Source organism: Pseudomonas sp. FW306-02-D09B, assembly GCF_058782685.1.
Map to the genome: position 1 here is coordinate 248,045 of NZ_JBYSXY010000003.1, position 57,671 is coordinate 305,715.

Consider the following 57,671-nt stretch of genomic DNA (forward strand, 5'->3'; position numbering starts at 1 on the left):
GGCCGTTACTCGCTGGAAGTGTTTTGCCTGGGCGTGCTGCTGGCACCGCTGGCGGACATGCTCAACTCGCTGGCCGGGGATGCGTTGGTCATGCAGACTTTCAGCGCCCTGTTGGGGGCGGGATTGATGGCGGTACTGGCGGCGTGGCTGGATTGGAACAAACGGCTGAACCGGCCGGCGCAAGTGGCCGCGGTTTAGATGATCAAAGCGCACATCTGTGGCGAGGGAGCGTGCTCCCGCTCGGGGGCGAAGCCGCCGCAGAATAGATAAACACGATTTACCTGACAGACCGCAGGTTTGGGAGTACTACGCACTCCAGCGCGAGCAAGCTCGCTCGCCACAGGTAAATCGCGTTGTCCCAACCGAAACGAGAAAGCCCCGATCTTGCGACCGGGGCTTTTTCTTTACTGCGCTCGCCGCTTACGAAGCCGTGCGCACCGCAGCTTGCGTAACACCGGTCGGCTGCAGCTTGAACACATAAAACAGCACCGTCAGCAGCACCAGGAATGCAGGTCCCACGTACAGTGCGACGCGGGTGTCCGGGAAGTAGGCCATCAGGCCAACCACCAACACCAGGAACGCCAGCGCCAGGTAGGAACTCACCGGGTACAGCCACATGCGGTACTTGAGAGCGGCACGTTCAGCCGGGCTCAGACCTTTGCGGAACTTGAGCTGCGCCAGCAGGATCATCACCCAGGTCCAGATCGCACCGAAGGTCGCGATGGCGGTGACCCAGACAAAGACTTTTTCCGGCACCAGGTAGTTGAGCAACACGCCCAGCAGCAGCGCGCCGATCGACAGCAACAAGGCGCGACGCGGCACACCGTTCGAGGTTTTGGCGAAACCGGCCGGGGCCTGGCCGTTCTGCGCCAGGCTATAAAGCATGCGCCCGGTGCTGAAGATGCCGCCGTTGCAGGACGACAGCGCGGCGGTGATCACCACGAAGTTGATGATGCCGGCAGCGGTCTTGATGCCCAGGCGCTCGAAGGTCATCACAAACGGACTGCCCTGAGTGCCGATTTCGTTCCACGGGTAGATCGACAAGATCACGAACAGTGCGCCGACGTAGAACAGCAGGATGCGCCAAAACACCGAGCCGATGGCATTCGGAATAGTCTTCTGCGGGTTCTTCGCTTCACCAGCCGTCAGGCCGATCATCTCGACACCCAGGTAGGCGAACATCACCATTTGCAGGGACATCAATACGCCCTGCACGCCATTGGGCATGAAGCCGCCATGGCTCCACAGGTTGGAAATCCCCAGCGCAACGCCGTCGTTGCCGAAACCGAAGGCGATCACACCGACACCGCCGACCACCATTGCAATAATGGTGACGATCTTGATCAGGGCGAACCAGAACTCGAACTCACCGAAGGCCTTGACCGCGATCAGGTTGATCGAGCCCATGCTCACCAACGCCGCCAGCGCCCAGATCCAGCGCGGCACATCGGGGAACCAGATGCCCATGTACACCGCCACCGCGGTAATTTCCGCGACGCAGGTCACCAGCCACAAGAACCAGTAGTTCCAGCCCGTGAGGAAGCCCGCCAACGGGCCGAGATAATCTTGTGCGTAACGACTGAACGAGCCGGCGACCGGGTTGTGCACCGCCATTTCGCCAAGGGCGCGCATGATCACCAGGATCGCCAGACCACCGATGATGTAAGAGAGCATGATTGCCGGGCCGGCCATTTCGATGGCCTTGGCTGAACCGAGGAACAGACCGACACCGATACAGGCGCCGAGCGCCATCAAGCGAATATGCCGTTCGCCGAGTTCGCGTTTGAGCGGGCCGCCCTGAGCGGTCTCGCCGTGGGGCAGGTGATTGCCAACGGTCATAGGGTACAAACCTCATCTTGTTATTGGATATAGCCACCGAGTGTCGAAGTACAGACCGATAGGCCTGAACCTCCTGAAACCGGATCCACTTCATGGGTAGATACGTCTTGTAGGACAAAACCTGCAAGATCAGCGGGGCGTGCAGTATAAAAAGCTCCATGCAGGGCTTTTCACTATATAAACGACAAGATTCAGCCAGAACTCTCGGCAAAAGCGGTCCTTTCGGAGGGGCATTACCTGGGATTCAGCCTTGAACTCGCCAGCGAAGCGGCACCGAGTATTGCACAGCAATGGTGCGGCGTCATGCCCCTACCTAGGCCGTATTTACCGGCTTGATGGCTCTAGCCCGCACCTTTCACCCCTCACTCAATACTGAAGGTCATCCTGTGGCGAGGGGGCTTGTCGGAACGCCGCACCGCCCCGTTCGGCTGCGCAGCAGTCGCAGATCTGTTACACACCGTGTGTCTGAAGAGCTGGGGATGCAGGTTTTGGGGCCGCTTCGCAGCCCAGCGGGGGCAAGCCCCCTCGCCACATGAGTCCTGCTTTGGATTCAGAATATTCACGCAACAAGTAGAGAGCCGGAACCGCCAATAGAACGCTAGCGTTAATCACAAAGATGAATTCAGGAGGCAATGGATTGCCAAGCCAGCCAAACTCTCACCGCCTGCGGCTCGGTCGATATTCCGAAGCTGGACGCGCATATCTCATCACTGCAGTCATTCACAATCGCCAACCCATATTTTCCGATTGGCGGATAGGACGCCTGCTTGTCGCTGAACTGCGACGAGCTCACGACCAAGGCCAGGTAAGTTCATTGGCCTGGGTAGTAATGCCCGATCACTTTCATTGGTTACTGGAACTGCAAGATCACCAACTGAGTCACGTGGTCGGATCTACCAAGTCACGTTGCACCCTGATAGTGAACAAAACCCTGAGACGGCACGGACCACTCTGGCAAAGCGGTTACCACGACAGGGCAATACGCGACGGTGAAGACCTGCGCCCATTCGCCCGATACATCGTCGCCAACCCATTGCGGGCCGGGTTGGTGGAAAACATCGGAGACTATCCGCTCTGGGATGCAAGCTGGCTGTGAACATCTGAATCCGGAACCAAACACAGAACCCGTGGCGAGGGGGCTTGCCCCCGCTGGGCTGCGAAGCGGCCCCAAAACCTGCATCCCCAGCTCTTCAGGCACACGGTGTGTAACAGATCTGCGACTGCTGCGCAGCCGAACGGGGCGGTGCGGCGTTCCGACAAGCCCCCTCACCACAAGATCGCGATCAGACGATCGTCGGAAATTCTGCATTCACAAATTTTTCACCAGTTCCAACCAGCGACTAAGCTTCAGACAAGTCCGATCAATCTACGTAAATGGATCAATCGACTATGGGCGCTTTGTGGCAATCCGATTCGAGTGAAGCTGTTGTGCCAACTGACAACGTGGAAGAAGCGCCTTCACCGAAAAAACCTCGCCGTCGTCGTTATGGCTGGCGGCTGTTCTGGTTGCTGTTATTGATTATTCTGGTTGCGCTCGGTTGGGCAGCCTCCAAGGAAATGCGTACCTCGAAATTGCAGGCGCGCGAATTCAGCCAGTTTGCTGCATCGCTGAGTTACTCGATGCAACCGGGGCCCAGCGATTCAATTTTCTATCCGGGTGCCGGGCCTTTCGACAAGCGCCTGGGCTACAGTTCTCTGGGTGAGTTTTTGCCGCGCTTGCTCAAGCGTGGCTACATGATCTCCGCGCAAACCCGTTTCTCACCGAAACTGTTCAACTACAGCGAAAAGGGCTTCTTCGTGCCCTACGCGGAAAAAATCCAGGCCGGTTTATCCATTACCGACTGCCGCGCCCTGCCCTTGTATCAGTACAACTATCCGCAGCAGCTGTATTCGAGCTTTGCCGCGATCCCGCCGCTGGTGGTGCACAGCCTGCTATTCATCGAGAACCGCGACCTGCTCGACCCCAAACAACCCCTGGCAAACCCCGCTGTGGACTGGCCGCGTTTTGGCAAGGCGGCCTGGTCGCAAATCGCCAAACTGCTGCACCTGCCCGGTCAGACTGCTGGTGGTAGCACCCTGGCCACTCAGCTGGAAAAATACCGCCACTCACCCGATGGCCTCACGGTGTCGGGCAGCGAGAAAATCCGCCAGATGATTTCCGCCAGCGTGCGCGCTTATCAAGATGGCCCGCAAACCCTCACGGCTCGTCAAAATATCGTGCGCGATTACCTCAACAGCGTGCCGCTGTCGGCGGTGCCTGGTCATGGTGAAGTGCATGGCATGGCCGAAGGGTTGCGCGTGTGGTACGGCGCCGATTTCAATCAGGTCAATAAAGCCCTGACGAGTGTTGCCAGTGACCCGCTGAGTCTGTCTCAACGCGGTCTGGCCCTGCGTCAGGTACTGTCGCTGATGATCGCCCAGCGTCGGCCTTCACATTACTTGGCCAATGGCCGTGACGAACTGGCAGAACTCACCGACAGCCACATCCGCCTGCTCGCACAAAACGGCGTGATCGACGACCCGCTGGCCGCTGCCGCACTGGCCAGCAAGGTGACCTACCGCGACTGGCAACAACAGCCGACCATTCAACCGATTGAATCCAACAAAGGCATCAGTGTGGCGCGCAGCCGGCTGGCCGCCCTGCTCAATCGTCCTTTGTATGACCTCGATCGCCTTGACCTGTCGGCCACCAGCACCTTGCAGTACGACCTGCAAACCAAGGCCACCGCGTACCTCAAGCATTTGGCCGACCCGACCTACGCGGCGCAATTGGGCCTGCTTGGCGAACACTTGCTGACCCCCACCAGCACGACCCAGGTGCGTTACAGCTTCACCCTGTTCGAGCGGACCCCCGATGGCTCGCGGGTGCGCGTGCAGACCGACAGCACCGATCAGCCCTTCGACATCAACGAAGGCAGCAAACTGGAACTGGGCTCCACCGCCAAACTGCGGGTGTTGACCTCCTACCTGCAAATCATCTCCGAACTGCACGACCGTTATGGCGACCAGTCACCGGCCGAGCTGAAAAAAACCGCGGTCCCCGAGCAGGACGTGATTAGCCGCTGGGCCGTTGACTACCTGATCCAGAACTCTGACCGCAGCCTGCCGAAAATGCTCGACGCAGCGCTCAACCGTACGTACTCGGCCAACCCCGGCGAGTCATTTTTCACCGGTGGCGGTCTGCACACCTTTCACAACTTCCGCAAGGAAGACAACGGCCGTAGCCCGACCCTGCGCGATGCCCTGCGCGAATCGATCAACCTGCCGTTCATTCGCCTGATGCGCGACCTGGTGCGCTACAGCACTTACTCGGGGCCCAACAGCAGCGGCCAGTTGCTCAGTGACGATGACAACCCGCGGCGCCAGGAATATCTGGCGCAATTCGCCGACCACGAAGGCACCGCGTTTTTACTGCGCTTCTGGAAGAAGTACCAGAAAAAAGACACCCAGGCTCGCCTCGAGACCTTCCTCGACAGCATGCACCCGACGGCGATTCGTCTGGCCGCGGTGCACCGTTACCTGCTGCCTGAAGCCAGTCAGGAAAGCTTCAACAGCTTTGTCCGCGCACACCTGAAAACGGCCAAAAATACCGATAAGAATATCGACAGAACCGCCGGCAAGATCAACGAAAAGCTCACGGACGAGCGCCTGGAAAAACTCTATAAAACCTACGGACCAGGCGCCTTTGACCTGCCCGATCAAGGCTTCATCGCCAAGGTCCACCCACTGGATCTGTGGCTGATGGGCTACTTGCTGAACCACCCCGACGCCAAGTTCAGCCAGATCGTCAAAGCCAGTGAATTCGAGCGTCAGGAAGTCTACAGCTGGCTGTTCAAGAGCCGGCACAAGAGCGCTCGCGACAGCCGCATCCGGACCATGCTGGAGATCGAAGCCTTCCTCGACATTCACCAGCGCTGGCAGAAAGTCGGCTACCCGTTCGACCACCTGGTGCCGTCACTGGCCACCGCCATCGGCAGCTCCGGCGATCGGCCAGCGGCTCTGGCAGAGCTGATCGGGACGATCCTCAACGATGGCGTGCGGATGCCGACCCTGCGCATCGACAGCCTGCATTTCGCCGCCGGCACGCCGTATGAGACAACGGTGATCAATGACCCGGACAAAGGCAAACGCGTGATGCCGTCCGAAGTGGCGACGGCGATGCGCGAAGCGTTGTCGCAAGTGGTCGACGCCGGTACCGCCAAACGGGTCGCCGGTACGTTCAAACTGCCAAACGGCACCCCGCTGGCCATGGGCGGCAAGACCGGCACCGGTGACAACCGCATTGAAGCCTTCGGCTCCGGCGGACGGGTGCTGAGCTCGAAATCGATCAACCGCACCGCCACGTTCGTGTTCTACATTGGCGAGCATCACTTCGGCACCCTCACCGCCTTCGTGCCTGGCGCCTCGGCCGAAGCCTTCAAATTCACCTCGGCGTTGCCGGTGCAGGTACTCAAGGGCATGGCACCGATTCTCACACCGTATTTGCAACCGGGGAGCAACACGCTGTGTTTGCCTGTCAACGTAGCGCAGCGCAGCGCTGATGAAGCAGAACATTAAAGAAAGGTAGTAATTAGTTGTTTTCGGCATTGTAAATTTCAATGCCTTATCCGCGCGAACACCTGTTTAACAGTTGAATTTCAGACTTTTACTTTGAGCCCCGGGCGTTAGGCTGATACTCCCGATAATGACTCAAGGTTTATTAAAAGCATGTCTGACTTACAAGGAAGTATCTCTGCTCGCCAGTCACTGGAGGCAAGTGATAATAAAGGTCGCCATTACGACTTCATCAAGAGCCGGATCCACCCCGCGTTCAAGAACACTTCATTGCAAAGGGTTCGGGAGCTTAGCCTCACAAAAACACGGGCTGCGCAATGGATAACCACAGCCACAGACTTCGATCACACGCTGTTACAAGAGGCCAACCTTAAACTCTGGTCCGCTCAAAACAAGGTGGACCGGTTTATTGATAAGTTACAAGATATTTATGAGTTCGCAGAACCCCTACTCACCCATGCACTGATAAAACAGTTCGGCGTCAATGCCAATATCAGAACCACTTACTTGCACCTCTATCTACCCAAGGAGCGCCCTTGGTATGTCATCAACACATCCGGCGGCGTAGTCACCCGAACCGTTTCGCTGCTGGACGCCGCCTTACACAACTTCGCGCGTACTGAAACCTGTGAGCCAGACTCCGACTTCATCAGCCAGCCCGATGCTCGCGGGCACTTCGACATCCTGGCGATCAAACGCAAAATCTCCATCGCCCAGTTCCAGGCCCTGTGCCGCGAACTGGACATTGGCGCGCGCTATACCCAATACCTCGAAGAACAGTTGCTGCCCAGTGACGGCCTCGCACAGGGCTTTTTGAAGCTCAACATTGTCGAGAGCGAAAAAGCCGCCTTTAAAGCGGCTGCGCAACAGGCGGTGATGACCGGCGACATCGACGCCGATGCCCGCGACCTGATCCTGATGATGCTCGATGGCCAACGCAACCTCACCCGCAAAGGCCGGGTGATGCAGTTCGCTGAACTGTCCATCCTGGACAGCCTCCTGACCGGAATCGTGTTGATTACACCGCGCCCGGAACAAAAAATCCGCGACGTTACGCCAGTGATCGCTTACGTCCCGCAGGACCCTGAGCATCCACTGAAAGAGTACCCGTCAACCGTCGCGTTCATGAATGAACTGACTCGCCAACTGCGCGACAACGACGTCATATCGTCCACAGGAATGACTTACCAGCAGTACTTCAGTCGGTTCGTCGATCAGCAACAGCGCGGGCATTTTTTCGGCGGGTTGCAACAACGCCTGTTCGAGGTGAAATGGCATCAGAAAGAACCGCTGGACCAGAGTCCCAGCTGGCAGGAAGTCCCGGTCACCAAGCCCAATCTGCAATTCAGTGCCGCACCGATCACCGGCGAATTCTGGGAGTACCTTTACCAGCAAAAACTGAACAAGATCCTCAATGACGCCCGACACATTGCCGTGTCCACCGCCGACACCGATCGCAACGCCCGTTGGGCCTGGTGGGACAATTTCAAAAAAATAGTCTCGGACCTCTTCAACGTCGCGCTGATGATCGCCATCCCCTTCGTCCCGGGCCTGGGCGAATTGATGATGGCCTACACCGCTTACCAGATTGCCAGCGACGTCATCGAGTTTGTCGTGGACCTGACCGAAGGCCTGTGGATCGAAGCCGCCGAGCATATCGTAGGCGTGGTGACCGACGTCATTCAGCTGGCGGCCTTTGCGGCGGGCGTGCAGATTGGCCAGTTCGCTCGCTTGAAGCTCTCGCCGTTGATCGAAGGCATGAAACCAGTGGAACTGCCCAACGGCCAGCCCCGCCTGTGGCACCCCGATCTCAAACCTTACGAACTGCCGGACTACACGTTACCGGCCAACTCCAGGCCTGACGCGTTGGGTATCCACTCCCACGAAGGCCAGGACATTCTGCCGCTGGATGAAAAACATTACGCCGTGCAGCAAGACCCGAAAACGGGTAGCTATCGCGTCAGGCATCCACACCGTTCCAACACCTATTCACCGCAGTTGAAACACAACAGTCTCGGTGCCTGGACCCACGAAGGCGAAAATCCACGCGCGTGGGCAAGCCCGACACTGATGCGTCGTCTCGGCCACTCCGTGGACGCTTTCAGCGACGCAGAGCTGGAGCAAGTTCGCATCGCCAGTGGTACCGACGACGCTGCCTTGCGTCGGATGTACGTCGACAACACGGCCCCGCCACCGTTACTGGACGACAGCCTCAAACGCTTGAACATCCAGCGCCAGACCCGGCAAACCATTCAGCGGATTCGAACAGGCCGGTCTCTGGACCCATCGTCTTACTGGTTTGAACCGCTGGCGACTTACCTGGACGGCTGGCCTTCGGATAAAGCCCTGAGGGTCTATGAAAACCCCGATATGTCGGGCCGTTTCAGCCAGTACGGCAATACCGAAGCGACTGACGAGCAGACCCTTTCCACTAGTCGGTCCTATCTCCTGAGCGACCGGTTTGCGCCAAACCTTGTCGAGTTCCTCAGCGAAGAACAGCTGCAAGCCGTGCTCGGTGGGCCAACCGCCAACAACGAACAGGTGCAAGCGCTGCGTAATCGTCTGGCGGACGAAGCGAATCGGCTGAACGCCGATATCGTCAATCAGCTGTATCAGGGGGCAGAAGAGTCCGACGATCCGCAGGTCCGGCTCATTCGCCAGGCATTTCCAGAGCTGCCGTCCCGAGCGGCACAGACGTTGTTGAACAGTAGCGAGGGTGCAGACCTCGTGCGCATGACTCAGGAGCAACGCCTACCGTTGAGCCTCAAGATCCGCGCGCGTGAAGCGGCCTTCGAAGCCCGGACCAACCATGCGTACGAAGGCTTTCACGATGGGGCGCAGTGGGTGCCCGAAACCGAAAGCCTGGTGCTGAATGCGCTCAGGATTCATACCGATACGTTCGCGCAATTGCGCATCGAGGTTCGCGAAGGCGGCGATGCCGGACCACTGCGTGGCAGTGTGGGTGCGCAGGACGCGTCGACGGTCCGGATACTGGTCAAGGATGACGTGAACCGATTCGAAGTCTGGGACACTGAAAACCACAAACTGCATGAAGCCGCTGACTTTTTCGAAGCCGTGCTCAAGGCCTTGCCGGAAAACCAACAAACGCAATTGGGTTATCGGCCTGGCCAGGGTGCATTTTTCAAGCAATGGGTGATGGTCAAGACCGAGACGCCTGCCGAACGCCGCACAGCGCTCGCCGCACCGCCGATCCGTCCGTTGGCTGACCATGAAGACATGCTGCTGTTGCGCGGTCCCGGCTTTTCCACCACCGCTGCCACGCTCGACGAACGGGTGCAGGACATCTACCCCCACTTCAACGACAGGGAGGTCAATACCTTTGTTCGATCCCTGGGCTCGCAAGAGCAAGGGCATCAGACACTGACACGACTGGACCGCGAACTGGATGATCTTCGCGTGCTGCTCCATCGCTGGCGATATCGGCAACCCGATACGTGGGGGCCGGATCGACAAGGGTTCGTGCGCGGCGGCGGGCTACACATTTCCGAACGGCTCGTCGATTGTTTTAAAAGAAAACCCACTGTCTTCGGCGAACGCAGTATCACCGTCGACGGTGGCTATGCGCTGGATCTGTCAACAGAGTTCGATGTTCTTGACCTCGACCGCTGGTGGAAAGAACTGCCGGATATCAAACACTACCTCGATCAGGTCACAACCTTGAACCTGGATCGCAGTAACTTCTCCGTAAATTCCTCCGGCCTGTTGAAAGACTTTCCGCATCTTCGGCAATTTAGTGCGCGAAGCTGCGAGTTGACGAAACTCCCCGAAAGCGTGGGCAACATGCACTACCTGCGGACCTTGAGACTGATGGACAACAACATCACGTTGACGCCATCCGCGGTCGAGCAGGTGCGAAACCTGACCCACATGGAAACACTCAGGCTCGACGACAATCCTCACTTGGGAATGCTGCCGAACGTGGAACGCATGCCTAAACTGAAAATCCTCAGTTTGAGCAACACCGGCGCAACGGCCTGGCCTGAAGGCCTGTTCAAGAAGCTGCGCCCGCGAGGTTTTTTCCTGGACCTGATGGAAAACCCGCTCGCCGAAATACCGGTCGTCATTGCCGGGTCCGAAGACGCCCGCATCGTGGCGCGCACGCGACTGTTCACTACGTCCCTCCCGGATGCCATCCGCATTGCTTACAAGGACTATCGAAAATCGGTTGGAATAAGCCCCGATCGCCCCTATTCCGCAGCGGCTGCGCAAGCCATCGAGTTCTGGCCAATGTCCGACGACTCCCATTGGTGGAGCACGAGGGCGACCGGGCTGGGCACCTTCCGGCAAGAAGCCTGGCACGACTTGATGACCGAACCGGGTTCTGAAGGATTTTTCTCGCTGATCCAGAAGCAGACCCGCTCGGCCGATTACCGGGCCGGCGATGAATGGCGCAAACAGCTCAGCAGCCGGGTATGGCGAATGATCGAGGCCATCGACCTGGACAGCGAGTTGCGCAAGGAACTGTTCGAGATGGCGACAGCGCCTACCACCTGCGCTGATGCAGGGGCACAGGTGTTCAACCATATGGGCATCAAGGTGCTCGCGTCCGAAGCCTATGCCTTGTCGACGTCAGGCGCGGCCCTTGAAAGCCGACTGGTCAACCTGGCCAAAGGCGCCGCTCGTCTCGCACGGGTGGATGACATTGCACGTGCCGATTTCGGCAGCCGGCCGGGTAATCCCGATGAGGTTGAGGTGTACCTCGCCTATGAAAGCGGTCTGGCTCAACGCCTCGATTTGCCGTGGCAATCGGCGATCATGTTGCATCGACGAGTGGCTGGCGTGAGCGCAAAAAACCTCGACACGGCCTTCAACACAGTGATGTCGATGGAAGCCGGCGATGGCTTGATCAACGACATGCTCGAACAGCCGTTCTGGGAGAATTACCTGCGCAACACCTACCCGATCGAATTCAGGCGCAATGCCCGACTGTACGAAAACAAGACCGACCTGCTGGATGAGTTGCGCGAAGCTCAACACGCCTGGGCCCGTTCCGAAGGCATGCAGATTGCTCAACGACGGGCACTCAAACAGCGTGTCCAGGACCTCGCCCGGCAATTTAACGTCGACGACAGCGTGGTACTCACCAATGAGGACATGACTGATGAGGCCTATGGCAGGTTGTTGAACGACATCGGCTACGAGGAGAAGCAGCTGAGCAGGCGGTTGACGCGCGAGGCGTTGCGCAAGGCCGTGTAGAGGTAACCCGCCCTGAAGGCTCGCAGACCCGCTTTCAGGGCTTTACAGGCAAACCGGTTCACGCCTCACGGTTATCCCACTTCGGAGTCCCAGATCACCGTGATACTCCCGGAATAGTTGGCCGCTTCGCCGGGTTTCAACATGTAGTCCACGTAATAGCGTGCAATCTCGAAGTGCAAAACACCTGGAGCCCGATCCACATAAAACCCGGGTTTGAATGCTTGCGCATTCACCTCGCCCACGTGCAACGGACGACGTTTGACCGGTTGCCCGCTGACGTCCGTCAAGCCGTTGGGCAGGCTGACACTGAGCTGCACCGTGGCTGCGCGTTGTGAAACCGGATCACGAATCATGCAATCGAACAGCCCCGTAATCTGGCACTGCACGAGCATCTTGACACGACTCGACGCCGAAATATTGAACGTCTGATCACGGAACAGCCGCGTTGGCTTGCGCCCCTGAGTCAGCCAGGCCTGCCAGCCGCCCGGTGGCACCAGTTCAACGCGATTGCCGCCCGGTGGAATCTCGACCTTGAGCGTATGTTCGACCGTCAGGGTGAAGTTAAGGGTTATCAAATCATCATCGGGCAACAAGATGTCGCCCATGTCGAAGTCTTTATGAGGCCCGACGGTATAGTTCAATACACCCCGGTAAGTGCCGGCCGACATCTTTAGCGGATCGGGTGTCACCAGTTCATAGGAGAAACTTGCCTCCTGATAGGCAAACTGGAGTGACTCAGGAATCAGCTGCTGTGCTTGTTTCGAGCAAACACCTGCATTAGCCGGCACTCGCCAAAAAAAAGCGTAGTACAAGGCATGACCATAACCCACTCCGCCATAAACACAGGGTGGCGGAGCATATACCCAGCCACTCTGCCAGACACCGGGTGTAAGAGGCGCTTTGATCGTATAGGCCGCCCCTATCCCGTTGATGCGCATTTTAACCGTCTCGGGTTCACCGGTACTGTCATTGATGACCGTAACCTCCTTCCAGGAGGAGGGAACCCGGAACATGGGGCCCCGGCGTTCGTCATGCAACGGCTGAATGGCCGCGACAGACCTGAAACGAATCGGCAAGGCGATGCTGAAGACCCCGTTTTCGCAAAAAGACGGATGATCGCCACAATAACCGCCTTGTGGTGTGGTGTTTTCGAAAGCATTTTGCATCGGCTTTGCCGGATCAGGCCGGAACATTGCGCTCATTTCCACGGTCACCGCTACCACCGGTGTAGTCAGTACTGCCAACAACACACCGGCAACCATCGATGCCTTCGCAGGCTTCAATGCCCTTATTACCTTCATGGCTCACAAACTCCCTGCAAAAACGGTTAAAGGACTGCACTCAAAGACATAAGTATCGGCACTTCTTTTTGTTCTAACGCTTGTGGTCGCGTGGCGGGATCGTCTCGTGCAATGGGCGATCTTGTCCGGCCTCAAGCACCCGCCAACACCGCATTGAAAATCATGTTGACGCTGCCAAAATAATTGCCGGGCTTGTACACCCCATCGGTGGGTGGCATCGGCACTACTTCGAGCAATACGCGTTTGCCGAGAGCGGCGTCAGTCAAAGAAACCACTTCGCTGCTCTCCTGCTCGCTCAACAACTTTCCGTTAAACGACACGCGCAAGTTAATGTCATGCGCATCGGTGCCGTTCGACAGATACGGCCGGCCTTCAAGCCGCGCGTTGATCGAGCCCGCTTCGTTCTTCACGTCGAAATACTTGCGCAAACTGCCCAGCTTCGAGGCCGACAGGTTCCAAGGCAGTTGTTGCTCCTGATGAATCCAGCCTGAATCAGCGGGAATCACATAAAACCCCAGGGAAGGAACAGAGACCGACACTTCAAACTGATGAACCTCCCGAGCGGCGAAGGCCGAAGCACTGGCCAAGACGAAAGCGGCGGACGAAAACACCAGGAACGGTTTCTTGAACATGGCGTTATCCCTTCACGTCGAGTGTTTTGCTGTTCTCGCCTTCAACCAGAGTGAAGCGGTATTCGCGACCGGCCTGTTTCTCGAACTGAAAGGTCCGGCCCCCGAGGATGTGATGCTTGGTCGTCGGCTGGCAGTCCTGCTCGTTTTTCACCGCGCAGTCCTTGAACTCATCGATCACCACCACGCTGTTGCCGTTGTTGCGAATCCGGTAGTTGCGCGCGTCGTTCTCGATCGCGCTGTCGAAGCGGGTTTCCTTGGGGCGCACGAAAAATACCGTGCCGTACCCGGCCAGCACATTGACCCCGGCGGACAGGCCTTTCTTGTAATCTTCACGTTCTTCGCTGGAGACGGCGAACTCGTCTTCCTTCTCCGGAACCACCGGTACGAAACGCACCCGGAAATACCGTTCTTTCTCACGCTCGCCCATATACAACAGGCGCGTGCCCTGCATGCCATTGGCCGGCACGATCAATCGGGCCGGGCTGGCCATCAAACCATCACGCGCGGTGGCGTCGGCCTGGGTTTTGAGCGGCTCTTCCCGTGCGCTGCCATCGGCGTCATAAATAATTTCGAGAATATTGACCTTGACGAACGCGGTGCTGTCACCCCCGTTGAACACGCGTTTCAAGTAAGTACTTTTGTCCCCGTCCAGATAGTCATACACCGTCCCGACATTGATGCTCGGGCCGGCATGAGCCGTTTGGGTAAATAAGCAAAAACCAAATAATGCCACCAGGTGTTTCATCGTCCTGTCCCTCGTTGAATGAATGCTGCAATGGCGCGACGCACTAAACTTCTGAATCCCAGATAACCGTCACGCTTCCCGAGTACTGCCGTTGTGATCCGGGACGAATCATCTCTGCCACTTCGCTTGAAGGAATCTCGAAATGCAGGGTTCCCGGTTTACGGTCGACATAAAAACCCGGCTGGAACATTTTGGTAGTACTGCCATCACGCAGTAACTGCCGACGACTGACAGACTGTCCGCCCGCATCGGTCAAGCCATGGGGAAGACTGACGCTGACGTTCAGCGGTACGACATGACCGGTCACCGGCTCTCGCAATGAACAGGTCTTGCCATCCTGGGTGTATTCACACTCCAGATTCATCTTGAAGCGCGAACTGGCCGTGATATTGAAAGTCTGGTCGCGGGACAGACGCGTGGGTTTGCGGCCCTGTTGCAACCAGGCTTGCCAGCCACCTTGCGGCACCAGTTCAATCCGGTTGCCGCCCGGCGGAATCTCGACTTTGAGGGTGTGTTCGACTGTCAGGGTGAAGTCGAGCTGAATGATGTTGTCCGACGCCACGACGACATCCCCCAGATCGAAGTCGCCACCGGGACCAATGGTGTAGACCTGCGTGCCCTGGTAGACACCCGAGGACATCTTCAGCGGATCCGGCGTACGCAGTTCGTAGGTGAAATCCAGATACCGATAACTGAAACCGGGAATAAGAAATTTGGCCTGTTTGGCACACACCGCTTCTGTAGGGGTCAGCCAGAAAAATTCGAAGCCCGTGAAGCCGTGATGGCTAATAGGTCCGATTGCCATGCAGGGACTGGGCGCAAGTTGCCAATGATCGGTTGCCCACAACACCCGATGGGAAAAGAACAAATTCGACTCGCCCGTGATCTCCCTCACATCGTCGCTAAGATGATAAACAGCGCCCATCCCTGCAATACGAACTTCTACTGTGGTCACTTCGCCCGTTTCACGGTTGGTGACCATTAATGAACGCCACGCGGCTGGCGTCTTGATCATCGCGCCCTGTCGTACGTCTGGATGGTTGGGCTGGATGGGGGCGATGGACTCAACACCTGCCATATGTGAGCGCAGACTGAAAATATTGTGAGCCTTACAGGTGGCTGATTGACTAATGCAGAATCCTTCATTACGCGTCGTATTCCTGAATTCGTTTTTCTGCGGATTGCTCGGGTCTGGGTTGAAAGTGGCAGTGATCTGTTTAACCACCGCTCCCGCCTGCAACGGCGTGACAACCAGGCAGGCCGCGATGAAACACGTTCTTGCCGTGCGCCATGGCACAGTCAATAAACTCATCATTTTGTGAACTCCAGACATTGAGCGGCCTTCATCAACCGGCGCTCTGCACGGCATCGCCAACGTCCGCCAGCGTGTCCGGCGTGCAGCGCAAATCCCCGATCATCAACACATTGTTTTCAGTTCGCCCACGGCTCGGGTCCAGCCGGAACTGACACAGCAACTGATTGCCATGACGCACTTCGAGGGTCGGTGAACCGGCGTTCATTTCCATCGAGAAGAAACCGTCCACTTCGCTGACCCCACGGCTGGCGTGGTTGATGATGTGATGGCCCTTGAGTGGATTGCCCTGGGGGTCGATCAGGCGACCGAGCACGGTGAGGGTTTGCATCACGCGAATCTGCCGATAGCCCACGCCGCCCTTGTTCAGGTGATAGCTGGAACGGGCCGGTTGAATGGTCGCGGCGGGGACGTCGGTGCCCTCGAAATCAAAACTGACCGAGCTGCTTTTGTAAGCCGTGATCGGCACAAAATTGCGCCCCGGTTTGAGCACCGCACTGCCACCGCTCAAATCGTCGGCGCGCAGGGTAATGCCGTCGATGTCCGATTCGACATCGATGATCATGCCCGCACCACTGCGGTGGTATTGGCTGGTCATGACCATTTTTTTTCCGCCAACGGCCACGGTGCTGTCCAGGTTCAAACCGCCGGTGAGGTCGTTGTTGAACGACGAGCGCTGGATAAACCCGTCACCGTTGACCAGGTCCGATTGCATCGACGCCATCGCGTTCAAACCGATGCCATAGGTGTCGGTGATCGCCGTGGCCGAGACGCTCTGCAACAGGTGATCCTGCAAGTCTTTGCGGTAGGTCAGCGAGGCATTGTTATCGCGCCCACCATCGCGATCGGTGCGGGTGCCGATGCTGCCGGACCACTGCTCTCCCGGGCCGCCCAGCGCGATGTTCACACTCAGGTCGAGGCCGCGATTGCGGTCATTGCCCGAGCTGAAACTGCCCGGACGGTCGAACAACGACAGGCGCCAGTTGGCATCGCTGCCGAACAGTTGAGTGCGTTGGTTCCATCCCAGATCCAGGCCGACGCCTTCGGTGTTGCCCTCGCTGTGGGACACCCGGGCATTGACCGAACTTTTACTGGTGAGTCGATGATTCAACGATAAGGAAGAGTTGCTGGTCTGACCGATAAAGAGGTTGCGCTGCCGCACGCGCGTGCCGTCCGGCAGGGTGTCATATAGCCGAGTGGTGTCGAGCCAGCTGCGGTTATGGCTGGCGACGAGGCTGCCGCTGCCATAGGAATACAGTCCCTGCACATCGAGGCCGGTGCCGTAGTCTTCGGTTCTGTAGACGTTGGCGAAAAGGCTGGCGTTGTTGACGATCGTCCAGTCAACCGACGTGCCATATTGCAGCGAGTCGCGCACCTGCCGCCCTGTCAGGCCGAGGATCACACGCGGGTGCCACAGGAAGTTGAATGCGGCACCGGCGGTCATGTCGCCAGCGGCCTGCTGTTCCCAGTTGCTGAGCAATTTGGATTCGCGACCGGCGAACAGGTTGTAGCGCCAGCGCTCGTCATGATTGCGCCAATTGCTCGGCTTGTAGACCAGCTCCAGCGTGCTGGAGGTGATCTGGCCGTCTTCGATCAGGCGCACTTCCACTTCATAAATCCCGCCGGGCAGCGGACGCGTATCGAGGGTCTGCAACCCTGCCGGGACTGCCTGAGTGTTGATCAGCAATCCGTCACGGTAAATTTCCACAGAGCCCAGTCGATTGGCCGTGACATAGATCGGATAAACCGCCGGTTTCGGATTATTGATGGCCAGGCTGTCGGAGCTGCCATACATGACGCCCAATGCGACATCGGGGCTCGCGCCAAACGTACGCGGCTGACGGGTCAGGCCTTCGGAGGTGGGCGTGAAATAGCCCAGGCGCAGAAAGTTGCCCTGCAATTCACGCTGGGTGAAAAGCTCATGCACCGCGTAAAAGGTCTGGTTGTCGACACCGCCCAGGCGCGACAGCTGCATATTGACCGCTTGGGTCCAGTTGCCCAGGCTGCTACTGGCTTCCAGACCGTAACGACCCCCGAGGTCCTGGTTCTGGCCACCATTGAGGTTCAACTGGTTGCGCACGATCAAGCCAGTGCTGCCGCCTTCGGGCAGGTTGTAATACTGCTGCACTTGATCGTCCCGTTCGGCATTCTCCGTGAGAATCGACACCAGCGAGTTTTCGAGGCTGTAGTGCACGGCCAACAGTTGTTCGGGGCAGTTGGTTTGGCAGGCGCCCAGCGCCACGCCTTGTTTCAGATAGTGGGCCCAGGTGTCGCGTTCGCTGGGCTTGATTGTGCTGTCGCCGACATCATTGAAGTCAACCAGGGTGATTCGATCGTCGCGGGTCAACACGACCATCGCCTCACCGAGAAACTGTTGATCAAGTTCCACGCGCACCGCCAGCGGCACATCAAAGAAGTGCTCTTCGAACTCGCTCGGTAAACCCTTGGCTTGCGCAAGCAAACTTCGAGGTGTGTGGCCGTTGTCCGCTGGCGCGGCCAGGGCGGTTGCACAAAAACATAGGGCAAGCGCCGTCGCGATGGGAGTCATCGGGAACATGAACGAAATACTCTGAAGATAAGTGCGTTGAAACCCGATCGACAGGCAGTGATTACCCATCGACCGGTAAGTGTTAACGAATAAGGCCGAGCCTTAAGTCATGGCTGACTTAGATGCGCGGAACGGCATCGAAGATCACGACTGGATTGGCCGTGTAAAGACCTTTCTGAAAGCTGACAGGCGCGGAGGCGGTAATCACCAGATCAGCCCGCATGCCCGCGTTGGATTCGGTATCGCCGACCACTTCTTTAGGAAGACCGCCCAAGACTACGCCGTTGAAGGTGTAGGTCATCGGGATGTTGTTGTTGCCGTTGTACAGGGGTTGCGGACCACCTTCCACATACGCATGGACCGAACCGAGGGTGTGGCGGATATCGTAAGCCGCACGGAGCGGGCTCAAGCGCTCGCTTATCAAGTCGTAGGACATTTTTTCATCTTTACCGAAGTCAGGATTCACTGGCTGGGCGTGGAATACTTCGGTAGGGATAAAAGCGCTGATGTTGATGGACGAACGCGCTTGTTCCGCAGCGAACGCCATCGAAGAGCTGAGGGCCAGGAGGGTCATCGGAACGGCGACTGCAAACTTCTTGAACATTATTAAGTACCTGTTTATTTCAAAGGATTGGGCCGAGAAAAGTCTTGAAATGCGAATACCACTCAATACAACGATGGCGATTTCTCTTAACTTTCGACGCCGGAGAATGATCGCCAAATCCGTTGAGAAAGTAAGTACGCAACTTCCTAAGCTCAGGTAGTAACAACGACTTTCGAGCAGCAGGATAAAAGTCAAAAAAGTACTAACAGCACTTCTTTACTCTCAGAGAAATACTACACACAGCTCTAACTAAAAAAGCACACAGACAAGAACCAACCCAACTTCTGTAAGACCGGTACTACTTAACTTCCGACGCTCGGTTAACGATCAGCAGATTAACTTTATAATTAGTTTAATTACTCTAGAAAAGCAATCAACTCATCATTCATTGCCCGTGCTCTTTAAGCGCCGCCCAAGGCCGACAGGATGGCGACCGTTGGTCCAGAACGCTTGCGCAAGCCATAAGATATATCTTAAGTTGTATCTAAACACGACGAGAGAAGACGAAAAAATGAGAGACCATCATTCCCACCGCGAGCACACAGACGGCCGCGACGGCTTCGAAAAACGCCCTGCCCCCGGCCGCGAACGCGGTGGACGCGGCCCCCGGGTTTTCGCCCCCGGCGATCTGAAACTGCTGTTGCTGGCGCTGATCGCCGAGCAGCCGTGCCATGGTTATGACCTGATCCGCCAGATCGAAAGCATGTTCGATGGCGCCTACAGCCCCAGCCCCGGCGTGATCTACCCGACCCTGACCTTCCTTGAAGAAAGCGAAATGATCCTCGGCGATGCCGAGGGTGGAAAAAAACGCTACAGCATCACCGACGCCGGTCGTCTGTCATTAAGCGAGCAAGCGATTGCGCTGGACGGCGTGCGCATGCGCATCGAGGTCAGCAAACGTTCGTTGCGCGGGCAAGACCGCCCGGCCGAGATCCACGAAGCGGTGCACAACCTGCGGCATGCCTTGCAAATGCATCACGGCCGCTGGAGCCCGGAAGAAATCCTGCGAGTGCGTGACCTGCTCAACAACACCGCCAAAGCCATCGTCGATGGCCCTGTCGTTCAATCTGTTCAGGAGAAGGCCGAATGACTGAAGTCATTGTGCAAACCATTCACCGCGTCAGCCACGAACTCAAACGCCGTCGCCTGGAAGTGCTGCGGGTGGTCGACCTGACCCCGCGCATGCGCCGGATCACCCTCGGCGGAGCGGAACTGGCCGGCTTCGTCAGCCTCGGAACCGACGACCACGTAAAGCTGTTTTTCCCGCAAACCGCCGCGGAACTCGCTGCGCTGGAAACCCTGGTGCTGGGCGCCGGCAAGGACAACGGGCCATTGCCGGCGATGCGTGACTACACGCCCCGTCGTTACGATTTGGACACGCTGGAACTGGACATCGACTTTGTATTGCACGGCGATGGCCCCGCCGCGACCTGGGCGGCTCAGGCCACACCCGGCCAGTTTCTGCACATCGGTGGGCCACGGGGTTCGATGGTCGTGCCGGACATCTTCGACAGTTATCTGTTGATCGGCGACGAGACCGCCCTGCCCGCCATCGCCCGCCGCCTCGAAGGCCTGGCGGCCAACCGTCGCGCGCTGGTGGTGGTGGAAATCGAGAACGGTGCCGAACAGCAAGTCCTCGAAAGCCAGGCAGAGGTCAAGGTGATCTGGGTCTTGCGCGAAGCCGGTAAAAACCACCTGCTGAGCACCGTGCAACAACTGCCAATGCCAAGCGGCGAGTTGTATGCGTGGATCGCGACAGAGTCCAAAGTCTCACGACAGATCCGCCGCGTGCTGCTGGACGAGAAGGGCTTGAGTCAGGACCAGGTGAAAGCCGTCGGCTACTGGAAACTCGACGACAGCGACGAAGAGTAAGCGACAAACACCTGTGGCGAGGGGGCTTGCCCCCGTTCGGCGGCGAAGCCGTCGTAATTCAACCAATATGGTCTGCCTGATACAACCCGAGTGAATGGTTTGGGGGTCGCTTCGCAACCCAACGGGGGCAAGCCCCCTCACCACATTTGATGTTCACTTTGAATCTATGCCCACTCGGCCTGCCGCCGTCCCGCGCCACCGATCCAGCGCAATCAGCACAAACCCCAGCAATAAACACCTGCCAATGCCGAGCGGCGAGTTGTATGCGTGGATCGCGACAGAGTCCAAAGCCTCACGACAGATCCGCCGGGTGCTGCTGGACGAGAAGGGTTTGAGTCAGGACCAGGTGAAAGCCGTGGGCTACTGGAAACTCGACGACAGCGACGAAGAGTAATGACGGACACCTGTGGCGAGGGGGCTTGCTCCCGTTCGGCGGCGAAGCCGTCGTAATTCAACCAATATGGTCTGCCTGATACAACCCGGGTGAATGGTTTGGGGGTCGCTTCGCAACCCAACGGGGGCAAGCCCCCTCACCACATTTGATATTCACTTTGAATCTATGCCCACTCGGCCTGCCGCAGTCCCGCGCCACCGATCCAGCGCAATCAGCACAAACCCCAGCAATAAACACCTGCCAATGCCGAGCGGCGAGTTGTATGCGTGGATCGCGACAGAGTCCAAAGTCTCACGACAGATCCGCCGCGTGCTGCTGGACGAGAAGGGTTTGAGTCAGGACCAGGTGAAAGCCGTGGGCTACTGGAAACTCGACGACAGCGACGAAGAGTAAACGACGCACACCTGTGGCGAGGGGGCTTGCCCCCGTTCGGCGGCGAAGCCGTCGTAATTCAACCAATATGGTCTGCCTGATACAACCCGAGTGAATGGTTTGGGGGTCGCTTCGCAACCCAACGGGGGCAAGCCCCCTCACCACATTTGATGTTCACTTTGAATCTATGCCCACTCGGCCTGCCGCCGTCCCGCGCCACCGATCCAGCCCGACCACCACCAGCGCAATCAGCACAAACCCCAGCAATATCCCGCTGGCATTGATGAACACCTGGGGATAACCGAGTTTTTCGACATCAATGAAGGGATACGGGTAAAGCCCCAGCGAGTGCCCGCGCAGCAAGGTAAAAGCGAAATACAGCACCGGGTAAATCGCCCACAAACCGATGTGCCCAAGGCGCAAGGTGCCCTTGGGTACGCACCGCCACCAATAGAACAGAAACAGCAGCGGCATGATGTCATGCAACAACTCGTCGGCGATGAACTGCCAGCCCTGCGGATGCCACAAATGCCGCAACAACAGGCTGTACGCCAGGCCGACCAGGGTAATGCTCACGGCAATCCCGCTGCTGACCCACGGCTGTAAAAAAAACGTACGGCCCTTCGACTCGCGTGAAGTCACCGCGCAGGTCAGCACCGTCGCCACCAGCGTATTGGTCAGGACCGTAAAGTAACTGAAGTAACTCACCAGCCCACCCAGCTGGCTGGCGCTGACACTCCAGCGGCCGTAAAACACCAGGTACAGCTGAATGCTCAATCCCAGCCAGCCCAGCACGGCGGCCGATTGGGCAAAACGGCTCATGACGGGCGACAGTCGAGTCGGCTCGGCGGGCATCTATATTCCTTAGAGCGGACGTTTGGTGCGCATCAACTTCACGTAGAGTTTTTCGACTTTCTCACGGGCCCACGGGGTTTTGCGCAGGAAGGTCAGGCTCGACTTGATACTCGGATCGCTCTTGAAGCAGCGAATGTCGATGCGCTCGGCCAGCCCTGACCATTCGTAGTGTTGAACCAGCGTGTTAAGGATCTGCTCCAGGGTCACGCCGTGCAGCGGGTTGGTGTTCTGTTCGGTCATGCAGGGCCTTTGAACGAAGAAAGTAGAGGAAGCCGCGCACCTTAGCCGAGGGTGTCCTGCGGTGGAAGGACTCTGTGCGCTATCGGTTAAATGTAGGTGAACTCTGAAAGTTCGCAGCCTGCGGGTGTTCACCTTCCGATGTGGAGCTGCCACAGGCTGCGATCTTTTCAAGGATGACCGCACACTGTTACCAAATCCGAAATGATCCATGTCAAGAAAAGCCCTTTCTCTCTTTGTTACAGATCATTATCCTTGCAGGCCTAAAAGCTGAATCGCTTCACCTGCCCGATTTCCCCTCGCGGCGTTCAGCTCTCTTCCCCTAAAAGACCAAGAATTCCTTCTCTATGCCTGACATTCAGACTTTGCGAGACAGCGCTGTCCGCCCCACTATTGCTGCTCGAAAAGCCATAAGCCTGATCGGTGGGCTCAGCGCCCTCGGCCTTGCCACTTGCACTCAAGCTGCCCCTGCATTCGATAGCGACTCACCGTGGATGCTCGGCGACTGGAACGGCACACGGACCGAACTTGCGGAAAAAGGCTACGACTTCAAGCTCGACTACACCGGCGAGATGGGCAGCAACCTGCACGGCGGCTACGACCACGACCGCACCGCGCGCTACAGCGACCAGTTCGGCCTCGGCACGCACCTGGACCTGCAAAAGATCCTCGGCTGGCACGACGCTGAATTTCAGCTGACCATCACCGAACGCAACGGCAACAACATCAGCAACGACCGGGTCAATGATCCGCGTGTCGGCGGCTTCACCTCGGCCCAGGAAGTCTGGGGCCGTGGTCAGACCACCCGGCTGACGCAGATGTGGTATCAGCAGAAATTCTTCGATCAGAAACTCGACATCAAGGCCGGCCGTTTTGGCGAAGGCGAAGACTTCAACAGCTTCCCCTGCGACTTCCAGAACCTGGCGTTCTGCGGCTCCCAGGTCGGCAACTGGGCCGGTGGCATCTGGTACAACTGGCCGGTCAGCCAATGGGCGCTGCGGGTCAAATATCACCTGACGCCCGAGCTCTACGCCCAAATCGGTGCGTACGAGCAGAACCCGTCGAACCTGGATCGCGACAATGGCTTCAAGCTCAGCGGCAGCGGCACCCAAGGCACGGTGCTGCCGGTGGAGCTGGTGTGGACACCGAAGCTCAATGGCCTGCCGGGCGAATACCGCGCCGGTTACTACTACAGCAGCGCCAAGGCCACCGACGTCTACAAGGACAGCAACGGCCAACCCGCAGCCCTGAGTGGTCAGCCCTACCGCAGCGCATCGAGCAAGCACGGCGTCTGGCTGGGCGTGCAGCAGCAACTGACCAGCCGCGCCAGCGATAACTCGCGAGGCTTGAGTGTGTTTGCCAACGGCACGATGCACGACAAAAAGACCAACGCCGTCGACAACTATGTCCAGGCCGGTGTCGTCTACAAAGGCCTGTTCGATGCCCGCAGCAAAGACGACATCGGCTTCGCCATGGCCCGGGTTCACGTCAACCCGGCCTTCCGCAAAAACGCCGAGGCGATCAACCAGGCGCATGCGGTCTTCGACTTCAACGACCCGTCCTACCTGCCGCCGCAAGACACCGAATACAGCGCCGAACTCTATTACGGCGTGCATGTAACCAACTGGCTGACCGTACGCCCGAACCTGCAATACATCCGCCATCCCGGTGGCGTGAATGAGGTCGATGACGCGCTGATCGGCGGGATCAAAATCCAGTCGTCGTTCTAACCAACGCTACAAACCCTGTGGGAGCGGGCTTGCTCGCGAAGGGGCCGTCAGCTTCGACATCAATGTTGACTGACCCATCGCTTTCGCGAGCAAGCCCGCTCCCACAAGGAATGCATCACTGAGCTTTTTGTACTGAAACCTGCTTGCGCCTGATCGTCATCTACAGTGAACAGGCGCGGGACTACTTAAACGTCACGGAGAACCACACTATGAGCACTGATGGTGCTTTGAGTCGAAGCCGTCTGCTACCGAGCCTGCTCGGTATCGTGCTTCTGCTAATGGGCCTGGCCTTGCTGGCCGGGGGGATCAAGCTGAGCATGCTCGGCGGCTCGCTGTATTACCTGCTGGCCGGTATCGGCCTGGTGCTGACCGGGATTTTGCTGCTGGCTGCCCGCCGTGCGGCGCTGGGCCTGTACGCCGTGGTGCTGTTCGCCAGTACGGTGTGGGCGCTGTGGGAAATCGGCCTCGACTGGTGGCAACTGGTGCCACGTCTGTCGCTGTGGTTCGCCCTTGGCGTAGTCCTGCTGTTGCCGTGGTTCCGCCGTCCGCTGCTGCGTGATGGCGCCGCGCCGCTGGGCACTGCCGCGCTGAGCGTGGCAGTGGTCCTGGCCGGCGCCACCGCCGTTGCCAGCCAATTCACCCACCCGGGTGAGATCATGGGCGAGTTGGGCCGCGACACTGCCGACATGACCAGCACCGCGCCAGCAATGCCCGAAGGCGAGTGGCAGGCCTATGGCCGTACCGAATTCGGCGACCGCTACTCGCCGCTGAAGCAGATCACCCCGGCCAACGTCGGCAAGCTGCAGGAAGCCTGGCGCATCCGCACCGGCGATCTGCCGACCGCCGATGACCCGGTGGAGCTGACCAACGAAAACACCCCGCTGAAGGTCAACGGCATGCTCTATGCCTGCACCGCCCACAGCAAGGTGCTGGCGCTGGACCCGGACACCGGCAAGGAAATCTGGCGCTTCGACCCGCAGATCAAGAGCCCGGTGGGCTTCAAGGGCTTCGCCCACATGACCTGCCGTGGCGTTTCCTACTACGACGAGAACGCCTACGCCAAGGCTGACAACGCGTCGAGCGCGGTCATCTCCGAAGCTGGCAAAGCGGTTGCGCAAGCCTGCCCGCGTCGCCTCTACCTGCCTACCGCCGATGCTCGCCTGATCGCCCTGAACGCCGACACCGGCAAAGTCTGCGAAGGCTTCGGCGATCACGGCGTGGTTGACCTGACCCAAGGTATTGGTCCGTTCACCCCCGGTGGCTACTACGCGACCTCGCCGGCAGCGATCACCCGTGATCTGGTGATCATGGGCGGCCACGTCACCGACAACGAATCGACCAACGAGCCGTCGGGCGTAATCCGCGCCTTCGACATCCGCGACGGTCACCTGGTCTGGAACTGGGACAGCGGCAACCCTGAAGCGACCGAGCCTTTGGCACCGGGCAAGACCTACACCCGCAATTCGCCGAACATGTGGTCGCTGGCCAGCGTCGACGAGAAACTGGGCATGGTCTACCTGCCGCTGGGCAACCAGATGCCTGACCAGTGGGGTGCCGACCGCACGCCGGGCGCAGAGAAATTCAGCGCCGGCATGGTGGCCCTGGACCTGGCGACCGGCAAAGTGCGCTGGAACTTCCAGTTCACCCACCACGACCTGTGGGACATGGACGTCGGCAGCCAGCCGACCCTGCTCGACATGAAAACCGCCGACGGCATCAAGCCGGCGCTGATCGCACCGACCAAGCAGGGCAGCCTGTATGTGCTCGACCGTCGCAACGGCACACCGATCGTGCCGATTCGCGAAGTGCCGGCGCCGCAAGGCGCAGTCACCGGCGACCATACCGCGCCGACCCAGGCTCGCTCGGACCTCAACCTGCTCGCTCCGGATCTGACCGAGAAGGCCATGTGGGGCGCCAGCCCGTTCGACCAGATGCTCTGCCGCATCCAGTTCAAGCAACTGCGCTACGAAGGCCAGTACACCCCGCCGTCGTTGCAGGGCAGCTTGATCTATCCGGGTAACGTTGGTGTGTTCAACTGGGGCAGCGTGTCGCTCGACCCGGTTCGCCAGATGCTGTTCACCAGCCCGAACTACATGGCATTCGTCTCCAAACTGATCCCGCAGGCTGAAGTGGCTGCCGGGAGCAAGCGCGAGAGCGAGACCTCGGGCGTCCAACCCAACACCGGCGCACCGTACGCGGTGACCATGCACCCGTTCATGTCGCCATTCGGCGTACCGTGCCAGGCTCCAGCCTGGGGCTACGTCGCCGGTATCGACCTGACCACCAACAAAGTGGTGTGGAAACGCAAAAACGGCACCAGCCGCGACAGCTCGCCACTGCCTATCGGCCTGCCAATCGGCGTGCCAAGCATGGGCGGCTCGATCGTCACTGCCGGCGGCGTCGGCTTCCTCAGCGGCACCCTGGACCAGTACCTGCGTGCCTATGACGTCAACAACGGCAAGGAACTGTGGAAGTCGCGCCTACCGGCCGGCGGCCAAGCCACACCAATGACCTACACCGGCAAGGACGGCAAACAGTACGTGCTGCTGGTCGTTGGCGGCCACGGTTCGCTGGGCACCAAAATGGGCGACTATGTGATCGCTTACAAACTGTCGGAATAAGCGTTAACCGCAGTTAAAACGAAGGCGACTACCTCACGGTAGTCGCCTTTTTTGTAGCCCACAGATATCTGATGCAACACCGTACTGTGGCGAGGGGGCTTGCCCCCGCTGGGCTGCGAAGCGGCCCCAAAACCTGCAATCGGGTTTTGTCAGACACACCCGGTTCGCTGGGTTTGCGAGCGCTTCGCACTCGAGCGGGGGCAAGCCCCCTCGCCACAGGTTGTGTGTTTATCCAATGAGTAGGACTCAGAGAAGCTTCCGACATGGTTTTCAGGTTGTCGGTGGGAAGCCGCATCACTAGTCTTTGGCGGTCGCTGCCCATTCAGCGACCGGGTTTGACCGTCCGAACACACTCCAGGTGCACATAGGAGCGTCACCATGCACAAAGTCACTCCCGATTCCCCTGAAACCCCAAGCACTTCCCCTTACGCCTCCACCGACTCGAAAAAACTCCACGACGCCGCAGAACGGGCGCTGGATCACTACCTGAAACCGCCGTTCGACAAGGGCAACCTGCCCGACAAACGTCCCTCCAATATCTTCGCGGTCATCCCTGATCTGGATAACGAAACCTTGCTGGCGCATGCCTCGGAAACACTCGCCTCGGTCAATGTGCTGGCCAGCGATCTGGCGTTCGAGCTCGAAGGCACGCGCCGGCACGTGGCGCTGGCGATTCAGCAGATGGTCTCGTTGGGGGAGCTGCTGGTGAATCGGGCACTGGATAATTTCGATCAGCCAGAGGCGCCGTAACACCGGACTGTGGGAGGGCCGCCCGGCCCGTCCCACCATTTTAATTAATGTACATCAGCCTCTAAACCCGTACACCCCCCCACCACTCAGGCCGGCTGTCAGGCCGCCGTGCTGTTGATCTTGATCCACCCGCCCCTATCGGAAGGCCGAGCGCAGGTGTTCATCAGGGGGTGGGCGCGCAGCGCCGTACGGCGCAGCCGGACACATCGAGAGGAGGTCGTCGCGAAGCAGACCGTAGGCGATGCCCCCTGATGAATACCGTAGCGAGGGAACGCCGAGCCTAAGCGAGGTGCCGTACGCTTGGGGCGAGCGTTTTTTTGCTTACTTTTTTTAGGCGCTTGTAAAAAAAGTGAGTCGCCGTCAGGCGAAACCCTAAGCGGCCGTTACCGCAGGAATGGATATGTACATCTGCAAGAGATTGGTCGGCTGTCAGGCCGCCATCGCAGGCAAGCCAGCTCCCACACTTTTGATTGGTGTACATCTGCGGGAGATGGGCCGGCTGTCAGGCCGCCATCGCAGGCAAGCCAGCTCCCACACTTTTGATTGGGGTACATCTGCGGGAGATAGGCCAGCTGTCAGGCCGCCATCGCAGGCAAGCCAGCTCCCACAGTTGAACTGTGTACATCAGCAAGAGGTTGGCCGGCTGTCAGGCCGCCATCGCGAGCAAGCTCGGCTCCTACAATAGTTGGGTGAATACACTCTATGAAACACCCGCTAACAACCGCCCCCCATTGAAACCACCCACCACCTGCCCCATCTATCCCTCATACCCCATTGCGCAGGTGCCCCATGAGCGACCAGCAAGAATTCCCGGATAACCCGAGCGACTACGCCGACCCCGAACACGCCGAACACCCCACCTCATCAGGCAAAGGCCTGGCCCTGCCCGGCCAGAACCTGCCGGACAAGGTCTACATCATCCCGATTCACAACCGCCCGTTCTTCCCCGCGCAAGTACTGCCGGTGATCGTCAACGAAGAACCCTGGGCCGAAACCCTCGACCTGGTCGCCAAGTCCGAACATCACTCGCTCGCGCTGTTCTTCATGGACACCCCGCAGGAAGACCCACGGCACTTCGACACCTCCGCCCTGCCGCTTTACGGCACCCTGGTGAAGATCCATCACGCCAGCCGCGAAAACGGCAAACTGCAATTCGTCGCCCAGGGCCTGACCCGCGTACGCCTCAAGACCTGGCTCAAGCACCATCGCCCACCGTACCTGGTGGAAGTCGAATACCCGCACCAGCCAAGCGAGCCGACCGATGAGGTCAAGGCCTACGGCATGGCGCTGATCAACGCGATCAAGGAACTGCTGCCGCTCAACCCGCTGTACAGCGAAGAGCTGAAAAACTACCTCAACCGCTTCAGCCCCAACGATCCGTCGCCACTGACCGACTTCGCCGCCGCCCTGACCTCGGCCACCGGCAGCGAGCTGCAAGAAGTGCTCGACTGCGTGCCAATGCTCAAGCGCATGGAAAAAGTCCTGCCGATGCTGCGCAAGGAAGTCGAAGTCGCGCGCTTGCAGAAAGAAATCTCTGCCGAAGTGAACCGCAAGATCGGCGAGCACCAGCGCGAGTTTTTCCTCAAGGAACAACTCAAGGTCATCCAGCAGGAACTGGGGCTGACCAAGGACGACCGCAGCGCCGACGTCGAGCAGTTCGAGCAGCGGCTGGTGGGCAAGGTCCTGCCGCCACAGGCGCAGAAACGCATCGAAGAGGAAATGAACAAGCTGTCGATCCTCGAAACCGGTTCGCCGGAATACGCCGTCACCCGCAACTACCTGGAGTGGGCGACAGCGGTGCCGTGGGGCGTTTATGGCGAGGACAAACTCGACCTCAAACACGCGCGCAAAGTCCTCGACCAACACCACGCCGGGCTCGACGACATCAAGGACCGAATCCTCGAATTCCTTGCAGTCGGCGCCTACAAAGGTGAGATCGCCGGCTCCATCGTGTTGTTGGTCGGCCCGCCGGGCGTGGGCAAGACCAGCGTCGGCAAATCCATCGCCGAGTCGCTGGGGCGACCGTTCTATCGCTTCAGCGTCGGCGGTATGCGCGACGAAGCCGAGATCAAGGGCCACCGCCGCACCTACATCGGCGCACTGCCGGGCAAACTGGTCCAGGCGTTGAAAGACGTTGAAGTGATGAACCCGGTGATCATGCTCGACGAAATCGACAAGATGGGCCAAAGCTTCCAGGGCGACCCGGCCTCGGCGCTGCTGGAAACCCTCGACCCGGAACAGAACGTCGAATTCCTCGACCATTACCTGGACCTGCGCCTGGACCTGTCGAAAGTGCTGTTCGTCTGCACCGCCAACACCCTGGACTCGATCCCAGGTCCCTTGCTCGACCGGATGGAAGTGATTCGCCTGTCGGGTTACATCACCGAAGAAAAGGTCGCCATTGCCAAGCGTCACCTGTGGCCAAAACAGCTTGAGAAAGCCGGGGTGTCGAAAACCAGCCTGTCCATCAGCGACAGCGCGCTGAAAGCCCTGATCGACGGTTACGCCCGCGAAGCCGGGGTACGCCAGTTGGAAAAACAACTGGGCAAACTGGTGCGCAAAGCGGTGGTGAAGCTGATCGACGAACCGAAAGCTGTGATCAAGATCGGCCCCAAAGACCTCGAAGCCTCACTCGGCATGCCGGTGTTTCGCAACGAACAAGTGTTGTCCGGCACCGGGGTCATCACCGGCCTGGCCTGGACCAGCATGGGCGGCGCAACCTTGCCGATCGAAGCCACGCGCATTCACACCCTCAACCGCGGCTTCAAGCTCACCGGGCAACTAGGCGATGTGATGAAGGAATCGGCCGAGATCGCCTACAGCTACGTCAGCTCGCACCTCAAGCAATTCGGTGGCGACGCGAAGTTCTTCGACGAAGCGTTCATCCACCTCCACGTGCCAGAAGGTGCAACACCGAAAGACGGCCCAAGCGCCGGCGTAACCATGGCCAGCGCCCTGCTCTCGCTGGCGCGCAACCAGCCGCCGAAAAAAGGTGTGGCCATGACCGGTGAACTGACGTTGACCGGGCATGTGTTGCCGATTGGCGGGGTCCGCGAGAAAGTAATCGCAGCGCGTCGGCAGAAGATCTTCGAACTGATCCTGCCGGAGCCTAACCGTGGCAGTTTTGAGGAGCTGCCGGACTACCTGAAGGAAGGGATTACCGTGCACTTCGCCAAGCGCTTTGCGGATGTGGCGAAGGTGTTGTTCTGACACCTGATGCACTGTTCATTAACGCCACCTGTCGGAACTGTTATTTCTAACAGGTGGCGCTAATCTTCGAACTTGATAAAACGGCTGCTCACCCCACGTTCTAGAGTGAGCAATCATGGAAGAAAAAGTCGTTGTATTAGCCCCTCCCGTTATCTTGAGTCCAAAGGAGCGGGACGAGGTTGAAACGCTACTGATGGAAGGGACCGGTGAAGTCGGCAACGCAATTTTCGTAAACCCGTACTACATGGCCGAGACTTCTTGGGAAAGAGTGGCCAACGTGGAATCGGACGGGAGCTGGAAGGTTCTCAAACCACCCGTTAACTTTGAGTACCCTAAAAAAGATGCCTGGGTTCGTGTAAGGCAGGAACATTGGAACGGCGAAATCTCAGAGCCAAGCGAAAAAGTATTCTTCACAAAATTGCTCGCTCCACCGGTCATTACGAAGCCTCGCGCTGGAGAACTGCTGCCTCAGCACGAACAAATGATCGAAGGCACAGGTTTTCACCTGAGCACCAATATTGAAATTGAGCTGACAAAAATGGTCCCTCCCGCCCTCACTTACCAAACCAGCGTTCGCCCCGATCGAGCAGGGTGGTGGAAGGCGTCCCCTGGGTGGTCTCTGATGCCCGGTCCCTATGTACTCAAATGCAGGCAAGTATTTAAAGAGCATACTTCGCGGTGGAGTGACGACTTGCTCGTAACAGTTGAGTGACACCAACTCTCCTCTGAAAAACAGCCATGCACTTTGCGGATGTGGCGAAGGTATTGTTCTGACAGTGATGTAGCGCCATTACCATCGCCATCGCTGGCAAGCCTTGCTCCTACGGTCCGCACAATCTGTAGGAGCAAGGCTTGCCCGTGATGGCGTCAGCACTCACGACGCCAGACCTTCGGCCGTCTCAGTCGGGACCGTCACACTTTGATTCATCTTCGGTTATGCTCGCCGTTCGTCGTGATTACCGGAGTTCCCGATCCAATGTCCCCTACCCGTCTGCTTCTGCCCCTGAGCCTCGCCCTGCTGGCCGCCTGCGCCACTCAACCGAAACACAACGTGACGGTGGAAAAACAAAGCGAATGCCCGGTGCAACTGAACAACGGGCAACACCTGATCCTGACCCTGCCAAGCAACCCGACCACCGGTTATCGCTGGGCGATCCAGGATTCTGCCGGCGGTGTGCTGCGGGCGATCAGCCCCGAGGTTTACAGTAACCCGGAGAACACCGGGTTGGTGGGCAGTGGCGGGCAATCGACCTGGCGCTTTCAAGCCTTCGCCGCAGGCAACGGGCGTTTGCGCCTGACTTATCAACAGCCGTGGGAACCGGAAGTCGAACCCGCGCAAACCTTCGACTGCGCGATTTCGGTCAACTGATCATGGGCTGGCTGATTCTGGCGCTGATGGGCGCGGTAACGTTTCTCTACGGAGTGAGCGTGCACGCCGCGTTGCTGTGCCTAGTGGTCAAACCGTTGCCGGTGTTGGCGCTGCTCGGCTGGCTGCACGACGCGCCGCCCAGCGACTATCGGCGCTGGATCAGCCTAGGCCTGATGTTTTCCGTACTTGGCGATGTGCTGCTGGCGTGGCCGGGGGATTTGTTCGTGTTTGGCCTCGGCGCGTTTCTGGTGGCGCACCTGGTGTACTTGAAAGCCTACTTGAGTGATTGCCGACGCCTGGCGCTGGCGCCGCTGATCTTCGCGCTAGGCGTCGGTGCCGTGCTGCTGGGGATTCTGATCAGCCATGGCCTGGGGCCGTTGCTGGTTCCGGTGATCGTCTACGGCGTGGCCATCAGCGCCATGCTTTGGCGTGCCCTGGCCCGTTTGGGCAGCGACGTGCCCAAGCGCTCGGCGCTATTGGCGGCCGCTGGTGCGTTGGCGTTTGTGTTCTCCGACAGCGTGATCGGCATCAGCCGTTTTGTCGTGCCGTTCGAGGCTGCGCCCTACGTGATCATCCTCAGCTACTGGCTGGGACAATGGGGGATTACCGCGTCGGCGTTCCACCAGAAACCGCGCTGAACCCTGTGGCGAGGGGGCTTGCCCCCGTTGGGGCGCGTAGCGGCCCTAAAAACAGTCAATGCGTTTTTAGCTGGATAGACCCTTTGCGAGTGCTATGCACTCGAACGGGGGCAAGCCCCCTCGCCACAAAAGCCCGCTCGCCGCACAGATTGCGTGAACCAGGCGGTTTATCAGACAACCCGCGCATCCACGCGCCAAGTTGGCTAAAATGCCGGCCTTTTCCACATCCGCCGCTGGAACCGCCGTGAGCAAAGAATCCGATCGCCTTTTCGCCCAGCCTTTGGCCCAGGTGCCTGACTTCGCCTTTAACGAGGACGTGGTGCGGGTGTTCCCGGACATGATCAAGCGCTCGGTGCCGGGTTACCCGACCATAGTCGAAAACCTCGGCGTGCTCGCGGCGCAGTTCGCCCAACCGGGTAGCGTGCTCTACGACCTCGGTTCGTCGCTTGGCGCGGTGACCCAGGCCCTGCGCCGTCACGTGCGCACCGACGGTTGCCGGGTAATCGCGGTGGATAACTCGGCGGCGATGGTCGAGCGTTGCCGCGAATACCTCAACGGCCAGGACTCGATGTTCCAGGAGCTGCTGCCGGTTGAAGTGATCGAAGGCGACATTCTCGCGCTGGAGTTCAAACCAGCCTCGGTGGTGGCGCTGAACTTCACCCTGCAATTCATCGCCCCGGACCAACGCCTGGCACTGCTCGCACGTATTCGTCAGTCGCTGTTGCCGGGCGGTGCACTGATTCTGTCGGAGAAGCTGCGTTTCGAAGACGCGCAAGAGCACGCACTGCTCACCGACCTGCACATCGCCTTCAAACGCGCCAACGGCTACAGCGAACTGGAAATCGCCCAGAAGCGTAGCGCCATCGAAAACGTCATGAAGCCCGACAGCCTCCAGGAACACCGCGAACGCCTGCTGGCCGCCGGGTTCTCGAAAGTCGTGCCGTGGTTCCAGTGTCTTAACTTTGCCTCGTTGATTGCCTTGCCATGATTGATCTGTCTCCCCTCGCCCGCCGTCTGGCCGGTACGCCACTGGCCGATTGGGCCAACACCCTGCAAGCGCAACTCGACGTGAAAATGGAAAAAGGTCACGGCGACCTCGAGCGCTGGCAAAGTGCGCTGGACGCCTTGCCGAAGCTCCAGCCGAGTGAAGTCGACCTGCTGAACGGCCTGACCCTCGACACCGACTGCGATGATGAAACCCGAGCGCAAATGCGTACCGCATTGATGGGGTTGTCGCCTTGGCGCAAAGGCCCGTTCGACCTGTTCGGCGTACACGTCGACACCGAATGGCGCTCGGACTGGAAGTGGTCGCGGGTCGCCCCGCACCTGGACCTCAAAGGTAAACGCATTCTCGATGTCGGCTGCGGCAACGGCTACTACATGTGGCGCATGCTCGGCGCGGGTGCCGACAGCGTGATCGGCGTCGACCCGAACTGGCTGTTTTTCTGCCAGTTCCAGGCAGTGCAGCGTTACCTGTCCGAGCCCAACGCCTGGCACCTGCCGTTTCCTTTTGAAGACCTGCCACCGAATCTGGAAGGCTTCGACACCGTGTTTTCCATGGGCGTGTTCTACCATCGCCGCTCGCCAATCGAGCATTTGCTGGCGCTGAAGGATTGCCTGGTCAAGGGCGGTGAGCTGGTGCTGGAAACGCTGGTGATCGAAGGTGACGAGCAACAGGTGCTGGTGCCGGAAGACCGTTATGCGCAGATGCGCAACGTCTGGTTCCTGCCGTCGGTGCCGGCGCTGATGCTCTGGCTACGCCGCGCCGGATTCAGCGATGTGCGCTGCGTGGATGTCAGCGTGACCACGGTTGAAGAACAACGCGGGACCGAGTGGATGAAGTATCAGTCGCTGAGCGACTTCCTCGATCCGGACGATCACAGCAAAACGATTGAAGGTCTGCCAGCGCCGATGCGCGCGGTGATCGTCGCCAAAAAATAACGCAGCACACCTGTGGCGAGGGAGCTTGCTCCCGCTCGAGTGCATAGCACTCGCAAAGGGTCTATCCAGCTAAAAACGCATTGACTGTTTTTAGGGCCGCTTCGCCCGAGCGCGGACCGGCCCGCGGGAGCAAGCTCCCTCGCCACAAAAGCCCTTCCCACATTGGTTGGGTGTTTAGTCTGTTGGTTTGGCCCGTCGGGCCTTGAAGAACTCGCTCAGCACCGTGCCGCACTCTTCGGCCAAGACCCCGCCTTCGACCAGCACCCGGTGGTTGAGAAAGCCCTGGGTGAAGAACTGCCCCTGGCTTTGCACGATCCCGGCCTTGGGCTCCAGCGCCCCGTAGACCACCCGCGCAATCCGTGAATGCACGATCAAACCGGCGCACATGCTGCACGGCTCCAGCGTGACGTACAGCGTGCTGCCCGGCAGGCGATAGTTGCTCACGGCCTGCGCCGCAGCGCGGATCGCGACCATTTCGGCGTGGGCGCTGGGGTCGCTGCCGCTGATCGGGCAATTGAAGCCGCGGCCGATGATTTCACCGTCCTGCACCAGCACCGCACCCACCGGCACTTCACCGAGGGCGGCACCTTGCGCGGCCAGCGCCAGGGCCTCACGCATGAAGTCCTGATCGCGGCTACGGTCGATGATCTTCGCCGGGCGTATCTGACGCATCAGGCCACCTCGATGGCGGCCATCAGGCCGGTTTCCATGTGATCGATCACATGGCAGTGGAACATCCATACCCCGGGGTTATCCGCCACCAGCGCCACCTGGGCGCGCTCGTTCTTGCCCAGCAGGTAGGTGTCGGTGAAATACGGGATGATCTTTTTGCGGTTCGAGGCAATGACCTTGAAGCTCATGCCGTGCAAGTGAACCGGGTGCTGGTACTGGGTCATGTTCTTCAATTCGAAAATGTAGCTTTTGCCTTTTTTCAGAGTAGCAATCGGGCGGTCGGCACAGGTTTTATCGGTGATGTCCCAGGCCTTGCCATTGATCTGCCAAAGGCTCGGCGGCTTGCCATTATCGACGTTCACCGACACCGATCCAACCCACTCGAAATTGAAATTGAGCTTCTCGGCATTGGCCAGGTCCGGCTCGGAAATCGGGTTGGCCGGCAGCGCCGGTGGCCACTGGGTTGGTGCGTCAGTGTTGGCCACCGAGCGCAAGGTGCCAATGCGCACCGGCCCATTACGCAGCGACAATTCTTCACCCGCCGCCGGGGCCTTGATCGCCAGGCAAATCCGCATGCCCGGCCCCAGCCAGTATTCCTTGCCCAGCGGACGCGGCTCGATCGGGTTGCCGTCGAGCGCGTAGATCTGCGCTTCGACGCCCGGAATGTTGAGGCGGTAAGTCAGGGTGTTATCGAGATTCAGCAGGCGCACCCGGGTGATCTGCCCGGCCGGCAAGTCGATCACCGGCAGTGGCACGCCATTGATGGTCGCCAGACGCCCGGCCGTGCCGCCGCGCGCCGCTTCACGAGGAATGCTGAACGGCACAAAAGCGCCCTCTTCATCGACGTGCCAGCTTTTCAGGCTGAGGGTCTTCTCATAGTGGAAACCGGTGGGCTCGCGTTCTTCGATGATCAGCGGCCCGACCAGCCCGCGCCCCAGCTCTTCGCTGCTGTTGACGTGCGGGTGATACCAGTAGCTGCCAGCGTCCGGTACGCGGAATTTGTAGTCGAAATACTCGCCCGGCAGCACTGGCAATTGCGAGACGTACGGCACGCCGTCCATCTCCAGCGGCAAACGGATGCCGTGCCAGTGAATGGTCGTAGGCACCGGCAGATGGTTGATGAAGCGCACCCGCAGCCATTCGCCCTGACGTACCCGCAGTTCCGTCCCCGGCGCCGACGGACCAAAGGCCCAGGCCTCGGTTTTGTGCCCCGGCACCAGCTCGACATCCAGCGGCGCGGCGATCAGCTCGTAGTCGTGACCCGCACTGGCGTCGGCCATTTTCCCCAGCCAGTAACGCGATGCACCACCGGCCCCGACGCCCACTACTGCCAAACCGGCCAGACCACCCAGTATTTGTCGACGGGTAAAGGACATGAACTCAACAACCTCACGTATCAGCGGCAGGCCAGTGCCCGCAAAAGGCGAATACGATACACCTGCGGATGAGAAACAGTAAGGGCAACAAAGGGACACAGATTACCTGTGGCGAGGGAGCTTGCTCCCGCTGGGGCGCGAAGCGGCCCTAAAACCTGAAACCGCATTCCGTCAGACACCGCGCGCAGGATGGTTTTACGACTGCTTCGCAGCCGAGCGGGAGCAAGCTCCCTCGCCACAGGATTCGGTTACGCATCCAGTCCTGTGATCAGATGCACCACGCCACTCGCCAACGTCATCACCCCCGGCACACCCGCTGCACGCAAGGCCGTCGCGTCCAGCAGCGCGGTATCCTTCAACTCCACCCGCACCCGCGTCAGGGCAACCCGCTGTTGCGACTTGAGGTTGTTCGCCCCGCCCAGCGCGGCTATGACATTCGCTGCCAGGCCGGAGACAGGATGAGCAGCCACCTTCGGCTCATCCACCACCAGATCCGGGGTCAACGCCTTCCAGAACGCCCGTTGCATTTTCTCGAACATGTTCAGCTCTCCAACACCTGTGAAGTTTCGACCATTGCCTGCTGCTGCACACTCAAGGCCTCGCGGACCTGCTCGGCACTTTCCAGCCCCAGCACCTGATGCGCGATGGCCTGACAGTCGCTGAGCTCGACCTCGCGAATCGCGGCCTTGATCGCCGGAATCAGCGGCACGCTGACCGACAGCTCATCCACGCCTAACCCCAGCAACAGCGGCACCGCCAACGTCTCCGACGCCAGCGCGCCACACACCCCGACCCACTTGCCATGGGCATGGGCGGCCTTCACGGTGCTGGCGATCAGGCGCAGCACCGAAGGGTGAAAACTGTCGGCCTGACTGGCCAGGCGCGGGTGATCGCGGTCCATGGCCAAGGTGTACTGGGTCAGGTCGTTGGTGCCGATGGAAAAGAAATCCACCTCGGGCGCAAACAGGTCCGCCATCAGCGCCGCTGCCGGGACCTCGATCATGATGCCGAGTTTCGGCAGCTCCCTGAGCCCCAGCGCCAGCGCCTCTTCTTCAAGCATCAGCCGCGCCAGGCGCAGCTCCGACAGCTGGCTGACCATCGGCAACATGATGTGCAGACGGGCCAGCCCGGCGCTGCTCAGAATCGCCCGGAACTGCTCACGCAGCAGTTGTGGACGCTCCAGGCACAAGCGAATCCCGCGCATCCCCAGAAACGGATTGGCCTCGCTGTCCATTGGCACGTAGGCCAAGGGTTTGTCGCCGCCGACGTCCAGCGTGCGCACCACCAGATTGCGCTGCGGGCCCAGTGCGCGGGCGATGGCGCTGTAGGTGCCGGCCTGTTCATCGTGACTCGGCGCCACGCTGCGCTGCTGATACAAAAACTCCGAACGCAACAGGCCGATACCTTCAGCCCCGAGGCTCATGGCCTGCTCGGTTTCGGCCAGCGAAGCCACATTGGCCGTGACTTCGAAGTGATGACCGTCGCGGGTGACGGCGGCCCGTGCAGCGTTTTCCAACTCGTGTTGATGACGCTGGCGTTGCTGCTGGCGTTTGGCATGCAACTGCTCGATCACCGACACTGCCGGGTCCAGGTGCAATTCGCCCTTGTCGGCATCGAGCAGCACTCGGGTGCCACTGGCCAGCGACAGCACTTGCAGCGGTAAACCACACACCGCCGGCAAGCCCAGGGCCCGGGCGAGAATCGCCACATGGCTGGTGGCACCTCCGCCGACGGTGGCGAAGCCCAACACTTTGCCGGTATCCAGCGCAGCGGTCTGCGACGGCGTCAGTTGTTCGGCAATCAAGATCGCCTGATCCGGCAACTCCCAGACACCGTCCGGCACCCCGAGAATCAGCTTGAGCACACGCTGGCCGACGTCCATCAGGTCCAACGCGCGCTCAGCGAGCAACGTGCTGCCCAGCGACTTGAACAGAGTAGCGGTGGCTTCGGTGGCGCTGTTCCAGGCAAATGCCGCGCTCTTGCCCTCAGCGATCAGGGCCTGGGCTTGCTCCAGCAGGCTCGGGTCTTCCAGCAGTTCCTGATGCGCCTTGAAAATGTCCGACTGCGCCTCGCCCGCCGCGTTGTCACGCAAGCGTTGCAGTGCCTGCGTCGCGTGCATCAGCGCACGTTCCAGCGAATCACGCTCCACCTGTTGATCCGCGGCAAACTCAGGCATTTCCAGGGTACGTTCAGCGACTTGCACCACGTAGCCGAAGGCCGAACCCGCTGAAGCACAGACACCGCGCAGCAGTTTCGTCGATACCTCCTGCGCCTCAACCACTGGTGCTACCACTGCCACCGGAGTCACAGCCTCACCGCAACCATCCGCCAGCAATTGAGCCAGCGTGCTGATTGCCAATTCGGCATCTTCGCCCACCGCACTGACCTGCAACGCATCGCCATGCACCGTCTGCAACGCCATGATCGCTACCAGCGACTTGGCGTTGGCGCTGTCCTGCTGCTTGTGCAGGCAAATGCTCGCCGCAAAGCCTTTCGCCGCCTGCGCAAAGACCGCCGCCGGCCGTGCGTGCAAACCGTTGGGGTTAGGCAGATGAACCGGTTTGGAGAACAGCGCTTCGCCCTCCTCCTGCGCAACAACGGTACGCGGATCGCCCAGGCTCAGGCGCAACACCGGCTGCGCACAGGCCACCAGACCGCTGTCCGGTGTCAGCAGACTGAAGGGCTCGCCGCTGACCACCAGCATCAAGGTCAACAGGCTGCGGGCATGCAGGGCGATATAGTCAGCATCGAACTCGATCAACGGCTGCCCGGCCTCGACACGCTGGCCCTGCTCGACCAAGGCGCTGAACCCCTGGCCTTTCAGGTTCACGGTGTCCAGGCCAATGTGCAGTAACACCTGCACACCGCTGTCATCGGTGATGCTGATCGCATGGCCGCTGTGTTGAAGATTGCTGACTACGCCGGCCAACGGTGCGCAAAGGACCTGCGAGGTCGGATCGATGCACAGGCCGTCGCCGATCACCCGGCTGGCGAACACCGGATCCGGTACGTGATCAAGCGGCATCAGCACCCCGGACAGCGGCGCCAGCAATTGCAAGGGTTGGGTTAGGGTCATGACTTCACCTGCGGTTTTGTTCTTTGAAGTGCCGATGGAGCGCGAGCCCCGACAGCATCGCTTATTTCCACCAGTACTCGACCTGCAATCCGACGTTCGCACCATGCAGTGCCGTGCCGAACGCGCCGGTATCGGACAACGCCGAACCTTGCGCCAGTTCATTCGCTGCACGCTTGGCCGCCTCGTTCCAGCTGGCATAGGTGTAGTACAAACGCACCTCGGGACGCTCCCAGAAACCCGGACCTTTGGGCGACCAGGTCGGGGCAAAGGTGAACTTGCTCAGCTTGCGCGTGCCACCGGGAGCCTCGACCTGATCGTGCCCCAGCTCAGTCACCAGTTTGAATTGATCGGTGATCGCATACGCTGGACGAACGCCCAGGGAAATCCAGTTCTGGCCGTTACCGTCCGGGCGAATGTCCTTTTGATAGACCGCTTCGACCTGACCACCAAAACGCGGCGTCAGTTGCCAGTCGAAGAACTCCACCAGGCGGTAGCTCTTGTTGCGGTCATCCAGCCCCACATCGCCGGTGTAGCCCAACCCGGTGCCGGGGCCTTCGCCGTATTGCAGCGCCAGTTTGTTCTTGCCGCCGAAAAAGTCTTTTTGCACATGTTGAGCGGTGATCGCCCAGCCTGCGTGCGCGTCGCGACGGTCGGGTTTGTCGATGTAGCTCAGGCCAAACTCCAGCTCGCCGCCGGGGTTGGTATCAAAGCCTGAGACGTTGAAGTCGTGTCGAGTAACGTAGTCCTTCTGGTACAGGTTGTCCTTGCGCGAAAACGCGTAGCTGTATTTCAGGTCGCCAATCTTCACGTCCTCGATACCGCCGCCCGTGGCGCTCTGGTTCCAGTAGTAGAAGTCGGAAATGTGGATGTCGTTTCGTTTGTAGTAGCGCCGACCGGCCCACAGCGAACCGCCGTTAAGGCTCGGCAGGTTCGACCACTGCGCATACATCTGCGGCATCCGCACCGAGCCGTTGTCACCCTGGAACGTCAGGTTGCGGTCGTACTGGTTGTACAGCGAAGCCATGCCATCGACGCTGAGCACCGAGCCGTCATCGAGGGTCAGCAGGTTCTGACGCAATTCCAGCTCCGCGTACTGTTCGCACTCGTTACCCAGACGGTACTTCGACTCTGCGCCAGGAAGTTTGAAACACGATTGCGAACTGCCGTTAACCCCGGTCCCGACGCCGCTGCGCAGGTAGCCGGCGAACTCCAGAGCGTGGGCCGAGAACGGCAATACCAGGCACACGCACGATGCCGCAAGGCTGCGATTTATTGTTGTTTTCAAGAGCCACCCCATTATTTTTATTGTGCTCATCCGGCAAAACCTGCGCGCAAAAGCCCCCGCGCAGTGCCCTGCGAGTTGTTTGAAAAGCCTGTTGTTTAGTGGTCGGTCAGGTGCAGAACGAATGACTCGTAAGGCCGCAGGAACAGCTGCTGCTTGCGCACCTCACAGTCCGGGTAGTTGCTGATCACCCGGCGTTGCAACATGCAGTCGGTGATCACCCGTTCCGGCAGCTCGACTTCACACGCCGTGCCATAGAAGTTATTCACCACCAACAACCGCTCGCCGTCGCCTTCACGCAGGTACACCCAGACCTGTTTGTGCGTGGGCAAGAGCTGGCGATACACGCCGTCCTGGATCAGCGGTTCGCTGCGGCGCAAGGCAATCAGCTGGCGATAGTGGTGCAGCACCGAAGTCGTGTCGTCGAGCTGGTTTTCGACGTTGATCTGCGTGGCGTTGGCCGGCACGCCGATCCACGGCTCGCTGCTGCTGAAACCGGCATTGGGTAACGCGCTCCACTGCATGGGAGTGCGACTGTTGTCGCGGGACTTTTGCATGATCGCGGCCATGCTCGAGGCCTCGGACTCGCCCGCCTCGCGCTTGAGGCGATAGATGTTCAGGGTTTCGACATCCCGGTACTGCTCGATGCGCTCGAAGCCCGGGTTGGTCATGCCCAACTCTTCACCCTGATAGATGAACGGCGTGCCCTGCAGAAAGTGCAGCGCAGTGCCGAGCATCTTCGCCGAGACCACCCGATGCTCGCCGTCATCGCCAAACCGCGACACCACGCGCGGCTGATCGTGGTTACACCAGAACAGCGCATTCCAGCCGCCGCCGGCCTGCATCCCGGTTTGCCAATCGGAAAGAATGCGCTTGAGTTCGAGGAAGTCGAAATCGGCGCGAACCCATTTCTGCATGTTGGGGTAATCGACTTTCAGGTGATGAAAATTGAAGGTCATCGACAGCTCTTTCGAGTCCGGTCGCGAATAGCGGATGCAGTGCTCAAGGCTGGTGGAAGACATCTCGCCGACGTTGATCAGGTCATGACCTTCGAAGACTTCGCGGTGCATTTCCTGCAAGTACTCGTGCACGTTCGGGCCGTCGGTGTAGAAGCGTCGGCCGTCGGTGTGGTCTTCGGGGAAGTCCGCCGGCTTGGAGATCAGGTTGATCACATCCAGACGGAAACCGCCCACGCCTTTGTCACGCCAGAAGCGCATCAGCTTGAAGACTTCAGCACGCACCTGCGGGTTGTCCCAATTCAGGTCGGCCTGGGTGTGGTCGAACAGGTGCAGGAAGTACTGACCGGTTTGCGCCTCGTATTCCCAGGCCGAGCCGCCGAATTTGGACTCCCAGTTGTTCGGCTGATCGCGCCAGATGTAGAAGTCACGGTACGGGTTATCGAGGCTGCTGCGCGCTTGCTGAAACCAGCTGTGCTCGATGGAGGTATGGTTGACCACGATATCGAGCATCAGCTTGATCCCACGCTTGCCGGCCTCGGCAATCAGCAACTCGCAGTCGGCCATGGTCCCGTAGCTCGGGTCGATGGCGTAGTAGTCGCTGATGTCGTAGCCGTTGTCGCGTTGCGGCGAGCGCAGGAACGGGGTGATCCACAGGCAGTCGACACCCAGCCATTGCAGGTAATCGAGCTTGGCCACCACCCCGAGCAAATCGCCCGTGGGGTTGCCGGCGTGGCTGTGAAAACTCTTCGGGTAGATCTGGTAGATCACCGAACGCTGCCAGTCTTGCATGGCGCAATTCCTTCAATTGGTTTTGTACTGACCACTTTTCTTTTGTGGCGAGGGGGCTTGCCCCCGCTGGGCTGCGCAGCAGTCCTGATTTGCGTTGCATCCACCGGTTCTCGACCGCTTCGCGCCCGAACGGGGGCAAGCCCCCTCGCCACAGGAATCTGTCAGGCAACGCGATACCCGGGCCGAACGATTTTCATGCTCATGCCACAGGTCAACACGAACGGCACGACCATGGCGATGACCATCCCGACAATGAACATCGGAATGAACTGCGGGATGATCGAGATGAAACCGGGCAAGCCGCCGACACCAATCGCCGAGGCCTGAACCTTGTTCAGCGACAGGAACATGCAGCCCAGCGCCGAGCCGCTCAGCGCCGCGTAGAACGGAAACTTGTAGCGCAGGTTGACGCCGAACATCGCCGGTTCAGTGATGCCGAAATAGGCGGAAATCGCCGAGGTCGAAGCCATGCTTTTGTCCCGTGCGCTACGGGTCATATAGAACACCCCGAGTGCCGCGCTGCCTTGTGCAAGGTTGGACATGACGATCATCGGCCAGATGAACGTGCCGCCCTGGGTCGAGATCAGTTGCAGGTCCACCGCGAGGAACATGTGGTGCATGCCGGTGATCACCAACGGTGCATAGAGCAGACCGAAAATAGCCCCGCCAACCATCGGCGCCAGGTCGAACAAGGTCACCACGCCTTCGGTAATCAGAATCCCCAGGTGCCGGGTCACCGGACCGATCACGGCCAGCGCCAACACCCCGGTCACGACGATGGTGGTAATCGGCACCACCAACAGTTGAATGGCGTTCGGCACGCGTGCCCGCAGCCATTTTTCGATGACGCTCATAACGTAGGCGGCCATCAGGATCGGCAGGATCTGGCCCTGATAGCCGACCTTCTCGATCTTGAACCAGCCGAAAATATCGAAGTACGGCAGGCTCTGGCCGTCCAGCCCGGCCACCGCCTTGCCGTAGTTCCAGGCGTTCAGCAGGTCCGGGTGAACCAGCATCAGGCCGAGCACGATGCCGAGGATTTCACTGCCGCCAAAACGCTTGGCCGCCGACCAGCCGACCAGCGCCGGGAGGAACACGAACGAGGTGTTGGCCATCAGATTGATCAGGCTCCAGACACCGTCCAGTGTCGGGTAGGCCTCAAGCAGAGTCTTGCCGGCAATGAACATGCCTTTGGCGCCGATCAGGTTGTTCACGCCCATCAACAGGCCGGCAATGATCAGCGCCGGCAGAATCGGCATGAACACATCGGAGAACACCCGCACCAGACGCTGCATGGCATTGGTCTTGTCGGCGCCCTTTTGTTTCACATCGGCGATGGTCGACGCGGCAAGGCCGGTCTGTTGGCGCAGCGCGGCGTAGACCTTCTCGACCTCGCCGGGACCGATGACCACCTGAAACAGGCCTCCGGTGAAAAACGAGCCTTTGACCAGGTCGATCTGGTTCAGCGTCGCGCTGTCGACCCGCTGCGGGTCTTTGAGGGCCAGGCGCAGACGCGTAACGCAATGCGCGGCCTGTTCGAGGTTGTCAGCACCACCGAGGCTATGAAGCAGCTCGCTGGCGATAGTCGGGTAATCGTGGCTCATGCTTTTTCATCCACTGTGTTTTTTTGTTGTTGGCAGCATGCCGAAGCGAAAAGTACTCGTCTGTACGAGTTATTGCAATAACTCGTACAGACGAGTTTCAATTTGTTTACTCACAAGCCGACCAGCGGCCCTATTTCCCACGGGTGAGTATTTCAACGCTAAATGGACAAACCCCACCTCTGCCCTTAAGGTTCCTGCCTTGAGCACAACGCAGCCATCCCTATGAGCAAATACAACCAGATCTACAGCGATCTGCTTGCCAGCATCACCACCGAACGTCTGGAACGCGGCGCCCGGTTGCCTTCCGAAACCGAATTGATGGACAGCTACCAGGCCAGTCGCGGCACCGTGCGCAAGGCTATCGAACTGCTTCAGGAACGCGGCTTCGCGCAAAAAATCCACGGTAAAGGCACCTTCGTACTGTCGACCAACCCGATCGAATTCCAGCTCGGCGGCATCGTCAGTTTTCAGGAGACCTACCCAAGGCTGGGCAACGACGTCAGCACCGAGGTCGTGGAGTTCGAGCAGATTCCCCTGCAAGGCGCCTTGCTCGAACACCTGAAAGCCGAAGAAGGCAGCCTGATCACGCGGATCAAGCGCGTACGGCGAATCGATGGAAAAAGGGTCATCCTCGACATCAACCACTTCGTCGCCGAGCTCATTCCGGGGCTGAACCGCGAGATCGCCGAGCACTCGATCTACGCCTTCATCGAGCAGACCCTGCAACTGCAAATCGCCTATGCCCAACGCACCATCGAAGCAGTGCCGCGGAGCAAGGATGACCAGCAGCACCTGGACCTCGACGGCCAGAGCCATGTGATCGTGGTCAGCAACCAGACCTTTTTGCAGGATGGCCGCCAGTTCGAATACACCGAATCACGGCATACCCTGGACAAGTTCTACTTTTCGGATGTGGCGCGGCGCTGACTCGGCGCCAGCAGCGAAGTTCGAAGACACTCTTTTCTTACAGGGTTCGTCGATCAAGACCAAAACCCGATAGCTCCCGCTCCTACAGATTCAAACGGGTCTGGTTGGCATAGTTCCTCGTCTCTTACCCCCATTTCTCAAGGAGCGAGAAGTGAACACGCCTGAATCAATTTCCCCGTCCCTCCTCCCGAACCCAGCCGACGAACGATCTCTAAAAGCACTGGTAGTGCCCTTTACCGAGGCCTGCCCCGACATGCATGCGATGGCCCACGAAGTAGCAAAGGGCATACTCGCCAAACACGGAATCACAGGCATCGACCCGGACAAGGTCTGGTGGCACCGTTTCGATAACGTATCGGTCAGCAGCCCCAAGGCTTTTCTGGGCTGGGAGCGTTATCCGAAACCCAGTGAGTCGTTGACCTTGCCGCAATTGGTCGTCCAGCGATTCCGCCTCAGCGATCAGGAAGACCCTGGCATGCCGGACGGCGACGGCGGCTTTTATAACGAAGGCCCGCACGCCTCCATTTTCAACGAAACCAATGAAGTGCGGATGTACCCCAGGGATGTCCTGAAAGACTTCTGGGCCCTCAACTTCAGCCAGTCCTACCGAGAAAAAATGGAGCGTTTCTGGCCCCTCCATTCGGACGACTTTCGTACCCTGGCCAAACTCAATTTCCTGGTGCAGGCACTCGACGAACACGATGGGGCTCGGCTGAACAACGAAAACCTCAAGACCGTGATCAAAGCCGTGGCCGGCAATGTCTCCTGGCCGGTCAGCCTCGACATGCTGCAAACGCAGGCACACCCTGTGGACGGGTTACGCGTGTGTGCCCTGGATATCGGGGGTTATCAGGCCACCGACATCCTCTGCATCACCGACCGCAACGGCGTGAACATTCTTTACACACCGGGTGAAACCCAAACATTTCACATCTTCACCACCCTGCTCGATTTCCATTGGTGGCTACTGCTGCAAAACAACTTTGCGGAAAACCGGGCGCGATTCATGAGCCATTTCCCGTTGTCCGCCCAACAGCAGGACAACGGCAAAATCGGTCTGAACGCCACGATCGACCTGCTCTACACCACGTGGGGCGCCTACGACCATCACCTGATCAATCAAAACGCCGAGCCGATCGCCGGCGATGTTTTCAGCTGGTTGCGAGACTCGGTGAAGGCTCGCATGTACAGCGATGCGGACTTGTCCCTGCATTCCAACGGACAACTGCGAAAAAAGCTCTGGATCGGCTATCTGAACGCGTTTGTTCACCTCTTCGGCTCAATGGCCGGTCTTGGCTGGCCGGTGGCACTGGCTGCCGTTGGCGCCGGCATTGCCGATATGGGGTTGAACATTGATCAGGCGATCAACGGCAGTACCAAGGCCGAGCGCAAGGCGGGAGTCGTTGGCGCCATCTCCAGCGGTATCGAAACCCTGTTCAACCTGCCTTTCCTGCGTGGAGCAACGGAGCTTGCCGAAGTAGGTGAAGCCAGCGAAACCTTCAGTCCACAGGACAGCGTCACCGAACCTGTCGATGAAGCACCAACCAACCCTTCAGGCATACCCCCCATTGCCCGATTCGCCCCCGGCCCGGCCTACGCGGAGCAAGGCGCGGAGCTGCTCTCATCCTTCGAAACCAATGAAGTGCTGGATGGCTTGTCACCCATCAGCGAGGAAGGCAAGTTCGCCGGTATCTATCAGCCGCCAAGCGGCGGCAACTATGTGCTGATCAACGACAGCTATTACCTTGTACGCTACGTCGAGGCATTGAAAACCTGGGTCATCATTGACCCGGCCAACCCCTACTCGTTTTATCGCAGCCTGCCCGTTCGCCTGGACGCCGCCGGAGAATGGCAACCCATCAACCGACCGGGCCTGTTCGGCGGTGGCAAATTCGATGGGTTATGGCCGTGGGGTCGTGATAGCACACCGCTGCCGGACATCGACAGCCCGCCCAGCACATACGATATGCCGCAGGCCTCGCGCGAACAGCTCAAAGACCTCGCCCGAGGGGGCGGAAGCAAATACGACCTCAAAGACTACACCGCCAGCCTGCCCAAGCCTGACGGCAGTAATCCCGTTGCCGACTTCAAGGCCATGCGGCAAACCCTGTACCGGGACGCGACGGCTTTCTTCGAATCAAACACTCTGCCAGCCAGGCCCGAGATCCCTACCCTGCCAGCCCACCTGCCCAGCAAGGAGATCATCAAGAAACTGTATCGCCTGATCTCGGGGCTGGTGGTCGGTGAGAGCCATTCAAGCGTTGCCAGCAAACAGTTCCTGATCGAAAACATGGAGGTGCTGAGCAAGCAAAAGGTCAAGACGCTCTACATGGAGCATTTGCTGAGCGACTTCCATCAGGCCGACCTGGACATCTTCAACCGGACGGGCACCTTGTCCGAAGATCTCGAGAGCTACCTGAGAACTCAGGATCGAGGGCACGGCACCGACCCCAGTGGTCAGTTCACGTTTCTGGAAGTGGTCAAGGCCGCCCGCAAAAGCCATATCCGGATCCAGGCCATCGATTGCATGGCCAGCTACAGAAGCACGGGAATGACCGGCGTCGAAAGTAACTTTCGCCAGCGGATGATGAATTTTTTTGCCCATGAGGTGATCAGCGCCGATCAGGCTGCCCGAGGTGCTCATCGCTGGGTTGCATTGATGGGAGACAGTCACGCCAGCACATGGGAAGGCGTGCCGGGTGTCAGCGAACTGGAGGGAGGCATCAGTTTGCGCATAGAAAGCACCGATGCCGGTACGGCGAGAGGCATCGAAGTGGACCCGGGGCGTATTCCAACCGATAACTTCGGCCGGCCGCTGGCCAGCGTCAAAGGTGATCTGCGCCTGCAACTGGATACACCGCCCAGTGTTGCGCTGGCCGAAAATCTGGAAAAAGGCCTGCGCAATACCGGTGATTACACGGTGATGAATATCGATAAACGGGCCACGCTCATTCATCGCAGCAGCGACGGCTCTATCGTTCGCACACCGATACAGCGCGACCATGGCTCGTTCTACGTTGAGCGACCCAAATGGCCGTCCATCAGTGGTCGACGCTACCCCAGCATTGCGGAGTTCTCGGCGGCATTAAGGCTCATTGGACTCAAACAGGTCCAGGTGGCGGGCACCTGATACGCAAAAGGCGCCTCACGGCGCCCCTGTGGTTCAAATTGCACCCACGGTTTAATTCGAAACGTTGCTTGCCCACTGCGACAGAAATGCGGCCACCCGCTCCTCAATGCGGCTCTCGACAGTTCGCAAACGCAACAAGGGGATATCACACTTGCGCAGGATGCTGTCTTTCAAGGCATCCCGTTCCGCCTGTTCCGGCTTGTCATGTTCGCCCCCATCGACCTCTATCACGCCCAGCGGCTTTTTTCCTACTTTGTAATAGAGCACGAAATCGCAACTGGCGTGGTTTCTCATGAATTCCAGCTCCCGCGTCGTCAGGCCCGCGCAGGTTGTCGAGACCAACTGAATCAGCGCGATCTGGGAGTGAAACGTGATCCCCCTGCACGCATCCTGATCCAGCGCCTCACGCAGTATCTGCGCCACGATCTGCTCGGATCTGTATCGGGATTCATCCCGTCGTAACCTGGCGTTGAGCCGTTCGAGCGATTGGTCGTATTCCTTATAGAGTAGGTCGAAGGCCGAGATCACTGGAGCACGGTGCAGTTGCCTGTCTTCCGCGTAATATTCGATGTAGCGAACCAGCGCCGCGATGTGCCCGTTGTTCTTCGTGAAGACGTCGTCTCCCGTGACCAGGGTGAAGCGATGCTTGGCGCGGGATACCGCCACATTGACCATGCGTGGATCATCCACGAAAGTCAGGAATTTTGGGGTAGTGCTCTTTTTGTCCAACACTGTTGAAAAGACGATTTCGTCGCACTCACGCCCCTGGAACTTGTGCACGGTGTCATTGACGAAGTCAGCCGGCAAAACCGTTCCCGAAAGCGTCGCTTGAGCCCTGAAAGGCGCGATGAAGCCCCGGCCGTCCTCACCCTCCCAGACACTTTCGCCCTCTCCTTCAAGTATCGCCAGCAACGAATCCAGCTCGCGAAGGTTGGTGGTCTTTCGCGTATGGTTGCCCTTGGCAGTGACCAGCAGCGACAACGGCTTTTCACCGCTGTCTTTGGTCATCGGAACCAGTTGGTTGTCATAGAACTGCTGATTGCAGAACTGAATGATTCGCGGGTGGCAACGATAGTGCTCTTTGAGCAACGTCGTCGGGATCGAACCATTGAACACACTGACGCACGAATCGAGCAGGCTGTGCTTCTCGCAATCATAGTGATCCTTGGGCGCTGCCATACCCAACTTTGCCGGAATATGCGCCAACTGTTTTCTATCGCCCACGATGATCAGGTTCTTTGCGCAACCAAGTGCCAATATTCCCGGAACGATGTCCTGTTGCGAGGCCTCGTCGATGATGACGTAGTCGAGCATCGCGCCGCTTTCGAGCGAATTGATGATCGAGTGTGTGCTACTGGAAATGATCGGATAGCGTTTCAGGAACCCATCCAACTTGCGTTTGTAAGTCTTGGCATCGAAGGGTTCAGGGTTCGGCACATGCTGATGCAGGTGCTGCTTGAGGTACTTCATCGAAGCGCTCGTCAGCTCTTCCAGCAGCACTTGGTAACTGCCAAGTCGTAACGCTTGCTGATGGCTGGTCAATGCCACCTGCTTTTCCTGCAAAACCTTGTCGTAGTAATGAAGCTGCAGGGCATAGAAGGTCGATTTGCGCTTTTCCCAATTATCAAATGGTTTCATGCGCAAAATTCGGAAATTGAACAGCATCTCGATTCTGTCCCTGATCCTGACGCGGCCACCAGCCATATGTGTCAGGTAAGCCATCAAATCAGCGGACTTTTGCGGGGAGAGCTTGTACTTGTCCAAGGCAGGTATTTGTACGCCGTTGTCCTGCTGCCATTGCTGCAGATAGCGCCGCTCCACCTCAAGCTCATCGATTTCAATCTGCAGTTGCGCCACCGCGTTGCGGGCACTCAGAAAACCCTTGAGCTGTTGCAAGACGACCTGAATACGCTCCATTGAAGGAGCGGCTTCGGGAACCGCCGAAGGTCGAGGACGCGGATTGGCGAAGAATGCCTCACGGTTCTCGGTGCTGCCCAAACTGGCAACAAGATAATCCAGCCCGGATTTACCCAGTTTTTCGCAGACATTCGCAACGGCCGAATTGTTGTTGGACACCACCGCCACGTTTTTTCCACGCAACAGGATGTTGGCGACGATATTCAAAATGGTCTGGGTCTTGCCGGTGCCGGGTGGCCCTTCGATCAGACTGATCTGCGAGGTGAAGGCCTGCTCGACGGCCTGAAGCTGACTTTCATTGATACCAAAAGGAAAGATGAAATGACCGGTTTGTTCCTGCTGTGCGTTCTTCCCGGTGCAGTAGGCGTGCAATGCAGTATCCGCACATGAAGGTATTGCGCTTAGCTGGCGCAACACATTTTCGGCGATCACCTTGTCTGCAGGTTTCACGGCCTGTTCGACCCGACTATTAGCGACGGAAAGGAAATAGTTGTAGGTCGGCTCATCCTTCATCTTTGTTGGGGTGACAAGCTCAATAGTGTCCATCTTGAACAGGTAACGTGCCGTGCTTCCCGAATACTGTACGACGGCATATTTCTCGCCGTAGATCGCAGCTTTCTCAATGGGACTTGTTACTGAGCTGCCTTTTTTGCGCAGAAGCTGGTCTTTCAGCTCTCGGGTCGGAACGACTTCGCAGTCCCCGAGCGAATAAGGAACGCGCTCACCCGATAGATCGCGACAAGTCAGCACGAATTCACCGTGGCCGTCACTCTTCATCGTCCAGTCACTGATCTGCTCGGCGCTGTCTTTACCGTTGACGTAAATAGAAACCATATATCCCTTACACAGGCTCGTTCAAAGCCTGTCCACATCCATGTTGTCGGAACCCGAATTCAGTGATCCGGCATAATTGCCACTATTTTGACATCATTTTTCGTCCAAGCACCAGCTTCCGGTCAGTACGCAGGACACACAGATGTAAACGTTTCCTGCAGATGCAACAAGGGCGCCTTACGGCGCCCTTGTTGTTCAACTCACTCCCACTCGATCGTCGCTGGCGTCTTGCTCGACACGTCGTAAGTGACGCGGGAGATGCCTTCGATTTCATTGATGATCCGGCCGCTGACGGTTTCCAGCAGCTCGTAAGGCAGGTGCGCCCAACGTGCGGTCATGAAGTCGATGGTTTCTACCGCACGCAGGGCAACTACCCAGGCGTAACGACGGCCATCGCCCACCCTGAAGGTACACTTGGCCAATAACGCCGCCACTCGTCAGGGCGATGGACGAGCGACTTGTCGCTCATCAGCTCCATATTTTTCTGGTGAAGCAGCTTGTTACCGTTGGGATGCGCAGCAACCTGCCAAGCAGGGATTACCTCCCGTAGAATGCCTTCGTGGCTATGGAACACCTTCCTTCTAAACCTCCTATGACCTAGGGGTTCCGCTCTCCACACCGCGCCTGCTTCTTGCAGGCGTTTTTATATCGGTTGTAGACACGATGCTGCAGCTCGTTCACGACGGCGGCCAAGGGAGAAAATCAAGGATGAATCAGGAGCTGTTCCTGCGTCGCCGTACCAAAGTTCACGTCCCGATGGGCACTGGCGGTGCCACGCGCGCTCAGGTCGCGTCGGCTGTCCGGGAAGTTGCGGCATTCCGGTGCGTTCTGTCCGAGCCCCTGATTGAGCGAATCGGCATGCTGTCGGCGGCAGAACTCACGCACTGGCTGCGCGACGTTGCAGGAGTGCTTCGACGGCAGGCCGGCGCTCATGTTCACCACAAGCCGTTTTATCCTGACTTTCCAGAGCAAGTTCTGACGGCTTCAGAGGCGGAGTTGTACCTTAACGCCGTCATGCACTACCTCACGCATTGGCGTTTACCACCGACTGAACACGCTCGACCTGCGATGCTTGAAGGCAACTTCATATCCCGCGTTATCGAACCGGGAAGCGTCTCTGAGTTCGAGTCACTGCTCGAGCCGCTGGTTTCATCGCGCACCTCGCTCTCCGAAGAAGAAAATGCCGATGTCGTCTGGTTTGTCCGAGAGTACAAAAGCGATGTGTTCCGTCTGCTGCCTGAGGCCATCCCGTTCCGGGAGATCCGTGCGCAGCTTGGCGGCGCACTGATCCTGCATGTAGCTGGCGATGCACGGGTGGACGCATTCCTGGAGAGAAACGTCGAAACGGCGACTGACGTGCTACGACTGGCGATCGCACTGAATGGAGGAGACGTGTCACTGACGACAGCTTCAACACGTTTCACAGCGATGAAGCGCTCGATGCGCCGTCTGCTGTTGCGCCTGCTCGATCACATACCCAACGCTGCAGAAGACGTGATGCGCCATGCTGAGCGCTGGAAACGTCTGGCTGAAGTACTGCATCCGGGCGACTACGCCGATAAGTACCCACGAGCGCTAGCCGCCATCACGGCAGCGCGTCGCAACGAAGCGCCAGCCTCATTTGGATCACGTGTCGAAACACTGCTTGCCCAGCGTCACATCGCCACGCTTACGCCCCTACTACAAAGCCGTCCTGGTGAGTTCGCACGACGACTGGACGTGACCCTGCGCCGCGCGACCGAAGCAGACTCTGTACTCGACGCGTTCGAGGCTGTTGCGACACAAGTGTCCTCACCTGTTCTGCTGCAGTTGCTGGCCCAAGTACGCGCTCCGCGCCCCCTGCCCCTGCGGGCCTTCACACCGAAAGGTTCATTCGCCAAAATCTATGGCATCAAGGATCGACGCGGACCGCTCACACCCGACGTGTTGGCTCGTGCGGCCCGAATCTGCGAAGACGCCCTCGTAAAGCGTTTTGCGTCACTGCCACCGCTAGGCCGCTGTTTCATCGATCCAGCATTACGCGAATACCGGGTTCCGCTGGCGCAGCGTTCCTCATCGAAATCGCTACGTACGCTGGTGCGGGGCAGTCGGTTGCCTATACCTGACACACGTTTTATTCGCCTATTCCTGTGGTGGAAAAACGGTCGTGAACGCACTGACATTGATTTGTCCGCCGCATTTTTCGACGCCAACTTCGTGTTCACACAAACGGTCGCGTACTACAACCTGAAAGGTTTCGGCGGCTACCACAGCGGCGACATCGTCGACGCGCCCGACGGGGCTTCGGAGTTCATCGACCTCGACATTGATGTCCTCGTCGAGAAGGGTATCCGCTATGTCGTCACGTCTATCAACTCATTCACCGAGCAGCCGTACTGCGACCTTCCAGAATGCTTCGCTGGCTGGATGGCCCGCACCGACGCGGCGTCGGGTGAAGTGTTCGAGCCGCGATCGGTGTTCGATCGTATCGATATCGCATCCGACACACAGATCTGTCTGCCATTTGTGATGGACTTGCAGGAGCGACGAGTGATCTGGGCCGATCTGGGGCTGACTTCATCTCCCCGGTGGAACAATGTCAGGAACAACCTCAGTGGAATATCGTTGATGCTGCGGGCTTTGGTACATACACCTAGGCCTGATTTGGAGACTCTGTTCGATTTACATGTTCGAGCACGGGGGGAACGAGTGGCTTCGCCGCAGCAGGCACAGGCGGTGTTTGCACCTGATCAAGGGATAACGCCGTTCGATACGGATCTGATTCGATCACAGTTTCTCTAATACCTACGCCAGCCTTTGCCGTTCATTGAAAGCGACAGCTCTTGCTTCGGAGCTTTCCCCCCCAAAAACAAAAATGCCAGTCAGCATAACTGACTGGCATTGGCTAAAAACCCTCCAGCGCCCCTCCGAATCTAACGTCGAACTCTAGAGGGTGCCGGCTTTGTGGGTCGCCTCATTATTCCCACTCGATCGTCGCTGGCGGCTTGCTCGACACGTCATAAGTAACGCGGGAGATGCCTTCGATTTCATTGATGATCCGGCCGCTGACGGTTTCCAGCAGCTCGTAAGGCAGGTGTGCCCAACGTGCGGTCATGAAGTCGATGGTTTCTACCGCACGCAGGGCGACAACCCAGGCGTAACGACGGCCGTCGCCCACCACGCCTACCGATTTCACCGGCTGGAATACCACGAATGCCTGGCTGACCTTGTGGTACCAGTCGGCCTTGCGCAGTTCTTCGATGAAGATGTGGTCGGCGCGACGCAGCAGGTCGGCGTATTCCTTCTTCACTTCACCGAGGATCCGCACGCCCAGGCCCGGGCCCGGGAACGGGTGACGGTAGACCATGTCGTACGGCAGGCCCAGCTCCAGGCCCAGACGACGGACTTCGTCCTTGAACAGCTCGCGCAGCGGTTCAACCAGCTTGAGGTTCATTTCTTCCGGCAGGCCGCCCACGTTGTGGTGCGACTTGATCACGTGCGCCTTGCCGCTTTTCGCGCCAGCCGACTCGATCACGTCCGGGTAGATGGTGCCTTGGGCGAGGTACTTGATGTTGTCCAGTTTGTTGGACTGGGCATCGAACACGTCGATGAAGGTACGGCCGATGATCTTGCGTTTCTTCTCTGGGTCGCTTTCGCCAGCCAGGTTGTTCAGGAACTGGTCTTCGGCGTTGGCGCGGATCACCTTGACGCCCATGTTTTCGGCGAACATGGCCATCACTTGCTCGCCTTCGTGCAGACGCAGCAGGCCGTTGTCGACGAAGACGCAGGTCAGTTGGTCGCCGATGGCTTTGTGCAGCAACGCGGCAACTACCGAGGAGTCAACGCCGCCGGACAGGCCGAGCAGTACGTTGTCGGTGCCGACCTGAGCGCGGACCTGAGCGATGGCGTCTTCAGCAATCTTCGAAGGCGTCCACAGGGCTTCGCAGCCGCAGATGTCGAGGATGAAGCGCGAGAGGATGCGACCGCCCTGCTTGGTGTGGGTCACTTCCGGGTGGAACTGCACGCCGTAGTAGCCGCGAGCATCGTCGAACATGCCGGCAATCGGGCAGCTCGGAGTACTGGCCAGGATGTGGAAATCCTGCGGCATTTTGGTGACCTTGTCACCGTGGCTCATCCATACGTCGAGGCCGAACAGGCCATCAGCGTCGATGTGGTCTTCGATGCCGTCCAGCAGGCGGCTCTTGCCGACCACGTCGACACGGGCGTAACCGAACTCACGCAGTTCGGAACCTTCAACCTTGCCACCCAGCTGTTCAGCCATGGTCTGCATGCCATAGCAGATCCCGAAGACCGGGACGCCCAGGTCAAATACGGCTTGCGGGCAGCGCGGACTGTCAGCTACGTGTACGGACTCGGGGCCGCCGGCGAGAATGACGCCTTTTGGAGCGAATTCGCGAATCGCGTCTTCATCCATGTCGAACGGGTGCAGTTCGCAGTAAACACCGATTTCACGCACGCGACGGGCGATCAGTTGGGTGTACTGGGAACCGAAGTCGAGGATCAGGATGCGGTGAGCGTGAATGTCGAGGGCCATGATTCAGTCTCGTCTAAGTAATTCAAAAACAGTCGTGATTCAGAAACAACTCGGGGCTGAATAGAACAGCCCCGGTTGCTTAACGATTTGCTTGAAGGCTCAACCTACGCGGTAGTTTGGCGCTTCTTTGGTGATCTGTACGTCGTGGACGTGCGACTCGGCCATGCCAGCGCCGGTGATGCGCACGAACTCTGGCTTGGTACGCATCTCTTCGATGTCGGCGCTGCCGGTGTAGCCCATGGAAGAACGCAGGCCGCCCATCAGTTGATGGATGATGGCGCTCAGGGTGCCCTTGTACGGAACACGCCCTTCGATGCCTTCCGGAACCAGTTTCTCGGCGCCTGCCGAGGAGTCCTGGAAGTAACGGTCGGAAGAGCCTTGAGCCTGGGACATGGCGCCCAGCGAACCCATGCCACGGTAAGCCTTGTACGAACGGCCCTGGAACAGTTCGATCTCGCCCGGCGCTTCTTCAGTACCGGCGAACATCGAGCCCATCATCACGCAGGAAGCACCGGCAACGATGGCCTTGGACAGGTCACCGGAGAAACGGATGCCGCCGTCGGCGATCAACGGAACGCCAGTGCCTTCAAGGGCCGCGGCGACGTTGGCGATGGCGCTGATTTGCGGCACGCCGACACCGGCAACAATACGGGTGGTGCAGATCGAGCCAGGGCCGATGCCGACCTTGACCGCGTCCGCGCCCGCTTCGGCCAGCGCCTTGGCAGCAGCGCCGGTAGCGATGTTGCCGCCGATCACCTGGACTTCAGGGAAATTCTGTTTGACCCAGCGAACGCGGTCGATCACGCCTTTGGAGTGACCGTGTGCGGTGTCGACCACCACCACGTCAACGCCGGCAGCAACCAGTACCGCGACGCGATCGCCGGTGTCTTTACCGGTACCGACCGCAGCGCCGACGCGCAGACGACCCTGGTCGTCCTTGCTGGCCAGCGGGTAGGCCTTGGCTTTTTCGATGTCGTTGACGGTCATCATGCCTTTGAGGGCAAATTTATCGTCGACGATCAGCACGCGCTCGATACGGTGTTTGTGCAACAACTCGCGAACGTCGTTCTTGTTGGCGCCTTCCTTGACCGTGACCAGACGCTCTTTAGGCGTCATCACTTCACGGACAGTGGCGTCCAGACGGTTCTCGAAGCGCACGTCACGGGAAGTGACGATGCCGACCAGGTCGCCATCGTGCAGTACCGGAACACCGGAGATGTTGTGCATGCGGGTCAGTTCGAACAGCTCACGAACCGTGGCGTCAGCCTCGATGGTGATCGGGTCCTTGACCACGCCGGCCTCGTACCGCTTGACCTTGCGCACTTCGGCAGCTTGCTGCTCGATGGTCATGTTCTTGTGGATGATGCCGATGCCACCTTCCTGAGCCATGGCAATTGCCAGACGGGCTTCAGTGACGGTGTCCATGGCAGCGGAAACCAGTGGAATATTCAGCTCGATGCCACGGGTAAGGCGGGTTTTGAGACTGACTTCGTTAGGAAGCACCTCGGAATAACCGGGCACTAAAAGAATGTCGTCGAAGGTCAGAGCTTCTTGGCTGATACGCAGCATCGCGGGGGCTCCCGAGCGGGAAAATGGAAGCGCGCCATTATACTCAGACACCCCCGCCGGCTCAATGTAAAACTCAGCCTATTATCGGATGGGCTTATTTTGGCCTGACGCGGTCCCTGTAGCAGTTGCCGCAGGCGACGTTCGGCCGCGAAGCGGTCGCTACTCGATCACCCCGTTTTTCCTGTTGAATCGCGTTATGCGGATTTACGGCTGCTTCGCAACCGAACGTCGCCTGCGGCAACTGCTACAGGGACGGCGGCG

Annotated in this window: 37 protein-coding genes and 3 pseudogenes (1 of these 40 cut by a window edge); 20 read left to right on the plus strand and 20 right to left on the minus strand. The window is 58.9% G+C overall.

Going from position 1 to position 57,671, the window contains the following annotated elements; all coding sequences use genetic code 11:
• Positions 1–198, plus strand: partial view of an OpgC family protein gene (locus AC3WK5_RS07870; RefSeq protein WP_103320088.1) — the end only. Its footprint begins 927 nt before the window's first position; the window shows 198 of its 1,125 coding nt (coding positions 928–1,125); its start codon lies off the left edge, out of view; it ends in the stop codon at positions 196–198.
• Positions 199–420: 222 nt separating this feature from the next.
• On the opposite strand, the gene AC3WK5_RS07875 is transcribed toward AC3WK5_RS07870, so the two are convergent.
• Positions 421–1,839, minus strand: a complete 1,419-nt coding sequence (locus tag AC3WK5_RS07875) for an amino acid permease (RefSeq protein WP_103320086.1) — start codon at positions 1,837–1,839, stop codon at positions 421–423.
• Between the two features lie 637 nt (positions 1,840–2,476).
• On the opposite strand from AC3WK5_RS07875, the gene AC3WK5_RS07880 reads away from it, so the two are divergent.
• The 3 genes from AC3WK5_RS07880 (at position 2,477) to AC3WK5_RS07890 (ending at position 11,610) form a co-directional block, all read left to right on the plus strand.
• The gene (locus AC3WK5_RS07880; RefSeq protein WP_103320084.1) at positions 2,477–2,935 is read left to right on the plus strand and encodes an REP-associated tyrosine transposase; all 459 of its coding nucleotides are present in this window, start codon (positions 2,477–2,479) and stop codon (positions 2,933–2,935) included.
• A gap of 293 nt (positions 2,936–3,228) precedes the next feature.
• Positions 3,229–6,396 (plus strand): transglycosylase domain-containing protein, encoded by a 3,168-nt coding sequence (locus tag AC3WK5_RS07885; protein WP_103320082.1) that lies wholly within the window; start codon positions 3,229–3,231, stop codon positions 6,394–6,396.
• 150 nt (positions 6,397–6,546) lie between these two features.
• A complete protein-coding gene (locus AC3WK5_RS07890) occupies positions 6,547–11,610 on the plus strand; it encodes an NEL-type E3 ubiquitin ligase domain-containing protein (RefSeq protein WP_103320080.1) in 5,064 nt (1,687 codons plus the stop codon).
• 71 nt (positions 11,611–11,681) lie between these two features.
• Here AC3WK5_RS07890 and AC3WK5_RS07895 read toward each other — a convergent pair whose 3' ends face one another.
• From AC3WK5_RS07895 to AC3WK5_RS07920, 6 genes are all read right to left on the minus strand, one after another.
• Positions 11,682–12,911 (minus strand): hypothetical protein, encoded by a 1,230-nt coding sequence (locus tag AC3WK5_RS07895; protein ID WP_103320078.1) that lies wholly within the window; start codon positions 12,909–12,911, stop codon positions 11,682–11,684.
• Positions 12,912–13,042: 131 nt separating this feature from the next.
• Positions 13,043–13,543 (minus strand): CS1 type fimbrial major subunit, encoded by a 501-nt coding sequence (locus AC3WK5_RS07900; protein WP_103320076.1) that lies wholly within the window; start codon positions 13,541–13,543, stop codon positions 13,043–13,045.
• Between the two features lie 4 nt (positions 13,544–13,547).
• The gene (locus tag AC3WK5_RS07905; protein ID WP_103320074.1) at positions 13,548–14,288 is read right to left on the minus strand and encodes a pilus assembly protein; all 741 of its coding nucleotides are present in this window, start codon (positions 14,286–14,288) and stop codon (positions 13,548–13,550) included.
• 43 nt (positions 14,289–14,331) lie between these two features.
• The gene (locus AC3WK5_RS07910) at positions 14,332–15,603 is read right to left on the minus strand and encodes a hypothetical protein (RefSeq protein WP_371919155.1); all 1,272 of its coding nucleotides are present in this window, start codon (positions 15,601–15,603) and stop codon (positions 14,332–14,334) included.
• A gap of 31 nt (positions 15,604–15,634) precedes the next feature.
• Positions 15,635–18,157, minus strand: coding sequence for a CS1-pili formation C-terminal domain-containing protein (locus tag AC3WK5_RS07915; protein WP_103320090.1), 2,523 nt, complete (start codon positions 18,155–18,157; stop codon positions 15,635–15,637).
• Between the two features lie 109 nt (positions 18,158–18,266).
• Positions 18,267–18,752, minus strand: coding sequence for a CS1 type fimbrial major subunit (locus tag AC3WK5_RS07920; protein ID WP_103320072.1), 486 nt, complete (start codon positions 18,750–18,752; stop codon positions 18,267–18,269).
• A gap of 511 nt (positions 18,753–19,263) precedes the next feature.
• On the opposite strand from AC3WK5_RS07920, the gene AC3WK5_RS07925 reads away from it, so the two are divergent.
• From AC3WK5_RS07925 to AC3WK5_RS07940, 4 genes and pseudogenes are all read left to right on the plus strand, one after another.
• Positions 19,264–19,842, plus strand: coding sequence for a PadR family transcriptional regulator (locus AC3WK5_RS07925; RefSeq protein WP_103320070.1), 579 nt, complete (start codon positions 19,264–19,266; stop codon positions 19,840–19,842).
• Positions 19,839–20,624, plus strand: a complete 786-nt coding sequence (locus AC3WK5_RS07930) for a siderophore-interacting protein (RefSeq protein ID WP_103320068.1) — start codon at positions 19,839–19,841, stop codon at positions 20,622–20,624. The genes AC3WK5_RS07925 and AC3WK5_RS07930 overlap by 4 nt, the downstream gene beginning before the upstream one ends.
• Before the next feature lie 232 nt (positions 20,625–20,856).
• Positions 20,857–21,018 (plus strand): annotated as a pseudogene (locus AC3WK5_RS07935) (SIP domain-containing protein); the annotation flags it as partial.
• Positions 21,019–21,249: 231 nt separating this feature from the next.
• Positions 21,250–21,411 (plus strand): annotated as a pseudogene (locus tag AC3WK5_RS07940) (SIP domain-containing protein); the annotation flags it as partial.
• Positions 21,412–21,564: 153 nt separating this feature from the next.
• On the opposite strand, the gene AC3WK5_RS07945 reads toward AC3WK5_RS07940, so the two are convergent.
• Together AC3WK5_RS07945 and AC3WK5_RS07950 are read right to left on the minus strand one after the other, a co-directional pair.
• Complete coding sequence (locus AC3WK5_RS07945) at positions 21,565–22,245, minus strand: Pr6Pr family membrane protein (RefSeq protein ID WP_103320066.1); 681 nt, start codon at positions 22,243–22,245, stop codon at positions 21,565–21,567.
• A 9-nt stretch (positions 22,246–22,254) separates the two neighbouring features.
• Positions 22,255–22,485 carry a VF530 family protein gene (locus tag AC3WK5_RS07950; RefSeq protein ID WP_019693422.1) on the minus strand — a complete coding sequence of 77 codons (231 nt, stop codon included), beginning with the start codon at positions 22,483–22,485 and terminating at the stop codon, positions 22,255–22,257.
• Between the two features lie 344 nt (positions 22,486–22,829).
• Here AC3WK5_RS07950 and AC3WK5_RS07955 point away from each other — a divergent pair, with 344 nt between their 5' ends.
• The 9 genes from AC3WK5_RS07955 (at position 22,830) to cmoB (ending at position 34,741) form a co-directional block, all read left to right on the plus strand.
• The gene (locus AC3WK5_RS07955) at positions 22,830–24,212 is read left to right on the plus strand and encodes a carbohydrate porin (protein WP_103320064.1); all 1,383 of its coding nucleotides are present in this window, start codon (positions 22,830–22,832) and stop codon (positions 24,210–24,212) included.
• A 209-nt stretch (positions 24,213–24,421) separates the two neighbouring features.
• Positions 24,422–26,833, plus strand: coding sequence for a glucose/quinate/shikimate family membrane-bound PQQ-dependent dehydrogenase (locus tag AC3WK5_RS07960; RefSeq protein WP_103322152.1), 2,412 nt, complete (start codon positions 24,422–24,424; stop codon positions 26,831–26,833).
• A 378-nt stretch (positions 26,834–27,211) separates the two neighbouring features.
• On the plus strand, positions 27,212–27,583 hold the full coding sequence (locus AC3WK5_RS07965) for a DUF6124 family protein (protein WP_103320061.1): 372 nt from the start codon (positions 27,212–27,214) through the stop codon (positions 27,581–27,583).
• Between the two features lie 789 nt (positions 27,584–28,372).
• Positions 28,373–30,793, plus strand: a complete 2,421-nt coding sequence (gene lon, locus AC3WK5_RS07970) for an endopeptidase La (RefSeq protein WP_103319296.1) — start codon at positions 28,373–28,375, stop codon at positions 30,791–30,793.
• Between the two features lie 115 nt (positions 30,794–30,908).
• Positions 30,909–31,505: a hypothetical protein gene (locus AC3WK5_RS07975; RefSeq protein ID WP_103319294.1), complete on the plus strand. Its 597-nt coding sequence runs from the start codon at positions 30,909–30,911 to the stop codon at positions 31,503–31,505.
• 264 nt (positions 31,506–31,769) lie between these two features.
• Positions 31,770–32,162: a protease inhibitor I42 family protein gene (locus tag AC3WK5_RS07980; protein WP_054595832.1), complete on the plus strand. Its 393-nt coding sequence runs from the start codon at positions 31,770–31,772 to the stop codon at positions 32,160–32,162.
• 2 nt (positions 32,163–32,164) lie between these two features.
• A complete protein-coding gene (locus AC3WK5_RS07985; RefSeq protein ID WP_103319291.1) occupies positions 32,165–32,800 on the plus strand; it encodes a lysoplasmalogenase in 636 nt (211 codons plus the stop codon).
• A gap of 208 nt (positions 32,801–33,008) precedes the next feature.
• The gene (gene cmoA / locus AC3WK5_RS07990; protein ID WP_177474908.1) at positions 33,009–33,788 is read left to right on the plus strand and encodes a carboxy-S-adenosyl-L-methionine synthase CmoA; all 780 of its coding nucleotides are present in this window, start codon (positions 33,009–33,011) and stop codon (positions 33,786–33,788) included.
• Positions 33,785–34,741 carry a tRNA 5-methoxyuridine(34)/uridine 5-oxyacetic acid(34) synthase CmoB gene (gene cmoB / locus AC3WK5_RS07995; protein ID WP_103319289.1) on the plus strand — a complete coding sequence of 319 codons (957 nt, stop codon included), beginning with the start codon at positions 33,785–33,787 and terminating at the stop codon, positions 34,739–34,741. Before cmoA ends, cmoB begins: the two co-directional genes overlap by 4 nt.
• 174 nt (positions 34,742–34,915) lie before the next feature.
• On the opposite strand, the gene tadA is transcribed toward cmoB, so the two are convergent.
• From tadA to treP, 7 genes are all read right to left on the minus strand, one after another.
• Positions 34,916–35,413 carry a tRNA adenosine(34) deaminase TadA gene (tadA, locus tag AC3WK5_RS08000; RefSeq protein WP_054595828.1) on the minus strand — a complete coding sequence of 166 codons (498 nt, stop codon included), beginning with the start codon at positions 35,411–35,413 and terminating at the stop codon, positions 34,916–34,918.
• Entirely contained in the window at positions 35,413–36,789 is a 1,377-nt protein-coding gene (locus AC3WK5_RS08005) for a multicopper oxidase family protein (RefSeq protein WP_103319287.1), read from the minus strand. The genes tadA and AC3WK5_RS08005 overlap by 1 nt, the downstream gene beginning before the upstream one ends.
• A gap of 248 nt (positions 36,790–37,037) precedes the next feature.
• Entirely contained in the window at positions 37,038–37,328 is a 291-nt protein-coding gene (locus AC3WK5_RS08010; RefSeq protein ID WP_103319284.1) for a PTS sugar transporter subunit IIB, read from the minus strand.
• Between the two features lie 2 nt (positions 37,329–37,330).
• On the minus strand, positions 37,331–39,865 hold the full coding sequence (ptsP, locus tag AC3WK5_RS08015) for a phosphoenolpyruvate--protein phosphotransferase (protein WP_103319282.1): 2,535 nt from the start codon (positions 39,863–39,865) through the stop codon (positions 37,331–37,333).
• Positions 39,866–39,926: 61 nt separating this feature from the next.
• Entirely contained in the window at positions 39,927–41,150 is a 1,224-nt protein-coding gene (locus AC3WK5_RS08020) for a maltoporin (RefSeq protein ID WP_103319299.1), read from the minus strand.
• A 95-nt stretch (positions 41,151–41,245) separates the two neighbouring features.
• Positions 41,246–42,895 carry an alpha,alpha-phosphotrehalase gene (gene treC / locus AC3WK5_RS08025; protein ID WP_103319279.1) on the minus strand — a complete coding sequence of 550 codons (1,650 nt, stop codon included), beginning with the start codon at positions 42,893–42,895 and terminating at the stop codon, positions 41,246–41,248.
• Positions 42,896–43,056: 161 nt separating this feature from the next.
• The gene (gene treP / locus AC3WK5_RS08030; protein WP_103319277.1) at positions 43,057–44,499 is read right to left on the minus strand and encodes a PTS system trehalose-specific EIIBC component; all 1,443 of its coding nucleotides are present in this window, start codon (positions 44,497–44,499) and stop codon (positions 43,057–43,059) included.
• 222 nt (positions 44,500–44,721) lie between these two features.
• Between treP and treR the strand changes: the two genes are divergently transcribed.
• Both treR and AC3WK5_RS08040 read left to right on the plus strand, forming a co-directional pair.
• Complete coding sequence (treR, locus tag AC3WK5_RS08035) at positions 44,722–45,426, plus strand: trehalose operon repressor (protein WP_019693438.1); 705 nt, start codon at positions 44,722–44,724, stop codon at positions 45,424–45,426.
• 226 nt (positions 45,427–45,652) lie between these two features.
• The gene (locus AC3WK5_RS08040; RefSeq protein ID WP_256588207.1) at positions 45,653–48,556 is read left to right on the plus strand and encodes a membrane-targeted effector domain-containing toxin; all 2,904 of its coding nucleotides are present in this window, start codon (positions 45,653–45,655) and stop codon (positions 48,554–48,556) included.
• Positions 48,557–48,607: 51 nt separating this feature from the next.
• Here the strand turns inward: AC3WK5_RS08040 and AC3WK5_RS08045 are convergent, their stop codons facing one another.
• Together AC3WK5_RS08045 and AC3WK5_RS08050 are read right to left on the minus strand one after the other, a co-directional pair.
• Positions 48,608–51,307 carry an AAA domain-containing protein gene (locus AC3WK5_RS08045; RefSeq protein ID WP_103319271.1) on the minus strand — a complete coding sequence of 900 codons (2,700 nt, stop codon included), beginning with the start codon at positions 51,305–51,307 and terminating at the stop codon, positions 48,608–48,610.
• 200 nt (positions 51,308–51,507) lie between these two features.
• Positions 51,508–51,708: pseudogene (locus tag AC3WK5_RS08050) on the minus strand (GMP synthase (glutamine-hydrolyzing)); the annotation flags it as partial.
• Between the two features lie 307 nt (positions 51,709–52,015).
• Between AC3WK5_RS08050 and AC3WK5_RS08055 the strand changes: the two are divergent.
• The gene (locus AC3WK5_RS08055; RefSeq protein ID WP_103319269.1) at positions 52,016–54,088 is read left to right on the plus strand and encodes a TerD family protein; all 2,073 of its coding nucleotides are present in this window, start codon (positions 52,016–52,018) and stop codon (positions 54,086–54,088) included.
• A 175-nt stretch (positions 54,089–54,263) separates the two neighbouring features.
• Here the strand turns inward: AC3WK5_RS08055 and guaA are convergent, their stop codons facing one another.
• Positions 54,264–55,841 (minus strand): glutamine-hydrolyzing GMP synthase, encoded by a 1,578-nt coding sequence (gene guaA, locus AC3WK5_RS08060; RefSeq protein ID WP_054595817.1) that lies wholly within the window; start codon positions 55,839–55,841, stop codon positions 54,264–54,266.
• A 99-nt stretch (positions 55,842–55,940) separates the two neighbouring features.
• Positions 55,941–57,410: an IMP dehydrogenase gene (gene guaB / locus AC3WK5_RS08065; protein WP_103319267.1), complete on the minus strand. Its 1,470-nt coding sequence runs from the start codon at positions 57,408–57,410 to the stop codon at positions 55,941–55,943.
• Positions 57,411–57,671: the final 261 nt, after the last annotated feature.

Coding starts and splice junctions, on each gene's coding strand:
- AC3WK5_RS07875 (WP_103320086.1), bottom strand. CDS start 1,839: ATGACCGTTGGCAATCACCTGCCCCACGGCGAGACCGCTCAGGGCGGC.
- AC3WK5_RS07885 (WP_103320082.1), top strand. CDS start 3,229: ATGGGCGCTTTGTGGCAATCCGATTCGAGTGAAGCTGTTGTGCCAACT.
- AC3WK5_RS07890 (WP_103320080.1), top strand. CDS start 6,547: ATGTCTGACTTACAAGGAAGTATCTCTGCTCGCCAGTCACTGGAGGCA.
- AC3WK5_RS07895 (WP_103320078.1), bottom strand. CDS start 12,911: ATGAAGGTAATAAGGGCATTGAAGCCTGCGAAGGCATCGATGGTTGCC.
- AC3WK5_RS07900 (WP_103320076.1), bottom strand. CDS start 13,543: ATGTTCAAGAAACCGTTCCTGGTGTTTTCGTCCGCCGCTTTCGTCTTG.
- AC3WK5_RS07905 (WP_103320074.1), bottom strand. CDS start 14,288: ATGAAACACCTGGTGGCATTATTTGGTTTTTGCTTATTTACCCAAACG.
- AC3WK5_RS07910 (WP_371919155.1), bottom strand. CDS start 15,603: ATGATGAGTTTATTGACTGTGCCATGGCGCACGGCAAGAACGTGTTTC.
- AC3WK5_RS07915 (WP_103320090.1), bottom strand. CDS start 18,157: ATGTTCCCGATGACTCCCATCGCGACGGCGCTTGCCCTATGTTTTTGT.
- AC3WK5_RS07920 (WP_103320072.1), bottom strand. CDS start 18,752: ATGTTCAAGAAGTTTGCAGTCGCCGTTCCGATGACCCTCCTGGCCCTC.
- AC3WK5_RS07925 (WP_103320070.1), top strand. CDS start 19,264: ATGAGAGACCATCATTCCCACCGCGAGCACACAGACGGCCGCGACGGC.
- AC3WK5_RS07930 (WP_103320068.1), top strand. CDS start 19,839: ATGACTGAAGTCATTGTGCAAACCATTCACCGCGTCAGCCACGAACTC.
- AC3WK5_RS07945 (WP_103320066.1), bottom strand. CDS start 22,245: ATGCCCGCCGAGCCGACTCGACTGTCGCCCGTCATGAGCCGTTTTGCC.
- AC3WK5_RS07950 (WP_019693422.1), bottom strand. CDS start 22,485: ATGACCGAACAGAACACCAACCCGCTGCACGGCGTGACCCTGGAGCAG.
- AC3WK5_RS07955 (WP_103320064.1), top strand. CDS start 22,830: ATGCCTGACATTCAGACTTTGCGAGACAGCGCTGTCCGCCCCACTATT.
- AC3WK5_RS07960 (WP_103322152.1), top strand. CDS start 24,422: ATGAGCACTGATGGTGCTTTGAGTCGAAGCCGTCTGCTACCGAGCCTG.
- AC3WK5_RS07965 (WP_103320061.1), top strand. CDS start 27,212: ATGCACAAAGTCACTCCCGATTCCCCTGAAACCCCAAGCACTTCCCCT.
- lon (WP_103319296.1), top strand. CDS start 28,373: ATGAGCGACCAGCAAGAATTCCCGGATAACCCGAGCGACTACGCCGAC.
- AC3WK5_RS07975 (WP_103319294.1), top strand. CDS start 30,909: ATGGAAGAAAAAGTCGTTGTATTAGCCCCTCCCGTTATCTTGAGTCCA.
- AC3WK5_RS07980 (WP_054595832.1), top strand. CDS start 31,770: ATGTCCCCTACCCGTCTGCTTCTGCCCCTGAGCCTCGCCCTGCTGGCC.
- AC3WK5_RS07985 (WP_103319291.1), top strand. CDS start 32,165: ATGGGCTGGCTGATTCTGGCGCTGATGGGCGCGGTAACGTTTCTCTAC.
- cmoA (WP_177474908.1), top strand. CDS start 33,009: ATGCCGGCCTTTTCCACATCCGCCGCTGGAACCGCCGTGAGCAAAGAA.
- cmoB (WP_103319289.1), top strand. CDS start 33,785: ATGATTGATCTGTCTCCCCTCGCCCGCCGTCTGGCCGGTACGCCACTG.
- tadA (WP_054595828.1), bottom strand. CDS start 35,413: ATGCGTCAGATACGCCCGGCGAAGATCATCGACCGTAGCCGCGATCAG.
- AC3WK5_RS08005 (WP_103319287.1), bottom strand. CDS start 36,789: ATGTCCTTTACCCGTCGACAAATACTGGGTGGTCTGGCCGGTTTGGCA.
- AC3WK5_RS08010 (WP_103319284.1), bottom strand. CDS start 37,328: ATGTTCGAGAAAATGCAACGGGCGTTCTGGAAGGCGTTGACCCCGGAT.
- ptsP (WP_103319282.1), bottom strand. CDS start 39,865: ATGACCCTAACCCAACCCTTGCAATTGCTGGCGCCGCTGTCCGGGGTG.
- treC (WP_103319279.1), bottom strand. CDS start 42,895: ATGCAAGACTGGCAGCGTTCGGTGATCTACCAGATCTACCCGAAGAGT.
- treP (WP_103319277.1), bottom strand. CDS start 44,499: ATGAGCCACGATTACCCGACTATCGCCAGCGAGCTGCTTCATAGCCTC.
- treR (WP_019693438.1), top strand. CDS start 44,722: ATGAGCAAATACAACCAGATCTACAGCGATCTGCTTGCCAGCATCACC.
- AC3WK5_RS08045 (WP_103319271.1), bottom strand. CDS start 51,307: ATGGTTTCTATTTACGTCAACGGTAAAGACAGCGCCGAGCAGATCAGT.
- AC3WK5_RS08055 (WP_103319269.1), top strand. CDS start 52,016: ATGAATCAGGAGCTGTTCCTGCGTCGCCGTACCAAAGTTCACGTCCCG.
- guaA (WP_054595817.1), bottom strand. CDS start 55,841: ATGGCCCTCGACATTCACGCTCACCGCATCCTGATCCTCGACTTCGGT.
- guaB (WP_103319267.1), bottom strand. CDS start 57,410: ATGCTGCGTATCAGCCAAGAAGCTCTGACCTTCGACGACATTCTTTTA.